Here is a 40,444-nt window from a genome sequence, read left to right on the forward strand (position 1 = left end):
TCCTTTTTGAATTGAAGGATATTCATTGTTCTTGCTTTTATAAAGGCGATCGGCATCAGAACAAGAATCCAGGGAAGGAGTGCCCATACATACGGCCACTGAATACCCCAGATGCTGCCAGTCAGCCAAATGGCAGCCTGCTGAAAATCCTTTGGATCCATTTTCAGCTGCAGGATCAGCAGCAAGGCACCGCATAGTGCATTAAATCCAAGGCCAACGAGGAGAAGCCGTTCCGGGTCTATTCCGCCTTTCCACGAAAATCGGTAGATCAGAGCTGCAATGGCAAGTGCTCCGGCGAAAGCAAATACGGGAAGGAAGAACGGTTTAGCCATAAGGCTTCCACCCGATTGCCCGAACAGGTAGATTGAGAGAACAACTGCTAAACCGGCACCGGCATTAATGCCGAGAATGCCGGGATCAGCCAGGGAATTCCGGGATAGTCCCTGAAGGATGCTGCCGGAAAGAGCAAGGCCTGCTCCGATTAGAAGGGCAATGATCATTCTTGGCAATCTTAGCTGAAGCAGCACGAGCTCCTGCTTCGGAGTGCCGCTGCCTGAGAGAACAGCCATAATTTCATTCATTCCGACTGGCATCACTCCAGTCGAGAGACTAAGGACAAAAGTGACCAGGATAAGGAATATAAAGGCTGCCATCCAGCCCCGCGATTGGAGTAAAGCCTGTTTCCAATCCATTACATATACCCCCTTTTCCTTCTGGACAAATATAAGAAAAATGGAACACCGATTAGTGCAGTTACAGCACTGACAGGAGTCTCAAACGGCGGGTTGATCATCCGTGCCCCGATATCTGCCAATACAAGAAGCAAGGAACCCGCAATGGCACTAAGCGGGATGAGCGAGCGGTAGTCAGATCCAATCAATAGCCTGACTATATGGGGAACCACCAGTCCGATAAAGCCTATAGCTCCTGCAATGGAAACGGCCGCCCCGGATAATAGTATAACTGCTGCAAGCCCAATCCAGCGGACTTTCTGCTGAGATTGACCAAGCCCTGCAGCCACTTCTTCTCCGAGGGTTAGGATTGTCAGGGAGCGGCTGATCCAAAGGGACAGGAGCAAGCCTAAAAAAACGGCGGGAAGCAAAATATACACATGGCGCCATTGTGTTCCTGAAAGACCTCCCGCAAACCAGAAGCTCAGGTCCTGGGCAGTCTGAAAGTAAAGGGCGAGGCCAGTTGAAAGAGCGCTGAACAGGGTGCTTAATGCTGCGCCTGCCAGTGTCAAAGTGACAGGTGATATCCGCTCTTTTGAAAGCATGGAGAAAGATAATACAAGCAAGGCTCCAGCAGCGGAACCTGCAAATGACCAGATGAGCAGAACCCAGTATGATCCGCCGGAAAGAAAGGCAAGTGCAATTGCGATGGCCAGGCCCGCTCCATGTGTAATGCCGATTATGGAGGGATCTGCCAGCGGGTTGCGTGTAATTCCCTGCATAATGGTGCCGGCTACAGCCAGTGCTGCGCCAATAAGTGCCCCGGTCAACGCCCGGGGAAGCCTGACTTCTCTGATAAGCTGATGTTCAATTTGGCCTCCCTGAAAGGAGACAAATGACTCCCACACCACGGAAGGGGGAATCCAGATTGCGCCCAGCCCAATCGATGCAAGCAGCCCGATAAGCACCAGCACAATTCCTGCCAGGCCCCATTTAATAGATTTTTGGTGTACAGGCCGCATGTGCTCTGTTATGTCAGCTTCAGTTCTGGGCATTACATTCAGTCCTTTTCTATGTAAATTTTAAGTGAAAATGATAATCGTTATCGTTCTAAATAATCGTAATTAATCTACTATCCTTTCACAGCTTTTGTCAATTCTTATTTAAGGAAAAAGAAGGGAGTATTTTTTGTATATGCTGAGCGGCAAACAATTTGGACCGTATAAAATTGCAGTATCAAGCTTAAGAGAGGGATTGTCGAAAACCATCAATGAAAATCGCAATGATTTTACACTTATTTATATTTCATCGGGGAGAGGCACAATCGAAACTCAAAACCGCCAGCTGAAGATAGAGGCGGGGAAAAGCAGCTTTTTCTCGGAGTGTGGCATAATTACCTCCGCATCAGCAGACCTGTTAACGGTTTATATACTCACCTGGGCAAAGGATAAAGATGTGCTTTCCAGATTTCTTTCCGGGATACTGGCTAATCAGGAGCCACCAAAGATGGTGCCCTTGTGGGATGAGCTGAGGAAATGGAACAAAGAAAAATCTATTTCTGCTGAGTGCCGATTTCAGTCCCAGCTGTGGAATATGATGTCTATTCTGACAGACAAGACAGAAGTAGACGGGATTGAAGAGGCAGTGGACCTGATCAGAAATAATCTGTCCCAGCCGGTTACTGTGGCAGAGCTGGCATCTAAAGCAAACATGAGCCCAGTTTCGTTTACCAGGGCCTTTCGGAAACGAACCGGGATGGCGCCGAAGGAATTCCTAAATGGAGAAAGAATGAGAGCAGCCAAACAGCTGATGCTGCAGAAGAAAGGGATTACGGCAAAAGAAGTGGCCCTGCAAATCGGAATGCAGGATGAATTTTATTTCAGCCGTCTTTTTAAAATGAAAGCAGGCTTGCCGCCATCTGTATTTATGAAAAGGGCTAATGAAAGAATTGCGGTGGTCAGTCAGCTCTTTTTGCAGGACCATCTCCTTTCGCTGGGTGTACAGCCTGTTGCAGCGCCATCCTATCCAACTGTTTATCCTGCCAGCAATGGAGTGCCGAGCTATCTTCAAAAAGAATTGGAGGGCACCATGCTCCTTAATGCAGAAAAGCCTTTTCAGCCAGAGGATATTCTCTTAACTCAGCCTGATCGAATCATAAAGACGCCTTTACATAATTATCAGCTCCAAAATGTGCTTCTCTCACAGCAGGAGAAGGTCCATCATATACAGCTGCAGCCGGACTGGCGGCAGTATCTTTACGAAATTGCTTCTATGGTAGGATGTACAAGCCGGGCAGAATGCATAGAAAAAGACATCCACTGCCTTGAATGTAAAGTAAGGGATAAGCTATGTCCATTAACGAAAAAAGGCAGATGGGCAGTCATTTGGATCCGGCCGGAGGAAATCCGTCTTTACGGACAGGGCGGGCATGCTCTGCTCAATCTGTTCTTTCAGAATTTGGGTTTTGAGCCTCATCCTGATTTGTATTTTGAAGGATATCGGATTGCAGACCTGAAGGATGTGGCTGATCTCAATCCTGATAAGCTTCTCATCTTATGGAGTCATGAAAGAGATGTTTGGAGAGCTGCTCATACTCCTGAATGGAATAAGATCCGTGCTGTCCAAACAGGTGAAGTATACTATCCTGACAGCCATGAGTGGGATCCTTGGGGACCGCTTGGGAGAAAGAAAATGCTTGAGGTATTTCCGGACGATTTGCTGAGAGCAAAACTTAAGGCTTAATTAATGCGAACAAGGGTCCAGCTGTTTTTTCAGCTGGACCCTATTTTTAGTGGAAAGTAAGTTTGTACGTTTTGTCCATGTAAGAAGTTGTAAAAGTCCATGTTAAGCTAATGTGATAATGATTATCATTGAGAATGAATTTCATTATTGCTTAGGAGGAATTATCCATGAAGAAGTTTTGTGCTCCATGGAGCATTGTTTTCATGTTATTTTTATTAATTTTAACAGGATGCGGTAAAGGTGAAGAGGCCTCTACAGAAGCAGCTGAAAAGAAAGAGAAAGAACAGACAGAGGAAACCAGAACGGTTGAACATCTTTTCGGAAAAGCAGAAGTGCCCGCAGAACCGAAAAAAGTAGTTTTGCTTTCACATGTTTCCTGGGAAGGATCGCTTGTATCAGTAGGGGTAAAGCCTTATGCGGTAATGGCATACGATAATGAGTTCCCGCCGCATTTAACGAAGGAGCTTGAAGGTGTTAAGGCGCTCCCATATGCCGATGAAATTAATTCAGAAGAAATTGTGAAGCTTGATCCGGATCTTCTTATCATCAGTGATCGCTATAAGCCTCTCTATGATCAGCTTTCTGAAACCATCCCAACAGTTGTTGTTGAAGTTGGCGGTGACTGGAAGGAAGATCACCTGAAAGTTGCAGAAGCTGTAGGCAAGCTTGACGAAGGAAAGAAAGTTATTGAAGACCTGGAGAAGGAAGCAGAGGATATCGGAAAACGTGTCCGTGAAAAAACAGGAGAAGAAACTTTCATGGCAGTGGCAATCAATAAAAAAGATATTCGTGTTTTTGGACTGACAAACCACGCAACCAACTCATTATTATTTGATGATCTTAAATTAACTCCAGCTGAAAACCTTCCAGAGGATTTTGGCGAGAATATCTCAATTGAAGGGTTAGCAAAATATAATCCTGACAATATAATTGACCTTACTTTCTTTAACAGCGGTGAATTTTACGATTCAGTCACTCAGGGTGAAGTTTGGAAAAGCCTGAAGGCTGTTCAGAATGACAACGTACATACTCTGTCCACTACTTGGGGATTCTGGGATCCGATTGAGCGCCAAAAAGGTTTGAAAGAAATTGAATCGCTTCTATTAAGCGAATAATTTAAGGAGGGAGGCCGGGATTTGCACCCGTCCTCTCCATTATCTTGATTCTTTTCATGGAAAAGAATCAAATTTTTTAACTGTTATTGAGAATGGTTATCAATTACTAGGTCTAAAGACTCGGTGAAAGGATGGAATTATGCATCATTCAGCCAAACAAATTGCAGAAAATGCAACGTTTCAAGCTTTTATTAATAGTTATTTGCGGGAAGTGGACAGCGGGCATTGGATGGAAAGCAGGGAGTGGATTCAGGAACAGCAGCTATCCATCCCTCTTTCAGGGGAGTCGGTAGCAGAAATAGAATTATCTGGTCAGTCCGTTAAATTCGCTGTCGAAGTCCTTTACCGTTCACGAACAGGAAGACATGTAATCGGTCATGCACTTAAATATTGTTCTAATCGGCGGGAATGGATTCATCAGGATAGACTGCCGATGATGATTACACTTATCCATGAGATGCATTTAATGGCCAAAGCTAATGGCTGTCATGAACTTGCATCCCATTTTGATGAACTTGTGCTGAGGGTGATTGAGAGCTACCAAACAATGGCGGCATATATTGAAGCGAGAATGAATGATGAGGACAGCCTGTATTCCGAAGATTGTACTTTCATTGAAGCAGAGCAATCGCTCCTGTTTGGGCACTGGCTTCACCCTACACCGAAAAGCAGGCAAGGAATGACTGGATGGCAGCAGCCAAGCTACGCGCCAGAATTAAAGGGGCAGTTTCAGCTCCATTATTTCCAAATTGACCGGGAGATGGTAAAAGAATCCTCTAATGACCAGGAAACTGCAAGTCAAATTATCCTTCAATCGATAAGAAAATCAATGCCGCACCTTACTGTTCCGGAAAAGGAATGCCTCATTCCAATGCACCCTCTTCAGGCCCAATGGCTTTTGCAGCAGGAGTATGTCAGAGAGGCAATAGAGAAGAACCTTATAAAGGACCTTGGCAGTATGGGGCCTGATTATTCAGCTACTTCTTCCATCAGGACTGTTTACAATCCTGAAGAGGAGTGGATGTATAAGTTTTCGGTCCCGGTAAAAATCACAAATTCGCTAAGGAAGAATCGCTTCCATGAGTTAAGGGCAGGCACCGTCATGGCGGAGTTAATAAAGAAAATCCGATTTACAGAAAAACATCCGGTTTTCCGGATGATTGATGATCCAGCCTATATTACTGCCATATTTCCTGGTCAGAAGGAATCAGGCTTTGAAGTTATACTGCGATCTAATCCATTTCAGGAAAAAAAACAGAAGAGAGTAACTTCCATTGCGGCATTGGTTCAGGATCCTTTGCCTGGCATTCGTTCAAGGCTGCACCGAACCATTGAGAGGATAGCCTTGGGAGAATCTCGTAATATCCGGGATGTCAGCATGGACTGGTTCCGGAAATATTGGAAATGTGCAATGGAGCCTCTCATCCGTTTATATGATGAACATGGGCTGGCGTTAGAGGCTCATCAGCAGAATAGCGTTTTGGACCTTTCTTCCGGATACCCGGAAACTTATTTTTACCGGGATAATCAAGGATATTATCTATCAAATCTCCATAGAGAGAACCTTTGCAAACTGCTGCCTGAATTGGAAGAATGCCCGGAGCTCTTCTATGAGGATGCTCTCATTCAGGAAAGATTTACGTATTATCTGTTTATGAATCAGCTTTTTTCAGTCATTTCAAGACTTGGGCAGGATGGTCTCATCAGTGAGGACCGTTTAATCCAATGGTGTCGAAACCAGCTTTGCTCTCTGGAAAAAGAGCTGTCTGGACAGGGGAAAGATTTCATTCGGCATGTTCTTCAATCTGAGAAATTATCGTATAAAGCCAATCTTTTAACCCGCTTTCATGATGTTGATGAGCTGATGGCAAAGAACGAACAAGCGGTTTACACTTATTTGCCAAATCCATTGGCCACCATGAAGAAGGAGGAAACCTATGCTGAAGCTGCATCCGCCATTGTCTAAAACTTTTGAGAGAAGAGTAATCAGGCAGCTCATGGAGGCCATCATTTTTGAAGGATTAATGGATTATGCCAAGTCGGCTGACCGGCCAGAAGATCTGCACTTACATTTTACGATTTTCGGAAACGAGCGAACATACTGCTGTGAGGGGAAAATTGCTTCGTTTGACCGTGTTCGTTTAATAGAAGGAAGCATTCGCTCCGTCCACCATGATGGCTCGCGAACAGAAACCACCATTGAGGAATTGGCTGAAGACCTTATTGCAGATCCGAAAAAAAGGAGTCAGCTTATTAATGAGCTGGAACAAACCATTCTGCTGAGTGAGTGGAATGAAACTCATCTATTGCATTATATTTCCAGGAGAAATTTCAGCTATGAAGAACTGGAATCAGAGATATGGGAAGGGCATCCCTACCACCCCTGCTATAAGGCGAGAAGCGGATTTACACTTGGGGATCATGCGGCATATGGGCCGGAAGCAAGGCAGTTCTTCGAGCTGCAATGGGCAGCTGTCAGACGTATGAATGCCAGAATAGAATTGCTGGAAGATGAAAAAAGCTTCTGGGAGCGGGAACTTGGCCCTTCAATGTTTGGGCAATTGCTTGCTGAATTGCAGCATATCGGCAAAACCTTTGAAGACTACACATTTCTGCCCATTCACCCCTGGCAGGTGAAGTTTGCAAATGCTGATGCAGATATAGTGCTTCTGGGAAGCAGCGGAGATTTTTATCGGTCAACACAGTCCGTCCGTACTCTATGGAATATGACAAATCCAGAAAAAGCTCATGTGAAACTATCGATGAATATGGTGAACACTTCATCGCTAAGAACTTTGGACACACACGCTGTTTGTGCCGCACCCCATATTTCCAAATGGATAGCAGATACAGTGAAAGGAGATCCATTTTTAAAAGATGAAGCTTCTTTGGTCATTCTTAAGGAATACGCAGGGATTGCTTATCAACCTGGGGAGGAAGAACCTTGCGCAAAGCTCGGAGCTATATGGAGAGAGAGCATCCGGCTTTATATGGAAGAAGATGAAGCGGCGGTGCCTTGTACGGCTTTGCCATTAATGGAGAGGGACGGATTTCTGTTTATTGACGAATGGCTGAAGCGCTATGGAATTGAAAAATGGCTGAAAAGGCTTGTGGAAGTATGTGTGGTTCCTGTCTGGCATTTGCTGTCCGCGCATGGAATTGCTGTTGAGGCGCATGCCCAGAATATGATACTTCTTCATAAGGACGGCTGGCCAACACGTGTCGCACTGAGAGATTTTCATGACAGCGTTGAGTATTGCGATGACTTTTTGGCGGAGCCAAGCCGTATTCCAGACTTTGCGGGCATTCATGACCAATTTAAAAAAGGCAGGGAAGATCAGTATTATTGGATGTCTTCTATTGAATCGCTTAGAGAACTGGCAATGGATACATTATTTGTTTTTCATCTGTCTGAACTGTCCTATGTACTTGAAGAGCAATATGGCTTCAGCGAGCAGCAATTTTGGAAGCTGACAGGAGAAGCTTTAACGGAGCACCTGAGCTGTTATCCGGAATTGATATTCCGAAATTATCTGCTGCAGCATACTGCACCGGTAATTTATGCGGAGTCACTGCTGAAGAGAAAAGTTCAAAAAGAAGAGGCAGGCGGTTTTCGCCATTATGTCAAAAACTCTTTATCGCAGTCTAACGGGCAGTAAGACTCCCTCTTTAAGACTTAGAGGAATCGAAGGGTGATAATTGGGAGTCCAACTGCCCGTAAAGGCCCGAAAGAAGAACAAAGACTAAGGACGCCACATCCTGTGGCAACGTCTTTGTGACCCACTTCCTGTGGGCCTCAACTAACAATCAGTGGGGGAAGGCACCCCACTGATTGAAGTTTCACTTTAAGATAATCATCAAAAGGAGAATTGAGATGTTTTTTGTAAATGATCAATACTATACATTAGATGACCTTGAGCAGCAATATACAGAATTTGAAAACACTCCTCATTTAAGAGATTGCGGGAATAGAAGATTAGCTGTTTGTATGCCGGATGTGTTTCAATGGCTCGCTCTTTGTTTATTTGTACGCAGAAAAGGGGGATCCATTGTTCCGATCCATCCTTCCGTGCCGAAAGAAGGGGCAATCCGAGTGGCTTCATCGGCTGGAAGCCATATCTTGCTTTACGGAAATACTCATACACCGATTGAGCTGTCAGAACAAAAAAATGCCCGTGAAGGTGTCCTGGTCCAAATGAGTTCGGGTACGACCGGTGCACCAAAATGTATTGAACGCAGCTGGGATTGCATCGAGCTTGAACTGGAAAGCTATGTTTCTGTATTGCCGGCAGATCATCAGACAACTTCTATTGTTGCCTGTCCGGTTACTCATTCATATGGGCTGATCTGCGGCGTATTTGCAAGCTTAAGGCGCGGTGCAGAACCGGTCATTCTGTCAAATATGAACCCTAAGTATGTGCTTAAAAAAATAAAGGAACATCCGAAGCATATTCTCTATGGAGCTCCTGCGCTTTTGCATACATTAACACTTCTGATTCGTGATGGCGCGCGGTTCGATTGTGTGATGACATCGGGCACCCTAATGCCATCCGTCTGGCTGGAATCTTTAAAGAGTATTACAAACCGGGTTCTTCAGCAGTATGGATGTTCGGAGGCAGGGTGTGTGGCCATTCACCCGGATGTAAGTGACCCCCGTGAAATGGGCTATCCGCTTCCTCATGTTAATGTTGAAGCTGGAAGCAGAGAATACCCTGGTGAAATTATCATCCGTGATTCTGAAAAAACCATCTTTACTAAGGACCTTGGCTATGTGGAAGACGGTGTCCTGTCATTTCTTGCAAGAATGGATGACACCATTAATGTAGCGGGATTGAACGTATATCCGCAAGAGGTGGAAGATGTCCTGATGGCAGAACCAAGAATTGCAGAAGCAGTGGTTTATAAAAAAATCCATCCGCTTTCCGGAGAAAGAGTCTGTGCACAGTATGTTTGCACCCAGCCTATAGAGGAGCAGGAACTGCGGGAGTGGTGCAGGGAATATCTCGCTCCTTACCAAATCCCGATGGAATTTATCCAGACAGAAGAAATCGAAAAGCTCCCGAATGGCAAAATCAGCAGGAAAAGGCTGGGAGAAGGAGTGCTGGCATGACAAGAGAAGAAATTTTACTGGCCTTATACGATATTATGCAGCATCAATTAGAACTGCCTTCGATGGCAGCCTTTCATGAGGATGCCCGTTTAAATGAAGATTTATATATGGATTCCATCATGATCCTGCAGCTTATTCTTCATTTGGAAGTGGATCTTGGCTTTGATATCCCGGATGAAATGCTGGTGCCAAAAGATTTCAGAACCGTAGGAAGCCTGGCCGACTTTCTGAATCGCCTGCAGAAGCCTGTCACAGCGGAGGCTTCTTATGATTAAAGTCCATTGTTTTGTGAGCTGTGTATGCGAGGCAGTCAAAAAAACGGAAGGGGCCGATCACAGACCTTATTATTTCGGAGTATGGGATGCTGATTTCGATGTATTGGATAATGGAGTTCTGACCTATCATTCCAAACGGATCGACCATGATTTTTTCCACCAATGGTATGAAATGCTGTATGGAATTAAGCTATATAGATGGTATGACGAAAAACGCAGCAAACAGGAAAATATAAACAAGCTTCTGAGCCTGCTTGAGAACAAGAAGCACCAACAGTATGTAATGGTGATGCTGGATTTGTCCAAGCTGCCTGAAAGGGAGAATAAGTTTCATCAAAGTCCATTTCCGCATTATGTGATGCTGGAAATGACAGGGAACGAAGAGGAATGGTTTATGTATGATCCAGACTTCCGCTGGGAAGGAAGTCTGCCGAAGGAGCGGATTTTGGCAGCTATTGAGGATCCTTCTGCTGAAGGGGGATATTTCTTTGATGCAGCCAATATCATTCCCCCATCTGCAGAAACAGTGGAGGCATATTTTAATACATGCATTAAGCTTGACTGCAACCCAATGACTGATGCTGTTGGAAAGATTGTCGATCTATATTCATCCGGAAGCGAAAACTATCCTCTATCAGGATTGACATTCGCATTAAGGGAACTCCCTGTCCTCGCCATCCGGAAATACGCCTATGAACATGCTTTTGCATTTTTCTGGGATTCACTTGGGTATGAGGAGGAAGGCTTTGAAGCCTGGTGTAATGAAATTGAGAAGCTCGTAAAAGGATATACGGTTATCCAATATCGGGCGATGAAGCTTGCCATGACAGGAAACCTGGGTTTAAAAAATGAAATTTCTTTAAAACTGGATGAACTGAATATCCTGGAGTTTAAAATCAAGCAGGGATTGCAGAAAAGCTTTGAAGCCTGGATTAAACTGCAGCGATCCCAAAATATTAAGGAGGCAATTCTATGAAGCTATCTCTCTGCACCATCTCATTCCGGCATCATCTTCAGTCCATTGACCAAATCGCACACTATGCCCAGACAAATGGATTCCAGGGGATAGAACTATGGGGTGTGCATGCCAAAAACCTGGCGGAAGATATTCATTATGGCAGTGAGTGGCTTAGTTCCTATAATCTTGAAACGACCATGCTGAGCGACTATTTGCCTCTTGATGCGCCGCTTCCGGTTTTAATGACAGAAATGCAAAGATTATGTGCACTGGCGCATAGGTGGGGAACGAAGAAAATAAGGACGTTTGCCGGGACAAAAGGCAGTGCGGATATCAGCAGGCTGGAAAGAATCGAATTGGTTTCGCGCATGAAAATGCTCTGCAAAATAGCTGAAGCCGAAGGACAGATGCTTCTGGTTGAAACGCATCCTAATACACTGACAGACAATCCATCCTCCACGCTTCAGCTCATTGAGGAAACGGGCCATTCAGCGCTAAGGGTTAATTTTGATGTGCTTCATATATGGGAATCAGGAGTGGACCCGCTCTTTGCGCTAAAACAGCTGCGGTCATATATTTCGCACTTTCATTTTAAAAATATTCAGTCCCGCTCCCAGCTTGGCGTGTTTGCTCCTAATAATGTCTATGCAGCAGCGGGCAGCAGGGAAGGCATGGTTTCATTATTTGAAGGAGCGGTAGATTACAGGATGTTCTTAAGAGAAGCTTCGAATTTGATAGAAATGGATGCTTCCCTGGAATGGTTTGGACCAAATGTGAAAGACATACTGACAAAAGACAGCAAGGAAATTACGAGAGTTCTTCAGGCTGAGAAAGCCTTATAACAGGCAGAAAAAAGTCAATCAAACGTTTGATTGATTTAGGCTGCAGTATGATTTCCCCTTAAATGAAAAGATGCTTGGAGTGGTATCCTGCATCTCGCAAATTACATGAAAGAGAACAATCAAAAAAAGCTTTAAGGATGTCTTAATCACCTTAAAGCTTTTTCGATTGCTTCTGCTGCTGATTCAATGTGGCGGAAATTTTTCTTTATATTAGTTTCTGTGTAGGTAATTTCAAAAGAGTGATTGTTTTTCAAATAACAGACAGATAAAACCTGCTGTTTGTCATTTGAAAAGGTCTGAGTGATTTGAGAGTCACAATAATATTTCAATGTTTCAAGCATGTTAAGTGTGTGATCTGATGGCATAGTCTTTAGCCTCCTTTTGGATTGGCATGACTAACTGAGATCTTAATTCCATTATAAGGAATTCACCTTCTTGTTTATATGGATAATTTGTCACATTTTATCATAAGATTTCGGTTTTAATAGGGGGCAAAATCAAGAAGGCCAGTCTTTGATAGACTGGCCACATCTTATGCAAGCTGCTGCTCGGCAAATTCACGATATAAATCATGTGATTGTGTCAATTCGGAATGTGTGCCGATGCCTGTGACCTGGCCTTTTTCGATGAAAACAATTTGGTCTGCGTCGACAATTGTGGAAAGGCGGTGGGCGATGACGAAAGTTGTCCGGCCCTCCATTAGGCGGATAAGGGCCTGCTGGACGATGCCTTCAGATTGGCTGTCCAGGCTGGCGGTAGCTTCGTCCATCATCAATATTTTAGGGTCGCGCAGGAAAGCCCGCGCTATAGCAATACGTTGCCTTTGTCCTCCGGAAAGCTTCACACCCCGCTCACCAACTTCTGTATCAAGCCCCTTTGGAAAATCGGCAATGAATTGATCGGCGTAAGCCATTTTCGCAACTTCCCATAATTCTTCATCCGCAATGCTTTCGGGATTTTCCAGTCCATAGCATAAATTCTCACGGATCGTACCTGCCATCATGGCGCTTTCCTGTGAAACATAGCCGATTTGGCTGCGCCAGGATTTAAGGGAAATCTGCTGGATGGGTGTATCGCCAATTTTAATTTCACCAGCAGCTGGCTCGTAAAATCGTTCAAGCAAACCAAACAGGGTGGTTTTTCCGCTTCCGCTTGGACCCGCCAGTGCAATCATCTGACCTGGCTGGGCTTCCAGTGAGATATTTTCAAGAACACTCTCTTCTGCGCTATAGGAGAAAGAGACATTGTCGATTGTAATCGGCTTGCTGCTGATATCCATTTCGATGCCGTCTTGTCCATCTTCTAACGGCTCCTCCAAAATTTCTATGATCCGTTCTGTGGCGCCTTTCGCTTTTTGCAGCTGAGTAAAAAACATCGCAAATGAGGTGATTGGCATAATAATCTGGAACAAGTACAGCAAAAAGGCTACAAGAGAACCCGTTGACATCGTTCCGCTGGCCACACGCATGCCTCCATAGGCGATGATCATGACGATAACAACCATCATGATCAGGTACATAGTCGGGCCAATCATCGCAAAAATGCGGGCTTCCCGCAAACCGTAGCCAAGCAGTTTGTCTATGCCATCCAATCCTTTTTCTTCTTCATTTTGTTCTGCAGTAGAAGACTTCATTAAACGGATTTCACCGAGTGTTTGGGTAATGTTTCCGGTAAAGATGGCAGTTTCATCTTGAAGGCCCCGAGATATTTTTGCCATCTTTCGGCCGAGTGGAATCATAATTGCCAATGTAATAGGAACAGAAGTGAGCATCAGCAGTGTCATTTTCCAGTCCATCACAAGCAGGATAATAATTGCACCGATAATACTGATAATACCGGTAATAAATTGCGGAAAGTGATTGGTAATCAGCTCCCTGACAATGCTAGTATCATTAACTACGCGGCTAACAGTCTGGCCGCTGGATTGCTTATCAAAATAACTGACCGGCAGCCTTATGAGCTTCATCCACATCCGATACCGAAGCCGTGCCACCACTTTTTGGCCGACATAGCTGAGCAGGTAGATAGAGATCCCGCTGATGATGGCCTGGACGATAAAGGCTGCCCCAATTCCGGCCATGAGTGGAACGCTTAAAGATTCAACAGAAAAACCGTCCACCAGGTTTTTGGTCAGCAGCGGTACGAGAAGGCCAGTCAATGTGGTTAAAATACTGGCTGTTAAACCAATGATGAGGGCAGTCTTTGGTATTTTTGTTGATAGTATGAGTGAAATGAATGGTTTTAGGCTGGTTTGGTGTTTATCCATGTTTTGAGGCTCCTGTTACAATTATTAATAATGAAGGGAGAAAATACTGACTGATAATTATTAGTGAATTTTACATTATCGCCCTAAAGTTTATTATGTATTCTTTCAGAGCAAAAGGAAAATTTAACGAATTTTTTCTAGAAAAAATAATTGAACAAATTATTTGAAAATTTAAATTAGTATGTTAAACTAGGTTTAGGTTTAAAATTTAAAACCTGGTTTATTATAATAAACCATTTAGAGGTGAAAGATATTCATGAAAGAAAAATATTGGGTTCCAGCATTAGAAAAGGCAAATAACATTTTAGCTCTCATTGGCGAGCGTCCCAATCAATTGCGCCTGATCGACATATCCAAGCAGCTGGGTATTAATAAGAGCTCTTTATTCTCCTTGTTAAATACGTTAGAAACCCTGCGTTGGATTGTGAAGGAGGAAGGGGATACATATTCACTTGGACCTGCTTTGGGTGCGCTAAGTGCCGCGTACTTTAAGCAGTTCAATATATTGCAGTCCTTTTATAAGGAAGCTAGCGTGTCTGTTTCAAAAATAAATGAGCATATCCAGCTGGGAATGTTAGAGAAAGGAAACGTTGTTTATTTAGGAAAAATGGAAGGGGATTCAAGAGTCCGGCTTGTAACAGATCCCGGCATGCGTTTTCCGGCATATGCCTCTGCGATCGGTAAAATTCAGCTGACTCAATATGACAAAAATGAGCTAGAGGAGATATTTCCAAGCAGCAAGTTTGAGAAGAAGACACCTTTTACAATCTCCAATATCGACGATCTATATGAAAACGTCAATGCAGCAAAGAAGAATGGTTATGCAATCGAGAACCAGGAAGCCTCACTAGGGTTTCATTGTGTGGCTGCGCCGGTCTATAACTACGAAAATAATATTATTGCAGGAGTCAGTTTTACAATGATGACGAATAGCTGGGAGCAGAAAAAGGATGCAGCGAAGGAGGAAATATTAAACCTCGCAAACCGGTTATCCCAATATGCCGGTTATACGGGCAATCAGAAACAGATGATTGAATAATTCTTAAAAAGGAGCGGAGAAAGGATGCAAATTGAAATCAAAGAGAAAGTCTATCAAAATTTTATTAATAACGAGTGGGTAGAGTCAGGAACGAAGGAATCGATCAAAAGTTTTAATCCGGCAAATAAAGATGAGGTAGTAGGGATCGTGCAGAATTCTTCCCGTGAAGATCTCGAGCATGCAGTTCAGGCAGCACATAAGGCGAAAAAAGCGTGGCGAAGGCTTGGCCAGGCAGCACGGGGGCAGTTCTTATACAAAGCAGCAAACATATTGGAAGAAAACCTGAATGATATAGCTGAAACAATGACACGGGAAATGGGAAAAACACTTCCAGAAGCAAAAGGGGAAACTGCGAGAGGGATTGCTATCCTCCGTTATTATGCAGGAGAAGGGATGAGAAAGGAAGGGGATGTCATTCCATCAACAGATAAAGATGCTCTTATGTTCACAAAAAGGGCGCCATTGGGTGTGGCAGGCATTATTACTCCTTGGAATTTTCCTGTTGCTATTCCTATTTGGAAAATAGCTCCTGCTTTGATTTATGGGAACACTGTTGTGTATAAACCTGCTTCTGAAGCTGCTGTAACTGCAGCGAAGGTAGTGGAGTGCTTTGCTAAAGCCGGGCTTCCAGAAGGAGTTCTTAATTTTATTACTGGGTCAGGTGCTGTTATTGGCCAGGCTCTTATTGATCATAAATTGCTAAATGCTATTTCCTTTACAGGGTCTGAAACCGTTGGCGAAGGTGTTGCTAAATCAGCAGCGGCTCGCGGAATCAAATTCCAGCTGGAAATGGGGGGGAAGAACCCAGTTATTGTTGCGAAAGATGCTGATTTAGATGCAGCTGTTGAAGCGGTAATCAGCGGCGGATTTCGTTCTACTGGTCAGAAATGTACAGCTTCCAGCCGCGTAATTGTTGAAGCGGATGTCTACGATGACTTTAAAGAAAAGCTAGTTGCAGAAACAAAAAAGATAACCGTAGGCGATGGCATGCAGGAAGGAATCTGGATGGGACCTTGTGCAAGCGAAAGTCAGTTTAATACAGTAAAGAAATATATTGAGCTGGCAAAGAGTGAGGGTGCTTCACTAGTATACGGAGGAGAGGCTTTGACCAGAGGAGAGCTTAAAAAAGGATATTTTATCTCTCCGGCTATTTTTGAAGATGTAAAGTCTGAGATGACCATCGCACAGGAAGAAATCTTTGGTCCAGTTATTGCTCTTATAAAAGCAATTAATTTAGAAGAAGCAATCGCAATTGCCAATGATACAAAGTATGGCTTAAGTGCATCCATCTTTACTTCCAATATTAGCTCATTCCTTGAATTTATTGATGAGATTGAAGCAGGCCTTGTCCGCATCAATGCTGAAAGTGCTGGAGTAGAGCTTCAGGCCCCGTTTGGAGGGATGAAAGCATCGAGTACAGGATCCCGTGAACAGGGAGAAGCAGCAAAGGAGTTCTTTACTGCTATTAAAACCGTATTTATAAAAGGATAATGCCGGTAAAGCCAGGGGATTTTTGTCCCTGCTTTGCCATCTCAAATGATAAGGATTGATTGGAGGGAAGAATGAATGCGGTTTCATGGAATCATACCGCCGGTTGTTACATTATTCGATGAAGATGGAAACCTGGATTTGGACTTAAACAAAAGATATCTCGATGAGTTAATTAACGAGGGTGTGCATGGCATTTTATTAATGGGCAGCACGGGTGAATTTACCTCATTAACCATGGAGGAGCGGAAATTATATGTAAAAGAAATGACTAAGCATATTAATCAACGGGTTCCTGTTTTGGTGGGAATAGGCCATACAGCTTTATGCGAAGTGCTTAATTTGTGCACTTTTGCTGAGGAACAGGGAGCAGATGCAGTACTTGCAGTCAACCCGTACTATTGGCCGCTTTCAGAAGAACAGCTATATGGTTTTTATGGAGCTATTGCTGAAAATACATCCCTGCCAGTCATTTTATATAATATCCCTTCTCTTAGCGGACAATCGCTCTCGGCAGACCTTGTAAAAAAATTATCGATAGATTACCAGAATATATGCGGGATTAAGGAAACTATAAATGACTTTGTCCACATTCGCCAGATGATCAAGGAAGTAACAAAGGTCCGAAGTGACTTTATGGTTTTTACCGCATTTGATGAGCATTTATTGCCGGGCCAAATGATTGGAACGGCAGGAAGCATAAATGGAACAGCCAGCTTTGCTCCTGAAATTTCAGTCAGTTTATATGAAGAATACCGGAATGGCAATCTGGCAAAGGCCGAACAGCAGCACCGAAAATTATCACATTTAATGGATATTTACACGCTCTGCCCATCATTTTTTATTGCAGTGAAAGAAGCGGTGCACCAAAGGTGGTTTCGTGTTAATGCAGGCAATCGCCCTCCGTTTGATATATATCCTAAGGAACTGTCAGATAAGGTAACAGCACTCTTACAAACTATTGAAACGAAAGTAGGGTCAAATAATGAAAGAATCTAGAGAATTACTTGAAAAACTAGGTTATCCATCCACAGACTTTTCGGAACTGCCTTCTTCTAACAAAACATTTCCAGATGGTGCACAGTACAGAATTGAACTGCCGAGTGTAGAAGGCCCGGCTGCTTTAAAAGAAACGTTAAAAGAGATTGACCGTTATGGCATCACTGTTCATCGGATATCCCAAGGAAGCGGTATCATGCTGCAAACAGATGATGAGATTCTGGAAATGTGCAGAATGACTGCAGAAAGAGGGATAGAACTTAGTCTGTTTGTGGGACCGCGGGGAACCTGGGATATAAGTTCGGGGCCATTAACTATTGCCGGGAAGTCTCAGGCATTGCGCCATGAAGGTGCAGACCAGCTTGTTTACGCAATGGAAGACTTAAAAAGGGGTACCCGATTAGGTCTAAGAGGTGCATTAGTAGCAGATGAGGGCCTGCTGTTAATGACAAAAGAAATGAAAAAAGCAGGTCAGCTTCCTGAGGATTTTGTCGTAAAAGTATCAGTGCAAATGGGCTCAGCTAACCCGGTTTCGATCAAACTTATGCAAGATCTGGGGGCAGGAACCTATAACGTTCCTACAGCACTGACCCTGCCAAAACTAGCCTCAATCCGCCAGGCAATTGATATTCCAATTGATTTATATGTTGAGGTTCCAGACAACTTTGGCGGTTTTCTCCGATACTATGAAATCCCGGAAATTATCCGTGTGTTAGCACCTGTGTACATTAAATTTGGTCTCCGTAATCACCCGGATGTGTATCCTTCCGGTAAGCAGTGGGAAGCAACAAATATTTCTCTTGTACAAGAACGGGTACGCCGGGCGGCTATCGGTGTTCAGATGATTGAACGCTATTATCCTGAAGCCAAAACTTCAAAACTAGGCGCTGAAGGTCTTGGAATTGCAAAGATTATCACTGCAGCTGCAGCAAATTAAAAGAAGGGGAGAAGGTTTAAATGAAACTTGCCGCTTTTCGAATCGACTCAGAGACACGTATTGGTGTTTTAAAAGAAAACCATATAATAGATTTAAATGCCTTAGAAACCAAGATTGATAGTTTCTCAGAATTGAAAATTCCGAGGGATTTAAAGCAGATTATTGAACAGAGCGATAGCATTCTTCCTTCTATCCAGGCACTGCTTGAGCAAAATGAACTGGATCTGGATGACAGGGATGTATCATTGCCCCTTTCAGATGTGGAAATACTGGCTCCTATTACACAGCCCGAAAAAATCATTTGTGTCGGTTTAAACTACCTTGACCATTGCATAGAAACAGGATTGGAACCGCCAGCATCACCAGTTATTTTTTCAAAATATGCAAATGCCATCATCGGGGAAGGTGATGCCATTGAACTTCCTGTCAACTCCACCCAGGTGGACTTTGAAGCGGAATTGGCAATTGTTATTGGGAAGGAAGCAAAATGTGTTTCTGAAGAAGAGGCAGAGGATTACATCTTTGGCTATACCATTATGAATGATGTAAGTGCCAGGGATCTTCAATTTGCTGATGGCCAATGGTCGCGTGGAAAATCAGCAGATACATTTGCGCCAATTGGGCCTGCTGTCGTAACAAAGGATGAAGCAGGAGATCCGCATAATCTGAATATCTCTTTACGTTTAAATAATGAAATCATGCAGGATTCCAATACGAAGAATTTGATATTCAAGATCCCATATATTGTCTCTTTCCTCTCTCAATCGATGACATTAAAACCAGGAGATTTAATTGCTACAGGTACACCGCCGGGCGTAGGCATGGGAAGAGATCCGCAAGTATGGCTAAAAGAAGGGGATCAGATATCCATTACAATTGAGAACATCGGAACTTTATCTAACATAATAGAAAAAAATAACTCTTTGCACAAACAGGACAACTACGAAAATCCACAGCTAACCTCTAAGTAATTCTCTCACCTTTGTTTGGGGATTTCATTTGGCAGCCATATTCAAAAAGGTTCACTTCAAATTTTATGAAAAATATCACACTCATCTTAAGAGCCGCTATATTAAAACAAATTGTAAACGATTTCATATATAGAAATCACATTTTTAATATGAATAAGGAGAGTGTTAAGATGCAAATCAAGCAGACAATTGACAAAGTTCCAGGCGGTCTGATGGTTGTGCCATTATTGTTAGGAGCCTTATTAAATACAATTGATCAGCTTCATCTTCCTTTTATTATGGATTTGCTAAAAGGTTTAGGTGTAGCGCCTACTCCGGACGGAAACTATGAATTTTTGAAAATAGGGGGCTTCACGCAGGCGCTGTTTAAAGATGGTGCGTTAACCCTGTGTGCTTTATTCCTGTTCTGTGCAGGAAGCCAGATGAATCTCCGAGTGGGGGGAAAAGCTTTAAAAAAGGGTGTGCTATTAACAACATCGAAGTATTTGGCTGGTTTTTTTATCGGAATGCTTTGGGGTGTAATGTCAAATCCGGTGAACGGGTTCCTTGGTTTATCAACCATGGCAATCATCGCAGCGATGACAAATGGCAATGGAGGGATGTATGCAGCGTTGACAGGGCAGTATGGGAATCGTTCGGATGTAGGAGCTACAGCCGTTCTCTCTTTGAACGATGGACCGTTTTTCACCTTAATGGCTTTAGGATTAATGGGGGCTAACTTCCCGCTTATTGCATTTATCGCTGTTCTTCTGCCAATTTTAATTGGGATGATCTTAGGCAACCTTGACCATGAAATCCGAAATTTCCTGGCAGCAGGTGAAACACTTGTCATTCCTTTCTTTGCTTTCGCATTAGGTGCAGGCATGAATTTGGCAAGCTTCTTTGACCCGGAAGTGGTTGGAGCCGGGATTGTCCTGGCGTTAATGACAGTAATTATTTCAGGGGGAGCAATGGCGCTTACATTCAAGCTTTTCCGGGAGAAAAGTTATATCGCTCCTTGGGCAGAGGCTTCGACTGCCGGCAATGCAGTAGCAACGCCCGCTGCCATTGCAGCGGCTGCATCGGTTGCAGCTGGATCTGGCTTAATGACAGCAGCCGAGGCTCAGGTTTATCAGGATTTAGTAGCTGTTGCCTCTGCTCAAATTTCGATCGCGACTATCAGTACGGCATTACTTGTTCCAATCGCTGTAATTCTTGCGGATAAGTATCAAAAGAAAAAAGGCATTGATGGAAAAGTGGAATCGTTTGAAGGAAACCAAAAAGCAAAACATGATCCAGCAATTGAAGATGCTGCTGTTTAAATTTTTGTAATTTTTATATAATTCCTGTAAGTGGAAGGGGAGTTTGGTGTTGGAATATTCTTTTGAAGGTTTTATCAGAGAAGACGGAACTGTAGGAATTAGAAATCACATTGGGATTATCTGTTCAGTTGTTTGTTCCAGTGTCGTAGCCAAAGAAATCTCGGATAAGGTTCCCGGTACGGTTCCATTCGTTCATGGCAATGGCTGTGCGCAGCTTGGAGATGATTTTAAATTAACTAAGAACATGCTCGTTGGCATCTCCTCAAATCCGAATCTGCACTCAGCTCTTCTTGTCGGATTGGGCTGTGAAACAAATCAAATCAGCGGACTGCTTGAAAGCATACCGGATACAAAGCCTGTGAAAGGTATAGGAATTCAGCAGATGGCCGGAGGAGAAAACACAATTAAGAAAGGTGTCGAAATAGCTGAGCAATGGGCAAGAGAAGCAGCAGGCCAAGAGCGTCAGCGTATGCCGCTATCTTCACTGACAGTAGGGATTTTAACAGCTGACCTTGATGAAGACTCCTTATTTAAGGTGGCTCCAGTAATAGGAGAAGCTGTTGACAGATTGGTCCATAATGGGGCCAATGTCATCATGGGCCTCTCTAAAACTTTAGAGCCAGCAGGGGGACTTCTGTCAGAACGATCTGCAAGGGAAGAGGTTAAAAATAGATTGAGGGTAATGGGAGAAGGGCTGCAGCGGAAACGCTGGAAAGAGATAAGCACTGAAGCCCCTGCTTATCAGGGATTTTCCGAAAAGGAAAGGTCACAAGCAGTTCTTGAAGCAGAGATGACAGGCACCAGCCCGATTAAGAGTTTGCTTGGATATAGTGAGATTCCTGCCGAAAGAGGCGTGCATCTGATCACCGTTCCGGGAAATATTGTTGAGGCATTGTCAAATATGGCATCAAGCGGATGCAATATAGTCATGATTGTGAGCAGCAGGGGGGTACTTACCGGTTCAGCCGCTTTGCCATGTATGACGATAACACCTAAAAATCAAGATGATTATTTTGACGAGCTTGTTGATTTTAGAGTCGGCGAAGGAGAGGTTTCGGATCAGGCGGAAGCTGTTATAGCCGATTTGCTGGAAATCTGCTCGGGAAAACAAACAAGCTTGGAAAAACTGGAATTAGGGGAATTCTCTATTCCTCATATAGGTACAACATTTTAATGACAGGAATGGAGGTAGTATGATGAGCCAAAAATACAATGCGATCAAGCTGGACAGAAAAGACAATGTAGCAGTTGCACTCAGAAGCATAAAGCCGGGCGAATTCCTGGCAGTACAGGGCGAAAATGAAGCAATCGAAATCAAAGAGAATATCCCGTATGGGCATAAGATTGCTACTATCTTTATACCAAAAGACAGTAAGATCATTAAATATGGGGAATGCATGGGTATCTCAACGGAAGAAATTAGTCCTGGTTACTATGTTCACGTTTCCAATGTCCGCGGATTAAAAGAAGAGGAACGATTGAGTGCTCTTATGGAGGTGCAGCAGCGATGAAAACATTTGAAGGATATCGCCGGGCAAACGGGAGTATTGGTGTAAGAAATCATGTAATCGTTATTAATACGGTTGGTGAATTGGCCGGTCTTACGAAGAAAATGGCCCAGCTTGTACCGGGTGTAATTCCTGTAGCACATCAAGCAGGAAAAGCCCAATACCCAGAGGATTTAGAACAGACGATCCGAACTCTTAGAGGGACAGCTGGCCATCCAAATGTCAGCGCCGCACTTTTTTTGGGGATGGGAGAGGGTGACCCTGCTGAAGAAATTGTTTCAGCGCTGAAGAAGGATGGCCACCATGTGCATGCGATTACTTTTCAAAAGGGCCAGTCCATATCGGTCGTCCTTAATGAAGGAAAACTATGGCTTGAAAAAGCAATGGAACGAAGCCGGAATGAGCAAAAAGAAACAGCTGATATAACAGAATTAACGATTGGCCTCGAATGCGGCGGATCGGATGCCTGGTCCGGAATAACGGCAAACCCTGCAATCGGGGTGTGCTCTGATGCGGTTGTAAGAGATGGCGGCACTAGTATTTTAGCCGAAACAACAGAAGCAATCGGAGCGGAGCATATATTAGCCAATCGGGCTGTAAATCCAGGAGTAGGAGAGAAATTCCTGAAAATTGTAAAGGACTATGAGATGAGAATCAGGGATACGGGTGAAGATATCAGATCCGCAAATCCTACCCCAGGTAATATGGCCGGCGGTTTAACGACACTTGAAGAAAAATCATTGGGATGTATTAAAAAAGGCGGCAATTCTCCTTTAATGGAAGTAGTGGCTTACGCTCAAAAGCCAGCCGAAAAGGGATTTATCTTTATGGATACACCGGGTTATGATGTGGAGTCGGTAGCCGGGCTTGCGGCAGGAGGAGCGCAAATTGTGCTATTCTCCACGGGAAAAGGCTCCCCGACCGGTTCGCCGATTGTACCGGTGATAAAGATTGGAACAAATCCAAAACTGTACGAGATCATGTCCGAACATATCGATGTGAATGCAGGGAAAATCATTGATGGTTTGAACACGATTGAAGAAATCGGAGAAGAAATCTATCGGAAAGTGATAGAAGCAGCGAATGGAGTACCCACAGCAGCAGAAAAACATAATAACCAGGAATTTGCGATTTGGAGATTGGCGGAAACGATTTAGGAACCGCGGAAAAAAGTGAAGGATATCTTTTAAAATAGCCAGTTTTTGCTGCAGAATTATTATAGCAGCAGGAGCTGGCTTTGTGTGTTTTTGGGAAGAGGTGTGATCCAATATGCCCTAACTTGAATAGGATAGTTAAAAACCCAAAAAGGATGGATTACTGTGGCAATAAACTTTCCAGCAGGCATCAAAACGATGACGATCAGCACCGGACCCACCAAAGTGGTCTATTACCCCCGTGTGACTGGGATGCAAAACAGGCAGCTTCAGGATCTTATAAATAGCACGATTGTGAAGGAGAATCAGCAGCTCATCACCCAGCAAACAGGGGCCATGGATACGACAGTAGTAGACTTATATGGATATTATGAGATTAAAAATAATCAGCGAGACGTCCTGAGTCTGTCTTTATCCAATTACGTGTATCATTATCATGCGGCACATGGTATGACGGTTATAAAATCTCTGACGTTTGATCTGCAAAAGGGGAAGCAGGTTTCCTTAAAGGATTTATTTAAGCCGGGCAGTGATTATGTAAAACGCCTGACTGAGCTGATCTCAATTCAAATTAAACAGCGCGACATTCCGCTGCTTGTAGATTTTAAAGCCATTAGGCCTGATCAGGACTTTTATATAGCAGACAAAGCACTGATCATCTATTTTCAGCTCTATGAAATAACGCCATATGCCTATGGATTTCCGATGTTTCCGATTTCCGTTTATGATCTGCAGGATATTATTGATGAGAATGGGCCACTGGGGAGGATGGCGGTGAATTGAAGGGTAGGAGGGGGATGATTCTGGGCGGTGTCCTCTTGAAAGGAGAATTGAAAAAAGTTCCCCATTTTCTAAGGCTTGTGGGGAACTTTTGCTTTTTCATGTCTTCAATACCATACCAAACTCAATATGCAAAAAATAAACGTGCCCTATCAAAATTTATAGTGCCTGACCCTCAATGCGAAAATTTTTTAACGAGATGGGATCAGGTGCTGAATTTAAAAATTGCGAATAAAGTTTTTACACCTAAGATAATCTAACTATTCTCAAACTTACAGCTCTAAAGAAAGGTGGGTTACTTACAAAGGTTGTTGGCCCTGTAGGTGCTAGATTTAAAACTTCAAGTGTGTTGAGGCTGTTGCCTGTTGTATTAAAGACTGCTCCTCCAGTGGCCCCCATTGGTGCTTCAGTAGGTGAAACGAAGTTGAAATCATTGGTTGCTTCGCTAAACGGTATTATTGTATTTTGATTTAAACGGAGTGCAGCATTTACTCCACTTCCCTTTGGTGCAGTTCCATGTACTGAGTATTCGACAAGATAAGTTTGGTTTGGTTCCAGATTAATGATTGGGGATGGAGATGCGTGTGAAATTGCACTTCCATTAATTAATTGGTTCGTATCTAAAGGAATCGGAGTATTTGGTTGTACTGAAGTAGTAGTATTTAGTCCAATTAAAGCGTTGTTTGCGGTGGTAAGAGGTCCGGCTATTCCTGCTGTTGTAATGTTGATTATTGGATTAAATGTATTTGTATTGGGAGGATTATTATTTACCGAACATGTTGGATTGGATTGACCGGACGAACTGTTGGCTGTTTCACTCATTTTACTAAATCTCCTTACTTTATTTTTCATTTTGTTTTTATAGGTTAAAGGGTTAGGTTTTGAGGAAGGTATATATTTTCATCGAACCAGGGTACATTGTTATAAATCCGGCATACCATACACCTCATAATAAACAAATTTATTTTCTAATCTATTAAAGAGCTGAAAAATCTGCTTGTGCTGAACAAATAGAAACGGGGAAAGTTTATTCTGGATTATGATGAACGAAACTAGTATGGCTGATATATTATCGTTTATTGACTTTTGGAGATTGGGCTTTTGGCTTTCACTGATTTATAAGGAAACTGGTTTTTAACTTAATGGTCCAATGAGGAAGAAACTATTTTAGAAAAAAAGTGCTAGGTCTTCATTCGTGTTTGATAAGGGAGGTGCCTGTCCATAGAATTTAATTAATGTATGCACATGTGCTTTTCTATTTCTCTTGTGCATTCAGATTGCAAGTTCCAACCTGATTTGGAGTATCAAATAAAATTAGTTCGTAGTTTAAGGTGGTTCTGCCCAGGCCCTTTGTAATATATCAAACAAAAAGCCTTGATGTTTTATAATTCGAGAATATTATATAGGCTAAACAAGTTTTGATTATAATTCATCCCTTTTGACTCTAAATAAGACAATGTTTCTTTGCATTCGGGACCCTTATGGGGATCCAGGACAATAATTCCGTCAACAGTTTCATTCCTAAACTTCTGGTAAGAGGAATCCAAGTAATCTTTATAATGTTTAAAGGACACATATTGATGTATTTTAAACTTTCCATATCGTACAACATGATCTCTAAAAATTTTACAATGCTGTTTTGGGCCAAATACTATAAATATTGGTTTTTTTACCTTTTGGCCAAAATAAAATTTACAAATATACTTCATTGATATTTGATTCATTTCAATACAAAAGGCATTTCTGCTATGATTCGTTAACGAGCCCTGGTGGACTCTATATAAATAGAGAACTTCAGGTACAATTTCAATGGAACCAATATTAAACATGCGCAGCCATAGATCATAATCTTGAATCAGCCGGTATTTAGAATCATATCTTCCGGCGGTTTCAAAGGCTTTTTTTGAAAAAATACAACTGCCATGTGATAGGGGACAAGACCTAAACCGTTCTTTAAGAAGATCATCATTAGTCAGAAGAGAATTATGGAAGTTACTAATACCGTTTGTAACTCTTCTTGATACAGCAGGTTTACCGGATATACATTCAATCTTGCTGCCAACAGCAATGACATGCGGATGGGATTCAATAAATTCAGCTTGCTTCTCCAGTCTCGAGGGCATACTTATATCATCAGCATCCTGTACAGCGATCCATTCACCCTTTGCTGCCTGAACCCCCAGATTACGAGCATAAGCGACACCATGATTTTTTTCTAAATGAATAATATTAACCCGATTATCTTCAATAGTATCTAATATTTTTCTGGTGTTATCTGTTGAACCATCATTAATAATAATAAATTCAAAGTTTTTGTGGGTTTGAAGAAGGATGCTATCTACCGCTTGTTTTACATACTTTTCTGTATTGTAGACAGACATCACAACAGAGATAAACAAATTTATTCCCCCTTTCTGATTAAATAAAAGTGTGTAAATAAAAAATGTTTTTTCAAGCTTTAAATGTATCATGTTCCGAATGGATTTTTTCTTAAGACTCCCGCGATAATATGAGATCCATTATTTGATCTTTGTTCCCGTTTGCTTTCTTATACAATTTAAGTAATCTTAGATTTTCCTCTTTATTCGGGGAATTTTCCCAACCGATATGTGGATGCCATAAATGGTAAACCTTTCTTCCATCAATCCTTTTGAAATTTCCACATAAAGTATTGGCAGCACAGCAAAATGCATCGTCCTCCCCACCCCATCCATTAAACCTTTCATCGAATCCGTATGCAGTTAAAAAGTTTTTGCGAGTGATTACATTTAATTTTCCTGCGAAATTCTTATAATACTTCTCAATTTGAAAGTCTTTTAATTTAACACTAAGCGGCCAATTTGGTTTTTGTCTTAATAATTTTTTTGTGTCTTTGCTGGAAAGGTTTACAACTTTACTAAATGGAATAATCCAAGCATTCTCATTTAGTAATTCAACAGCTTCAACTATGATAGCAGGATCGTACACAATATCCCCATCAGCTATAACGAATATATTACGTGTTGCTTGTTGAGCAGCCGAATTAACAGCTTTTGATTTATTGAAGACCTTATCGTTGCATATACCAATACACAGTTCTGTTTCAGGCATCTTTGATTGATAAAAGTTTATAATCCACTCAAAATTTAAGTCTCTTTGTCTATCACCTGGTTTATAGGGAATAAGGATGGAAACTTGATCAAGCATTTTAATCTCTCCTAAAATATCTAATTCTATAAACATAGTATGCATTCTATATTTATTTGAATAGACGGAACTCTAAAATATTAGCGGAAAAAGATTAACAACCGGGGGAAGGTTAAGGAGATGTGAAAAAGTGTAAGCCTCCACGCTCTGTGGCAATTTTATTTCCATTTACCTATCAATAGAAGTCGGCCAGTATACTATAGAAATCTTGCTATACCAAAAAGAGCCTGTCTGCATATTTTGAATTGTAGAAGGTCTATAACAAGAAAGCCGCTGAGAGAACTGCGGGGACCTAAAAGAATACCATCATCAGGAGGTCTTTACCATACCGGACGGGGAGGAAAAAAAGAAAACTTGTTGGGTATGTAAAAGATTGTTCATTACAATCCGTTTCTAACAGAAGAACAGCAACGTACCATGCAGACAATGTTAAGCTGTGTGTCACGAGAGAGGGGAGGGTGTTGTTGCATACATATAAAAAGGGTGTTCCGGAAAGGTTGCAATTGAAAATCCTATTTCTCTTTACATCAGCTTTTCAACATCCGGCATATCCGGAGGTGCCCACTTTAATGAGCATAGATTTTCGGAGTGTTTTCTCGGAGTTGGCGTGCCTTCAACAATCCTGCATTTGATGGAGAATAGATTAATCACAATGTTTCCATATTCATAGATATTTTCATGGAACAGCTCAACTGTTTCTATTTCACCAGTTCCTCATCAATTTCTCTTTTTAAAGCAGAGAATAGATCCTCACCTGGTTCGACTTTTCATCCAGGGTATTCCCATATATTTACTTGTGACATTAGCGGAGATCGAAGTGCACAGGATTTCGTTTTGGTCGTTTTCAATAATGGCTGCTGCTACTTTGAGTTGCTTTTCAATGGTGGTTCTCCTGTTAAAGTTTGTATATTCTATGATGCCACTTTTGAAAATCTGCTATAAATCAGCTTTAGAACAGCCTTTTTCGGAATTCAATCAAATGTTTGATTGATTTTTCACGATAAGAAAAGCCGCTCCTGCCAAAGGCAGGAAGCGGCTTTTTATGTGATTGGAGGGTAACATGTCAAAACGTTTCATGATAGGTAATCGTAACGTTTTGCTGAGTAAAAACTTAATTTCGGATCAGGTAATCAAACGCACCAAGAGCTGCAGTAGCGCCGGATCCCATAGAGATAATGATTTGCTTGTAGGCACTGTCTGTACAGTCTCCTGCAGCAAATACACCAGGGATGTTTGTGGCACCGCGCTTGTCCACAACGATTTCGCCGAAGCGGGTACGCTTGATCTGGTCGCCTAACCAATCTGTGTTAGGAACCAGGCCGATTTGGACGAATACACCTTGCAGTTCAACATGGTGTTGTTTTTCTGTCTCACGATCCATGTATGAAATACCGTTTACTTTGTCAGTTCCGGTAATTTCAGTTGTCTGAGCATTTGTGACAACCGTAACGTTTGGAAGGCTGTTCAGACGCTCCTGCAGAACGGCATCTGCTTTCAATTCAGGATTGAATTCGATAACCGTTACATGGTTAACAATCCCTGCAAGGTCAATGGCCGCTTCTACACCAGAGTTGCCTCCGCCGATAACCGCTACGTCTTTGCCTTCAAATAAAGGGCCATCACAGTGAGGGCAATAAGCTACCCCTTTGTTTTTGAACTCTGCTTCGCCTGGCACGTTGACATTTCTCCAGCGTGCACCAGTTGAAAGGATGACTGATTTACTTTTCAGAACAGCACCGTTTTCAAGTTCGATTTCAACAAGGTCCTTCTTCTCAAGTCTCTTTGCACGCTGCAGATTCATGACATCGATGCCATAATCTTTCACGTGTTCTTCAAGGCTTGCAACAAGCTTAGGGCCTTCTGTATGCTTCACACTGATAAAGTTTTCGATGCCTAAAGTATCCATTACCTGGCCGCCAAAGCGTTCAGCAACGATGCCGGTGCGGATGCCTTTGCGTGCCGCATAGATTGCAGCGCTTGATCCCGCTGGACCGCCGCCAATCACAAGCACATCATAAGGACCCTTATCTGTAAATTCTGATGCGTCAGGTCCTGTTCCCATTTTCGCCAGAATTTCTTCAAGGGACATCCGGCCGCTGCCGAATGATTCGCCATTTAGAAGAACTGTCGGCACTGCCATGATTTCTTTAGCATCTACTTCTTCTTTGTAAGCAGCACCATCGATCATTGTGTGTGAAATATTAGGGTTAAGAACACTCATGACGTTAAGAGCCTGTACCACATCAGGGCAGTTGTGGCAGCTTAAGCTGACATAAGTTTCAAAACGATATTCGCCCTCAATCTTCTTCACCTGATCGATGACTTTCTGATCAACCTTAGGTGCTCTTCCGCTAACTTGAAGCAGAGCAAGCACTAAGGAAGTGAATTCATGTCCAAGAGGAATGCCGGCAAAGGTAATGCCAGTATCTTCACCTGGACGATTTACACTAAAGCTTGGCGTCCTTTGTAATTCAGTACGCTCAACTTTAATGTGGGAGGACATATTGGATAGCTCATCTACTAAAGCCAGCATGTCGCTGGATACTTTATCTGATCCAGCGCTGACTTTTAGAAGGATGTCGCCCTCCATCATCTGAAGATATTGAGCTAACTGTGCTTTTATATCTGCATCAAGTAACATGATTATCGTGCTCCTTAGATTTTACCTACTAGATCAAGGCTTGGCTTAAGTGTTTCAGATCCTTCTTTCCACTTAGCCGGGCAAACTTCACCTGGGTTGTTGCGTACATATTGAGCTGCTTTAAGCTTGCTTACAACCTGGCTTGCGTCACGGCCAATTCCGCCAGCGTTGATTTCAACAGTTTGGATGATGCCATCTGGATCGATGATGAATGTTCCGCGTTCTGCCAGTCCATCTTCTTCGTTCAGAACTTCGAAGTTGCGGGAAATTCTTTGGTTAGGGTCACCAATCATAACGTATTCAATCTTGTTGATTGTTTCTGAGTTATCGTGCCATGCTTTATGAGTGAAGTGAGTATCAGTTGATACAGAATAAACTTCTGCTCCCATATCTTTTAAAGTTGCATATTCATTTTGAAGGTCTTCTAATTCAGTAGGGCATACGAATGTGAAGTCTGCTGGGTAGAAGCATACTACGCTCCACTTTCCTTTGAAATTTTCTTCAGTAACATCGATGAAATCACCGTTATGGTAAGCTTTTGCTGCGAATGGTAGTACTTCTGAACCGATTAATGCCATGATTAAATTCCTCCTTAATTGGTTGAGTGATATGATTATTAATTAAATAGCGAACTATTTAATAATAATTCTAATTCGGTAATAATTATCATATACGATATATTTTTTGTCAAGGGATAAGCTGTGAAAATTTGCTCCTTTTCGGTTGGAGGGCGGAAACCTTAAATGACAAAATAAGACTCCAATGTTTAATTCCGCTTTTTCTTAGGTGAAATCAGTATGGAATGGAACTTTCAAAACAGCCTTAAGCTCGTTAATAACAGTATAACTCTTTCTTATTTTAATTACCCTTTTTTTGCCTGCATCAATCTCAACTAATATGAGATTTAAGTTTATAATTGAGAATGTGTTTAAGCATAAGTTTTAGATAAGGCCGTTGGATAAAACGGGGGCCAATGGTCAGGCACTGGTCCACATTAACTTATTATTCCCTCTTCGGCTAAAAACAATCGATATGGCAGTAAAAATAGTTCAATCAAACGTTTGATTGATTAGAGTAAAAAATCACCTATTTTTTATAAAAATACCTTGCATTACAATATAGTGAGAGTTATAGTAAGAGTATATCTTGTATTGCAAGGTATTTAACTGCAGGTGATTATCTTGTAATACAAGGTAGTGGAAGGAGTAAGGTCAATGTCAGATACCACGCAAATGTTAAAAGGAATTCTGGACGGTTGTTTATTAGCCATAATTAAAGAAGGGGAGATATATGGGTATGAATTGGCAGCGAAATTGGAGTCATATGGATTTCGCTCATTGAGCGAAGGCACCATTTATCCGCTGCTTCTGCGTATGCAAAAAGAAGGGCTGATCAGTGCTACTTTGCGAAAGTCAACAGCTGGACCTAAACGAAAATATTACACATTAACTGAAAAAGGCGAGCAGGAGCTGGAGCTATTTATTGGGCGCTGGGAGCAGGTAAGTTCATCTGTTGACAATGTATTGAATAAAAGGGGGATATGAAGAATGGTCTCAAAAGAGTCTGAACAGTTTTTGACAGAGCTTCGTTTTTACCTGATGTCAAAAGGGAAAAACGATGATGAAATAAATGAAATAACAGAAGAGCTTGAAGTGCATTTAATGGAAGCTGAAGCCGATGGGAAAGATGTGTCTTATATTATCGGGGATAGCCCAAAGCAATATATGAAAAGCATCGGAGAATCAATGAGTACCGATTATCGTCAGATGGCAGGGCTGGTGCCGCTGATGATTCTTTTGCTGGGTGCCTATGTCAGTGTAGGTCCTGCAATTGAAGGGAACTTTTCATTATCCAAAGGTATGCTCTGGATCGCCATCATCGCAGGATCAATTGCAGTGGGAGCTTATAGCCTTCTGATCTTCAGAGTGCTGCCAAAATTTCTTCATTCCAAGTGGAGTGCAGTTCTCCTTTTAGGAGCTAGTGTAGCCATGACAGGTTTAATGGTTATGATTTTACTTTGGAATCAGAAACAGGGGTTTGAACCGATTTTTACAGCAACACCCTTTCAGAATAATGTGATTGTGGCAGTTTGTGCGGTTATATTTATCGTTTCTGCTATTTATACAAAAACATGGTTTACGATTATAATTCCCCTGTTTTTGTCTGTGGGACCTATTGCCAATCGGTTTATTCCACAGGATGTGAATGAAGATCCAACATATATCTTATATACTTTAATAGCATTCGTTATTATTGCAGCTTTCATGATATTCATATTTATGGCTAAACGGAAAAAAATGCTGAACAATGGAGGAAAACGAAATGTCTAGCTTGCCTAATTGCCCGAAATGCTGTTCAGAGTATACATACGAGGACGGTACGCTATTTGTATGTCCTGTGTGTGCATATGAGTGGACAGCTGAATCCGAAACCAACAGTCTTGAAGACGAAAAGGTGATTAAGGATTCTAATGGAAATGTACTAACTGATGGAGATACAGTATCAGTCATTAAAGATCTTAAAGTGAAAGGCACTTCTTTCGTTATTAAGATTGGCACCAAGGTGAAAAATATTCGCCTCGTGGATGGGGATCATGATATTGACTGTAAGATCGATGGCTTTGGCGCCATGAAGCTGAAGTCGGAGTTTGTGAAGAAAGTGTAACGAAAAAGGGCCTATCCTTCCAGGGATTGGCCCTTTTTAAATCAGTTCTAGCATATCCTTTAGAGGCTCCTAAAATAGTAGTGGAAAGGTCATCACCTCTGGTTTATGATAAAGAAAGAATATTAAGAATTTCTCAAAATAGGTGGGAGCCTCATTGATACTATTAGACTACATTGTTAATCTCTCCATTTTTTCATTATTGGTCAGTGTGCCTTTAATTCTCCGCTCATTTATCAATCATAAACCGCTTAAGGACCTGCATCTTTTGGGCGGCCTGTATGCAGGAGTTATTTCTGCCATTCTTGTGGGTTTATCTTTTAACGAGCAGGGTTATTCCTATGATATTCGTTACGCCATTCTGATTTTGGTATTTTCCTATTTGGGGCCAGGGGCAGGGTTTATTACCGGAATAATTGCCCTTGTATCAAGGCTTGTAAACAGTGAGAATTGGCTGCCAGCCATAATAGGATTATCGCTTATTTTGATTGCATTTACAGTCGTACATAGATATAGCCGCCACCTTAAGGCGGTTAGAAAAACGGCCATATTATATGGTGTATATTGTGTCATTTATATTATAACGGTACCGATAATTTTTAACGTTTTTAGGGACAGCCCTATTTTTCATCTTCAATATATTCTGTTTGTGGGTCTTGGTGTCATTGTTGGGAGTTTGCTGATTGAATCCTATGAAAGATTGATACGAATCATCACAGAAAAAAAACGGATGGAAAAGACGCTGGAAGAAAGTGAGTCTAAATACCGGCTGATCGCTGAAAATACATCAGACTTAATTGCGGTAATGGACAGGGATCGCAGTTTGAGTTATCTATCACCATCACATGAGTTTGTTTTAGGATATGAAGTGCCGGAGGTGCAAAAGCTGGAAGTGGATATTGTTATTCATCCGGATGAAGCGGATAATTTTCAGGCAGGCATGCAAAGGATATTCGAAAATAATGAGCGAATGACAATGGAGTTCCGCCTAAAACACAGAGAGGGCCATTGGATTGAATTTGAGTCACGCTGTATGCCGGTTGAAGGTGAAAAGGGTGTAATCGAGCATGTTGTCATGATCAGCAGGGATATTTCTGAGCGGAAAAAAGCAGAGGAATTTCTTTTGCAGTCTGAGAAATTATCGATTGTCGGGGAGCTCGCAGCCGGGGTAGCCCATGAAATCCGAAACCCGCTTACAACCATCAAAGGGTTCCTGCAGCTTTATAGGAGCGATAATAGCCAGATTAATGAATTGCTGCTTAGCGAACTGGAACGCATTGAAAATATCACCACTGAAATGCTTTCGCTTGGAAAACCACAGGCCATACAAATGGACACGGCTGATTTAACGGATATTATAGTGAATACAGTAGAGTTATTATCCCCTCAGGCAAATATGAACGGTATCCAGTTTAAGCTGAATTATGCAGATAGTGATTTTTTAATTTCATGTGAAAAAAATCAAATCAAGCAAGTTTTTTTGAATATCTTAAAAAACGCCATGGAGGCTATGGATAAAGGAGGGGATATTGAGATTTCCCTCCAGGATAATAATGAGGGGGGATGTATTGTCTCCTTTCAGGACCAGGGCTGCGGAATCCCTGACGAATTTCTGCCGAGACTGGGTGAACCTTTTTATACATTAAAAGAAAAAGGGACTGGCCTGGGACTTATGATTTGCCACAAGATCATTAAGCAGCATCATGGCAGCATCGTATATAAAAGCAAGATTGGTGAAGGTACTTTAATAGAGATTACATTGCCGCTTTTAAGGCAGACAATTCGTTAATCAAATAAGAAAAGACGAGGAGCCTGCTGCTGCTCCTCGTCTCTTTTATTTAAAAATCAAAATTGTCGGGATCTGGTCCAACGCGTAAATGTTCATCTAAAGAATCAATCAATTCCATGTCTTGCTGAGACAGTTCAAAATCAAATAAACCTGCATTTTCTTTGATGCGATGAGGTTTTGTTGACTTAGGGATGACGATAATGCCGTTTTGCAGGTGCCACCTTAGGACAATTTGTGCAATGGATTTTCCGTGTTTTTCAGCCATTTCAGTCAGGGCCTCGTTTTCGAATAATCCGCCTTGCATTAGTGGGGCCCACGCTTCAATGTGCATATCATGTTTGGCAGCAAAGTCACGAAGTTCAGTTTGAGCCAATTTCGGGTGCAATTCAATTTGATTAATCATTGGTTTGATTTCAGCTGTTTTCAATAGATTTTCTAAATGGCTGATCTGAAAGTTGCTGACGCCAATCGCTTTGATTTTACCTTCTTTATATAAATCTTCCAGTGCTCTCCAAGTTTCTGTGTATTTCCCCTCAACAGGCCAATGGATCAAATAAAGGTCAAGATATTCAAGTCCCATTTTTTCCAATGAGGTGTTAAACGCCTTAAGCGCTGCTTCATAGCCCTGATCAGAGTTCCACACTTTTGAAGTGATAAAAAGTTCCTCTCTATTAAGACCAGACTGGCGGATGGCTTCTCCCACCCATTCCTCGTTGCCGTAGATGGAAGCTGTGTCGATGCTTCTATATCCAATTTCAATTGCTGCTTTAACAGCGGTTAATAGTTCTTCTTCCTTTTCCACTTTAAATACACCAAGGCCAATCCTAGGCATTTTAACTCCATTTGCAAGTGCTGCAGTACTTGATAAAGATAGTTTATTCATATAAGACACTCCTTAATTAGTTAGTTTGTTTCTCAAGTTTTTTTAGCCATCCCGTCAGAAATACGGCCCCAAGCACCATTACTCCGCCAATCCAGGGTGTGTGAATTAAGCCGATAGAGTCGACGATCAGTCCCCCGGCAAATGAGCCGATGGCAATTCCGATGTTAAAAGCTGCAATATTTAAAGCGGAAGCAACATTGACAGCAGAAGGAACATATTTCTCAGCCAGGTTTACCACCAGAATTTGAAGGCCTGGCACATTCATGAAAGCAAATAAGCCCATTAGAAAAATAGCAATAAGCCCAATAATTTTAAAAGGTGCTGCAAAGGTGAGCAGGCCCAGAATAATGGCTTGCAGAGCAAACATCCAAAACAATGCCTTTAATGGATCTTTATCAGAAGCTTTTCCGCCAAGAATATTGCCAATCGCCACGGCCACTCCGTAAGCAAGCAGAATAATGCTGACCCATTTTGCGCTAAAACCTGTTACATTTTCGAGAAGCGGAGTCAGATAGGTGAAAGCAACAAATGTTCCGCCATATCCAAGTGCGGTAATACTAAAAGCTAAAAGCAGTTTTCCGCTGCTTAAGATTTTCAGCTGTTCACTGAACCTGGAAGCTGGTGCTTGTTTAAGATCTTTAGGAACAAGTATGGCACTGGCGATAATTCCAATTACCCCAAGCAGCGCCACTCCCCAAAATGTGGCCCTCCAGCCAAATGTCTGCCCGATAAACGTTCCGAGCGGGACGCCTGTCACGGTTGCGACAGTCAAACCGGTGAACATAAAGGCTATCGCACTGGCGCGTTTGTTTTCAGGAACTAAATCAGCGGCAATAGTCGAGCCGATTGAGAAAAAGATGCCGTGTGAAAAAGCTGTAATAAAACGTGCAGCCAGCAAAAGGGGAAAAGAGGTGGACAGGGCTGCGACGGAATTTCCGATGATAAACAAAACCATTAATGACATGAGCAGAGACTTTCTGTTCATTTTACTGGTCAAAGCAGTTAGTACAGGTGCTCCAATGGCAACTCCCATGGCATAGCCGGAAATCAATAAACCGGCCAATGTAATGGAAATTCCCAAATCACCTGAAATGGTCGACAGCAGCCCAACAGGAACAAACTCTGTGGTTCCAATTCCGAATGCACTGATTGCGAGTGCAAGCAGGGCTGGTGTGCCGCCTTTTTCTTTTTGTGTATCTATAGCAATAGAACTCATTAGCAATGAATCCTCCTTATTTAAAGTAATGGCAGAGCAAAGAAAGCATAGCCAGGCGCCATAGCCATACTGTCTTGATGAAAGATATTATGGAGCATGCCAAACATGGTGAACAGTACGTACTTTAAAGTAATGCAGGCACTAAAAAGTAACCTATGGTCAATTTCACCATTTTGTTTTATGCTTCCTTATGCTATTATGGATGGCATGATTCGAAATGAACAGTACGCACTTTAAAGTAATGTAGGTACTTTTTAGTGCCTATAAACAACAGAGGGGGAATGAAGTTGGCTTACAATATTCCGGTAGAAGCTACATTAGATGTGATTGGCGGTAAGTGGAAAGTTGTAATCATGTGTCATTTAATTAAAGGGGAAAAGCGAACTAGCGAGTTTAAGCGCCTTATGCCTGGGATTACACAAAAAATGCTGACTCAGCAGCTTCGCGAACTTGAAGCGGATGGCGTTGTAAACCGCACTGTTTTTGATCAGGTTCCCCCTAAGGTCGTATATTCCTTAACAGATTACGGATGGTCACTTCGCCCGATCCTGGATGCGATGTGCAACTGGGGGGAAGGACATATTGAATTAACAGGCGGAGAGCTTGTGGAACAATAAAAAAAACCAGGACTCGTATGCTTTAGGCAAACGAGTCTTTTTTTGTGGCAGAGCTACTTACTCTTTATTTGTTCGCGGATACTCTCGAGCTCCTCAAGCGTTAATGAGCCAAGTGATTTCTTTATTTCTTCCTCGATTTGTTTCTTATTATTTTCCCTGTATCGGTCCCACCATTCCCGAAGGCCTTCCGTATTTGCAAGCAAATACTCGATATCGATTTCTTCCACCTCATCATCCGATAGATAATTCAAGACAGCAGCTAACATCCGATTCAGCTTGCTGACTTCATTTTCACCTTTTTCATTTGCGCTTGATGATTCTGTATCTTTTTTGCTCTCATCATCCCTGGCTTCTGCAGCTGCTTTCTTTGGCATGAAACCCCCCCCTTTCTATTGCAAATAAGATTTGCAATTAGTATTGCCTTAAAAAATTTAATAAAAAACTGAACGTTATTTATTAGTAAGCGTCTTATATGTAAAGTCGTTGCATAGGGGTGATGGATAATGAAAGAACGTGAGGCTGATTTTAATACAGATGTAAATCTAAAGGGAACAGTGAGCTTTCCGAAAGAGTCAGAAGGAAAGCTTCCTCTTGTTGTTATATTTCATGGCTCAGGTCCAGTTGACAGGGATGGCAATGCAAAGGTTATGCAGATGAATGCTTATAAGATGCTTGCTGAGTTTTTTGCTTCCATTGGGGTGGCAGTTCTCAGATATGATAAGCGGGGAGCAGGAGTGAGCGGAGGTGATTTTTATGAAACAGGAATGTGGGATTTAGTTAATGATGGGATAGCCGCCGTGAAGGCGGCGCGAGAGCTGCCGGAAATCAATCCTGAAAGAATTTTTCTGCTGGGTCATAGCGAGGGGTGCTCTTTAATTCCTCCTATTAATGGGCAGGCAGATGCTGCGGGAATTATCCTGCTTGCCGGTCACGCGGATAATGTCAGAAAGGCTTCTGAATTACAAGCAAGACTGCTGGAAGAGGAAGTTAAAGAGATGAAGGGGGTTAATGGTGTTCTTCTTCGTGCTTTAAAAGTTCATAAAACTGCTGTCTCCAAACAAAAGAAGGTTTTCGATGAATTGATGGAATCAGAGAAGACGGTGATGAAAAAAGGATTTACAAAGATTAATGCAAAATGGGCACGAGAGCATTTTCAATATAATATAAAAGAAGATTTGGCCGCGATTACCTGTCCAGTTCTTGCAATTACCGGGAAGAAAGATGTTCAAGTAAATCCTGAGCATGTGCATCTTTTTGCTGAAAAAGTGAATGGCCCGGCTGAGAGCTATAATGTGCCGAATATGAACCATCTCCTTAGGGACCAGGAAGAAGAAACTTCTATGATAAAGCTGAAGTCAATTTATAAAGGAAGTATTTCAAAGCCACTGAGCGCTGAAATGCTAAACATTATTGAAGATTGGGCTAAAAGGTATATTCTTTAAAGAAGAAAAACTGTATGCGCGCCATGTGTGAGAAAAAATTATTGCGCATGCGATTTTTTTATATAAGGTATTGACTACTGGGTCTATATTATTGTAAGATAGTCTTTGTCGCTTAGAGGTATCCACACAGCGGCGGCAGATATAAGCTTTCAAAACTGTTTGAACATCAAACAGAAAAAAGCAAAAAAGATTGTTGACTTCTTAAAGAGAAGATGATAAGATAAATTTCGTTGTCACTTCGAAAGAAGTTATCGCATTAGTTCTTTGAAAACTAAACAAAACAGAAACGTCAACGTTAATTCTTTAGTCTTTTTTGAAAAGACAATTTATGAGCTTAATCAACTCTTATATGGAGAGTTTGATCCTGGCTCAGGACGAACGCTGGCGGCGTGCCTAATACATGCAAGTCGAGCGGACAGATGGGAGCTTGCTCCCTGAAGTCAGCGGCGGACGGGTGAGTAACACGTGGGCAACCTGCCTGTAAGACTGGGATAACTCCGGGAAACCGGGGCTAATACCGGATAATTCTTTCCCTCACATGAGGGAAAGCTGAAAGATGGTTTCGGCTATCACTTACAGATGGCCCGGCATTAGCTAGTTGGTGAGGTAACGGCTCACCAAGGCAACGATGCGTAGCCGACCTGAGAGGGTGATCGGCCACACTGGGACTGAGACACGGCCCAGACTCCTACGGGAGGCGAGTAGGGAATCTTCCGCAATGGACGAAAGTCTGACGGAGCAACGCGCGTGAGTGATGAAGGTTTTCGGATCGTAAAACTCTGTTGTTAGGGAAGAACAAGTACCGGAGTAACTGCCGGTACCTTGACGGTACCTAACCAGAAAGCCACGGCTAACTACGTGCCAGCAGCCGCGGTAATACGTAGGTGGCAAGCGTTGTCCGGAATTATTGGGCGTAAAGCGCGCGCAGGCGGTTCCTTAAGTCTGATGTGAAAGCCCCGGCTCAACCGGGAGGGTCATTGGAAACTGGGAACTTGAGTGCAGAAGAGAAGAGTGGAATTCCACGTGTAGCGGTGAAATGCGTAGAGATGTGGAGGAACACCAGTGGCGAAGGCGACTCTTTGGTCTGTAACTGACGCTGAGGCGCGAAAGCGTGGGGAGCAAACAGGATTAGATACCCTGGTAGTCCACGCCGTAAACGATGAGTGCTAAGTGTTAGAGGGTTTCCGCCCTTTAGTGCGCAAACGCATTAAGCACTCCGCCTGGGGAGTACGGCAAGGCTGAAACTCAAAGGAATTGACGGGGCCCGCACAAGCGGTGGAGCATGTGGTTTAATTCGAAGCAACGCGAAGAACCTTACCAGGTCTTGACATCTCCTGACAACCCTAGAGATAGGGCGTTCCCCTTCGGGGACAGGATGACAGGTGGTGCATGGTTGTCGTCAGCTCGTGTCGTGAGATGTTGGGTTAAGTCCCGCAACGAGCGCAACCCTTGATCTTAGTTGCCAGCATTCAGTTGGGCACTCTAAGGTGACTGCCGGTGACAAACCGGAGGAAGGTGGGGATGACGTCAAATCATCATGCCCCTTATGACCTGGGCTACACACGTGCTACAATGGATGGTACAAAGGGTCGAGACCGCGAGGTTAAGCGAATCCCATAAAACCATTCTCAGTTCGGATTGCAGGTCGCAACTCGCCTGCATGAAGCCGGAATCGCTAGTAATCGCGGATCAGCATGCCGCGGTGAATACGTTCCCGGGCCTTGTACACACCGCCCGTCACACCACGAGAGTTTGTAACACCCGAAGTCGGTGGGGTAACCATTTGGAGCCAGCCGCCTAAGGTGGGACAGATGATTGGGGTGAAGTCGTAACAAGGTAGCCGTATCGGAAGG

Annotated in this window: 36 protein-coding genes and 1 rRNA gene (2 of these 37 cut by a window edge); 25 read left to right on the forward strand and 12 right to left on the reverse strand. The window is 42.6% G+C overall.

Annotated elements, in window-relative coordinates; genetic code table 11:
- Both IRB79_RS03525 and IRB79_RS03530 read right to left on the reverse strand, forming a co-directional pair.
- Positions 1-692 carry the 5' portion of a FecCD family ABC transporter permease gene (locus IRB79_RS03525; protein ID WP_243506758.1) on the reverse strand. It extends 340 nt beyond the left edge of the window, so the window shows 692 of its 1,032 coding nt (coding positions 1-692); it begins with the start codon at positions 690-692; its stop codon lies beyond the left edge, outside the window.
- Positions 692-1,726, reverse strand: a complete 1,035-nt coding sequence (locus IRB79_RS03530; protein WP_243506760.1) for a FecCD family ABC transporter permease — start codon at positions 1,724-1,726, stop codon at positions 692-694. Before IRB79_RS03530 ends, IRB79_RS03525 begins: the two co-directional genes overlap by 1 nt.
- Positions 1,727-1,865: 139 nt before the next feature.
- On the opposite strand from IRB79_RS03530, the gene IRB79_RS03535 reads away from it, so the two are divergent.
- The 8 genes from IRB79_RS03535 to IRB79_RS03570 all read left to right on the forward strand — a co-directional run bounded on the left by IRB79_RS03535 (position 1,866) and on the right by IRB79_RS03570 (position 11,713).
- Complete coding sequence (locus IRB79_RS03535) at positions 1,866-3,413, forward strand: helix-turn-helix domain-containing protein (protein ID WP_243506763.1); 1,548 nt, start codon at positions 1,866-1,868, stop codon at positions 3,411-3,413.
- Between the two features lie 167 nt (positions 3,414-3,580).
- Positions 3,581-4,528 carry an ABC transporter substrate-binding protein gene (locus IRB79_RS03540; RefSeq protein ID WP_243506764.1) on the forward strand — a complete coding sequence of 316 codons (948 nt, stop codon included), beginning with the start codon at positions 3,581-3,583 and terminating at the stop codon, positions 4,526-4,528.
- A 139-nt stretch (positions 4,529-4,667) separates the two neighbouring features.
- Positions 4,668-6,494 carry an IucA/IucC family protein gene (locus tag IRB79_RS03545; protein ID WP_243506765.1) on the forward strand — a complete coding sequence of 609 codons (1,827 nt, stop codon included), beginning with the start codon at positions 4,668-4,670 and terminating at the stop codon, positions 6,492-6,494.
- Positions 6,466-8,187 (forward strand): IucA/IucC family protein, encoded by a 1,722-nt coding sequence (locus IRB79_RS03550; protein WP_243506766.1) that lies wholly within the window; start codon positions 6,466-6,468, stop codon positions 8,185-8,187. The genes IRB79_RS03545 and IRB79_RS03550 overlap by 29 nt, the downstream gene beginning before the upstream one ends.
- 215 nt (positions 8,188-8,402) lie before the next feature.
- Positions 8,403-9,638: an AMP-binding protein gene (locus IRB79_RS03555; protein ID WP_243506767.1), complete on the forward strand. Its 1,236-nt coding sequence runs from the start codon at positions 8,403-8,405 to the stop codon at positions 9,636-9,638.
- Positions 9,635-9,913: a petrobactin biosynthesis protein AsbD gene (gene asbD, locus IRB79_RS03560; protein WP_243506768.1), complete on the forward strand. Its 279-nt coding sequence runs from the start codon at positions 9,635-9,637 to the stop codon at positions 9,911-9,913. Before IRB79_RS03555 ends, asbD begins: the two co-directional genes overlap by 4 nt.
- A complete protein-coding gene (locus tag IRB79_RS03565; protein WP_243506770.1) occupies positions 9,906-10,889 on the forward strand; it encodes a DUF6005 family protein in 984 nt (327 codons plus the stop codon). Before asbD ends, IRB79_RS03565 begins: the two co-directional genes overlap by 8 nt.
- The gene (locus IRB79_RS03570) at positions 10,886-11,713 is read left to right on the forward strand and encodes a sugar phosphate isomerase/epimerase family protein (RefSeq protein ID WP_243506772.1); all 828 of its coding nucleotides are present in this window, start codon (positions 10,886-10,888) and stop codon (positions 11,711-11,713) included. The genes IRB79_RS03565 and IRB79_RS03570 overlap by 4 nt, the downstream gene beginning before the upstream one ends.
- A gap of 146 nt (positions 11,714-11,859) precedes the next feature.
- Here IRB79_RS03570 and IRB79_RS03575 read toward each other — a convergent pair whose 3' ends face one another.
- Positions 11,860-12,078, reverse strand: a complete 219-nt coding sequence (locus IRB79_RS03575) for a hypothetical protein (protein WP_243506774.1) — start codon at positions 12,076-12,078, stop codon at positions 11,860-11,862.
- Between the two features lie 167 nt (positions 12,079-12,245).
- A complete protein-coding gene (locus IRB79_RS03580) occupies positions 12,246-13,979 on the reverse strand; it encodes an ABC transporter ATP-binding protein (RefSeq protein ID WP_243506776.1) in 1,734 nt (577 codons plus the stop codon).
- 256 nt (positions 13,980-14,235) lie between these two features.
- Between IRB79_RS03580 and IRB79_RS03585 the strand changes: the two genes are divergently transcribed.
- The 10 genes from IRB79_RS03585 (at position 14,236) to IRB79_RS03630 (ending at position 24,159) form a co-directional block, all read left to right on the forward strand.
- Positions 14,236-15,018: an IclR family transcriptional regulator gene (locus IRB79_RS03585; protein WP_243506777.1), complete on the forward strand. Its 783-nt coding sequence runs from the start codon at positions 14,236-14,238 to the stop codon at positions 15,016-15,018.
- Positions 15,019-15,042: 24 nt separating this feature from the next.
- Positions 15,043-16,509 carry an alpha-ketoglutaric semialdehyde dehydrogenase GucD gene (gene gucD, locus IRB79_RS03590; protein ID WP_243506778.1) on the forward strand — a complete coding sequence of 489 codons (1,467 nt, stop codon included), beginning with the start codon at positions 15,043-15,045 and terminating at the stop codon, positions 16,507-16,509.
- A gap of 75 nt (positions 16,510-16,584) precedes the next feature.
- Positions 16,585-17,505, forward strand: a complete 921-nt coding sequence (locus tag IRB79_RS03595; RefSeq protein WP_243506779.1) for a dihydrodipicolinate synthase family protein — start codon at positions 16,585-16,587, stop codon at positions 17,503-17,505.
- The gene (locus IRB79_RS03600) at positions 17,492-18,442 is read left to right on the forward strand and encodes a U32 family peptidase (protein WP_243506780.1); all 951 of its coding nucleotides are present in this window, start codon (positions 17,492-17,494) and stop codon (positions 18,440-18,442) included. The genes IRB79_RS03595 and IRB79_RS03600 overlap by 14 nt, the downstream gene beginning before the upstream one ends.
- A 20-nt stretch (positions 18,443-18,462) precedes the next feature.
- The gene (locus tag IRB79_RS03605; protein WP_243506781.1) at positions 18,463-19,413 is read left to right on the forward strand and encodes a fumarylacetoacetate hydrolase family protein; all 951 of its coding nucleotides are present in this window, start codon (positions 18,463-18,465) and stop codon (positions 19,411-19,413) included.
- A 170-nt stretch (positions 19,414-19,583) separates the two neighbouring features.
- Complete coding sequence (locus tag IRB79_RS03610) at positions 19,584-20,714, forward strand: 2-keto-3-deoxygluconate permease (RefSeq protein ID WP_243506782.1); 1,131 nt, start codon at positions 19,584-19,586, stop codon at positions 20,712-20,714.
- A 46-nt stretch (positions 20,715-20,760) separates the two neighbouring features.
- Entirely contained in the window at positions 20,761-21,888 is a 1,128-nt protein-coding gene (locus IRB79_RS03615; RefSeq protein WP_243506784.1) for a UxaA family hydrolase, read from the forward strand.
- A gap of 19 nt (positions 21,889-21,907) precedes the next feature.
- Complete coding sequence (locus IRB79_RS03620) at positions 21,908-22,225, forward strand: UxaA family hydrolase (protein ID WP_243506786.1); 318 nt, start codon at positions 21,908-21,910, stop codon at positions 22,223-22,225.
- Positions 22,222-23,379, forward strand: a complete 1,158-nt coding sequence (locus IRB79_RS03625) for a UxaA family hydrolase (protein WP_243506788.1) — start codon at positions 22,222-22,224, stop codon at positions 23,377-23,379. The genes IRB79_RS03620 and IRB79_RS03625 overlap by 4 nt, the downstream gene beginning before the upstream one ends.
- Before the next feature lie 162 nt (positions 23,380-23,541).
- The gene (locus tag IRB79_RS03630) at positions 23,542-24,159 is read left to right on the forward strand and encodes a DUF3298 and DUF4163 domain-containing protein (protein ID WP_243506790.1); all 618 of its coding nucleotides are present in this window, start codon (positions 23,542-23,544) and stop codon (positions 24,157-24,159) included.
- A gap of 243 nt (positions 24,160-24,402) precedes the next feature.
- On the opposite strand, the gene IRB79_RS03635 is transcribed toward IRB79_RS03630, so the two are convergent.
- The 5 genes from IRB79_RS03635 to ahpC form a co-directional block, all read right to left on the reverse strand.
- A complete protein-coding gene (locus IRB79_RS03635; protein WP_243506791.1) occupies positions 24,403-24,978 on the reverse strand; it encodes a hypothetical protein in 576 nt (191 codons plus the stop codon).
- Positions 24,979-25,538: 560 nt separating this feature from the next.
- Positions 25,539-26,555 carry a glycosyltransferase family 2 protein gene (locus IRB79_RS03640; protein ID WP_243506792.1) on the reverse strand — a complete coding sequence of 339 codons (1,017 nt, stop codon included), beginning with the start codon at positions 26,553-26,555 and terminating at the stop codon, positions 25,539-25,541.
- A gap of 91 nt (positions 26,556-26,646) precedes the next feature.
- The gene (locus IRB79_RS03645; RefSeq protein WP_243506793.1) at positions 26,647-27,342 is read right to left on the reverse strand and encodes a galactosyltransferase-related protein; all 696 of its coding nucleotides are present in this window, start codon (positions 27,340-27,342) and stop codon (positions 26,647-26,649) included.
- A gap of 1,111 nt (positions 27,343-28,453) precedes the next feature.
- On the reverse strand, positions 28,454-29,983 hold the full coding sequence (gene ahpF / locus IRB79_RS03655) for an alkyl hydroperoxide reductase subunit F (RefSeq protein WP_243506794.1): 1,530 nt from the start codon (positions 29,981-29,983) through the stop codon (positions 28,454-28,456).
- Positions 29,984-29,997: 14 nt separating this feature from the next.
- Positions 29,998-30,561 carry an alkyl hydroperoxide reductase subunit C gene (ahpC, locus tag IRB79_RS03660; RefSeq protein ID WP_009335870.1) on the reverse strand — a complete coding sequence of 188 codons (564 nt, stop codon included), beginning with the start codon at positions 30,559-30,561 and terminating at the stop codon, positions 29,998-30,000.
- A 636-nt stretch (positions 30,562-31,197) separates the two neighbouring features.
- Between ahpC and IRB79_RS03665 the strand changes: the two genes are divergently transcribed.
- The 4 genes from IRB79_RS03665 (at position 31,198) to IRB79_RS03680 (ending at position 34,433) form a co-directional block, all read left to right on the forward strand.
- Positions 31,198-31,527: a PadR family transcriptional regulator gene (locus tag IRB79_RS03665; protein ID WP_243506795.1), complete on the forward strand. Its 330-nt coding sequence runs from the start codon at positions 31,198-31,200 to the stop codon at positions 31,525-31,527.
- A 3-nt stretch (positions 31,528-31,530) separates the two neighbouring features.
- Complete coding sequence (locus tag IRB79_RS03670) at positions 31,531-32,313, forward strand: hypothetical protein (RefSeq protein ID WP_243506796.1); 783 nt, start codon at positions 31,531-31,533, stop codon at positions 32,311-32,313.
- Positions 32,306-32,647: a zinc ribbon domain-containing protein YjdM gene (locus IRB79_RS03675; protein WP_243506797.1), complete on the forward strand. Its 342-nt coding sequence runs from the start codon at positions 32,306-32,308 to the stop codon at positions 32,645-32,647. The genes IRB79_RS03670 and IRB79_RS03675 overlap by 8 nt, the downstream gene beginning before the upstream one ends.
- Before the next feature lie 154 nt (positions 32,648-32,801).
- Entirely contained in the window at positions 32,802-34,433 is a 1,632-nt protein-coding gene (locus IRB79_RS03680) for an ATP-binding protein (protein WP_243506798.1), read from the forward strand.
- Between the two features lie 49 nt (positions 34,434-34,482).
- On the opposite strand, the gene IRB79_RS03685 is transcribed toward IRB79_RS03680, so the two are convergent.
- Positions 34,483-35,316 (reverse strand): aldo/keto reductase, encoded by an 834-nt coding sequence (locus IRB79_RS03685; protein WP_243506799.1) that lies wholly within the window; start codon positions 35,314-35,316, stop codon positions 34,483-34,485.
- Between the two features lie 16 nt (positions 35,317-35,332).
- Positions 35,333-36,532: an MFS transporter gene (locus IRB79_RS03690; protein WP_243506800.1), complete on the reverse strand. Its 1,200-nt coding sequence runs from the start codon at positions 36,530-36,532 to the stop codon at positions 35,333-35,335.
- A gap of 281 nt (positions 36,533-36,813) precedes the next feature.
- Between IRB79_RS03690 and IRB79_RS03695 the strand changes: the two genes are divergently transcribed.
- Positions 36,814-37,149: a winged helix-turn-helix transcriptional regulator gene (locus IRB79_RS03695; protein WP_243506801.1), complete on the forward strand. Its 336-nt coding sequence runs from the start codon at positions 36,814-36,816 to the stop codon at positions 37,147-37,149.
- A gap of 53 nt (positions 37,150-37,202) precedes the next feature.
- Here IRB79_RS03695 and IRB79_RS03700 read toward each other — a convergent pair whose 3' ends face one another.
- Positions 37,203-37,523, reverse strand: coding sequence for a hypothetical protein (locus IRB79_RS03700; protein ID WP_243506802.1), 321 nt, complete (start codon positions 37,521-37,523; stop codon positions 37,203-37,205).
- Positions 37,524-37,652: 129 nt separating this feature from the next.
- Between IRB79_RS03700 and IRB79_RS03705 the strand changes: the two genes are divergently transcribed.
- Entirely contained in the window at positions 37,653-38,591 is a 939-nt protein-coding gene (locus IRB79_RS03705; RefSeq protein WP_243506803.1) for an alpha/beta hydrolase family protein, read from the forward strand.
- A 346-nt stretch (positions 38,592-38,937) separates the two neighbouring features.
- A 16S ribosomal RNA gene (locus tag IRB79_RS03710) occupies positions 38,938-40,444 on the forward strand (it continues 21 nt past the right edge of the window).

Origin of the sequence: Cytobacillus oceanisediminis (assembly GCF_022811925.1) — a bacterium.
In the GTDB taxonomy this organism is placed as follows: domain Bacteria; phylum Bacillota; class Bacilli; order Bacillales; family Cytobacillaceae; genus Cytobacillus; species Cytobacillus oceanisediminis_D.

What these genes read in the sequence shown, in the direction of transcription:
- IRB79_RS03530 (WP_243506760.1), bottom strand. Translation starts at nt 1,726, where the DNA reads ATGCCCAGAACTGAAGCTGACATAACAGAGCACATGCGGCCTGTACAC.
- IRB79_RS03535 (WP_243506763.1), top strand. Translation starts at nt 1,866, where the DNA reads ATGCTGAGCGGCAAACAATTTGGACCGTATAAAATTGCAGTATCAAGC.
- IRB79_RS03540 (WP_243506764.1), top strand. Translation starts at nt 3,581, where the DNA reads ATGAAGAAGTTTTGTGCTCCATGGAGCATTGTTTTCATGTTATTTTTA.
- IRB79_RS03545 (WP_243506765.1), top strand. Translation starts at nt 4,668, where the DNA reads ATGCATCATTCAGCCAAACAAATTGCAGAAAATGCAACGTTTCAAGCT.
- IRB79_RS03550 (WP_243506766.1), top strand. Translation starts at nt 6,466, where the DNA reads ATGCTGAAGCTGCATCCGCCATTGTCTAAAACTTTTGAGAGAAGAGTA.
- IRB79_RS03555 (WP_243506767.1), top strand. Translation starts at nt 8,403, where the DNA reads ATGTTTTTTGTAAATGATCAATACTATACATTAGATGACCTTGAGCAG.
- asbD (WP_243506768.1), top strand. Translation starts at nt 9,635, where the DNA reads ATGACAAGAGAAGAAATTTTACTGGCCTTATACGATATTATGCAGCAT.
- IRB79_RS03565 (WP_243506770.1), top strand. Translation starts at nt 9,906, where the DNA reads ATGATTAAAGTCCATTGTTTTGTGAGCTGTGTATGCGAGGCAGTCAAA.
- IRB79_RS03570 (WP_243506772.1), top strand. Translation starts at nt 10,886, where the DNA reads ATGAAGCTATCTCTCTGCACCATCTCATTCCGGCATCATCTTCAGTCC.
- IRB79_RS03575 (WP_243506774.1), bottom strand. Translation starts at nt 12,078, where the DNA reads ATGCCATCAGATCACACACTTAACATGCTTGAAACATTGAAATATTAT.
- IRB79_RS03580 (WP_243506776.1), bottom strand. Translation starts at nt 13,979, where the DNA reads ATGGATAAACACCAAACCAGCCTAAAACCATTCATTTCACTCATACTA.
- IRB79_RS03585 (WP_243506777.1), top strand. Translation starts at nt 14,236, where the DNA reads ATGAAAGAAAAATATTGGGTTCCAGCATTAGAAAAGGCAAATAACATT.
- gucD (WP_243506778.1), top strand. Translation starts at nt 15,043, where the DNA reads ATGCAAATTGAAATCAAAGAGAAAGTCTATCAAAATTTTATTAATAAC.
- IRB79_RS03595 (WP_243506779.1), top strand. Translation starts at nt 16,585, where the DNA reads ATGCGGTTTCATGGAATCATACCGCCGGTTGTTACATTATTCGATGAA.
- IRB79_RS03600 (WP_243506780.1), top strand. Translation starts at nt 17,492, where the DNA reads ATGAAAGAATCTAGAGAATTACTTGAAAAACTAGGTTATCCATCCACA.
- IRB79_RS03605 (WP_243506781.1), top strand. Translation starts at nt 18,463, where the DNA reads ATGAAACTTGCCGCTTTTCGAATCGACTCAGAGACACGTATTGGTGTT.
- IRB79_RS03610 (WP_243506782.1), top strand. Translation starts at nt 19,584, where the DNA reads ATGCAAATCAAGCAGACAATTGACAAAGTTCCAGGCGGTCTGATGGTT.
- IRB79_RS03620 (WP_243506786.1), top strand. Translation starts at nt 21,908, where the DNA reads ATGATGAGCCAAAAATACAATGCGATCAAGCTGGACAGAAAAGACAAT.
- IRB79_RS03625 (WP_243506788.1), top strand. Translation starts at nt 22,222, where the DNA reads ATGAAAACATTTGAAGGATATCGCCGGGCAAACGGGAGTATTGGTGTA.
- IRB79_RS03635 (WP_243506791.1), bottom strand. Translation starts at nt 24,978, where the DNA reads ATGAGTGAAACAGCCAACAGTTCGTCCGGTCAATCCAATCCAACATGT.
- IRB79_RS03645 (WP_243506793.1), bottom strand. Translation starts at nt 27,342, where the DNA reads ATGCTTGATCAAGTTTCCATCCTTATTCCCTATAAACCAGGTGATAGA.
- ahpF (WP_243506794.1), bottom strand. Translation starts at nt 29,983, where the DNA reads ATGTTACTTGATGCAGATATAAAAGCACAGTTAGCTCAATATCTTCAG.
- ahpC (WP_009335870.1), bottom strand. Translation starts at nt 30,561, where the DNA reads ATGGCATTAATCGGTTCAGAAGTACTACCATTCGCAGCAAAAGCTTAC.
- IRB79_RS03665 (WP_243506795.1), top strand. Translation starts at nt 31,198, where the DNA reads ATGTCAGATACCACGCAAATGTTAAAAGGAATTCTGGACGGTTGTTTA.
- IRB79_RS03670 (WP_243506796.1), top strand. Translation starts at nt 31,531, where the DNA reads ATGGTCTCAAAAGAGTCTGAACAGTTTTTGACAGAGCTTCGTTTTTAC.
- IRB79_RS03675 (WP_243506797.1), top strand. Translation starts at nt 32,306, where the DNA reads ATGTCTAGCTTGCCTAATTGCCCGAAATGCTGTTCAGAGTATACATAC.
- IRB79_RS03685 (WP_243506799.1), bottom strand. Translation starts at nt 35,316, where the DNA reads ATGAATAAACTATCTTTATCAAGTACTGCAGCACTTGCAAATGGAGTT.
- IRB79_RS03690 (WP_243506800.1), bottom strand. Translation starts at nt 36,532, where the DNA reads ATGAGTTCTATTGCTATAGATACACAAAAAGAAAAAGGCGGCACACCA.
- IRB79_RS03695 (WP_243506801.1), top strand. Translation starts at nt 36,814, where the DNA reads ATGAAGTTGGCTTACAATATTCCGGTAGAAGCTACATTAGATGTGATT.
- IRB79_RS03700 (WP_243506802.1), bottom strand. Translation starts at nt 37,523, where the DNA reads ATGCCAAAGAAAGCAGCTGCAGAAGCCAGGGATGATGAGAGCAAAAAA.
- IRB79_RS03705 (WP_243506803.1), top strand. Translation starts at nt 37,653, where the DNA reads ATGAAAGAACGTGAGGCTGATTTTAATACAGATGTAAATCTAAAGGGA.